General features: G+C 33.6%; 32 protein-coding genes (1 of these 32 cut by a window edge). 7 read left to right on the top strand and 25 right to left on the bottom strand.

All coding sequences use genetic code 11. From position 1 onward, the window contains the following. From ITJ86_RS06245 to ITJ86_RS06200, 10 genes are all read right to left on the bottom strand, one after another. Window positions 1–1,379: IPT/TIG domain-containing protein (locus ITJ86_RS06245; RefSeq protein ID WP_195870758.1), on the bottom strand; the 1,379-nt coding region annotated here is incomplete at its 3' end. A gap of 25 nt (window positions 1,380–1,404) precedes the next feature. Continuing rightward, window positions 1,405–3,489, bottom strand: coding sequence for a T9SS type B sorting domain-containing protein (locus ITJ86_RS06240; protein WP_195870757.1), 2,085 nt, complete (start codon window positions 3,487–3,489; stop codon window positions 1,405–1,407). Window positions 3,490–3,791: 302 nt separating this feature from the next. Then, window positions 3,792–6,134 (bottom strand): choice-of-anchor L domain-containing protein, encoded by a 2,343-nt coding sequence (locus ITJ86_RS06235; RefSeq protein ID WP_195870756.1) that lies wholly within the window; start codon window positions 6,132–6,134, stop codon window positions 3,792–3,794. Between the two features lie 83 nt (window positions 6,135–6,217). Continuing rightward, on the bottom strand, window positions 6,218–11,884 hold the full coding sequence (locus tag ITJ86_RS17520; RefSeq protein ID WP_195870755.1) for a T9SS type B sorting domain-containing protein: 5,667 nt from the start codon (window positions 11,882–11,884) through the stop codon (window positions 6,218–6,220). A gap of 400 nt (window positions 11,885–12,284) precedes the next feature. Further along, on the bottom strand, window positions 12,285–17,129 hold the full coding sequence (locus tag ITJ86_RS06225) for a T9SS type B sorting domain-containing protein (protein WP_195870754.1): 4,845 nt from the start codon (window positions 17,127–17,129) through the stop codon (window positions 12,285–12,287). Window positions 17,130–17,555: 426 nt separating this feature from the next. Continuing rightward, on the bottom strand, window positions 17,556–19,337 hold the full coding sequence (locus tag ITJ86_RS06220; RefSeq protein WP_225034867.1) for a gliding motility-associated C-terminal domain-containing protein: 1,782 nt from the start codon (window positions 19,335–19,337) through the stop codon (window positions 17,556–17,558). 39 nt (window positions 19,338–19,376) lie between these two features. Then, entirely contained in the window at window positions 19,377–21,839 is a 2,463-nt protein-coding gene (locus tag ITJ86_RS06215) for a T9SS type B sorting domain-containing protein (RefSeq protein ID WP_195870753.1), read from the bottom strand. Then, complete coding sequence (locus ITJ86_RS06210; protein WP_195870752.1) at window positions 21,836–25,267, bottom strand: T9SS type B sorting domain-containing protein; 3,432 nt, start codon at window positions 25,265–25,267, stop codon at window positions 21,836–21,838. The genes ITJ86_RS06215 and ITJ86_RS06210 overlap by 4 nt, the downstream gene beginning before the upstream one ends. Window positions 25,268–25,375: 108 nt before the next feature. After that, window positions 25,376–26,203 carry an ABC transporter permease gene (locus tag ITJ86_RS06205; RefSeq protein WP_195870751.1) on the bottom strand — a complete coding sequence of 276 codons (828 nt, stop codon included), beginning with the start codon at window positions 26,201–26,203 and terminating at the stop codon, window positions 25,376–25,378. Window positions 26,204–26,263: 60 nt separating this feature from the next. After that, complete coding sequence (locus ITJ86_RS06200) at window positions 26,264–27,160, bottom strand: ABC transporter ATP-binding protein (protein WP_195870750.1); 897 nt, start codon at window positions 27,158–27,160, stop codon at window positions 26,264–26,266. 216 nt (window positions 27,161–27,376) lie between these two features. Between ITJ86_RS06200 and ITJ86_RS06195 the strand changes: the two genes are divergently transcribed. Beyond that, window positions 27,377–28,438 carry a hypothetical protein gene (locus ITJ86_RS06195; RefSeq protein WP_195870749.1) on the top strand — a complete coding sequence of 354 codons (1,062 nt, stop codon included), beginning with the start codon at window positions 27,377–27,379 and terminating at the stop codon, window positions 28,436–28,438. Here the strand turns inward: ITJ86_RS06195 and ITJ86_RS06190 are convergent, their stop codons facing one another. From ITJ86_RS06190 to ITJ86_RS06170, 5 genes are all read right to left on the bottom strand, one after another. Then, entirely contained in the window at window positions 28,439–28,957 is a 519-nt protein-coding gene (locus ITJ86_RS06190; RefSeq protein WP_195870748.1) for an IS1096 element passenger TnpR family protein, read from the bottom strand. 25 nt (window positions 28,958–28,982) lie between these two features. Then, the gene (locus tag ITJ86_RS06185) at window positions 28,983–30,008 is read right to left on the bottom strand and encodes a COX15/CtaA family protein (RefSeq protein WP_195870747.1); all 1,026 of its coding nucleotides are present in this window, start codon (window positions 30,006–30,008) and stop codon (window positions 28,983–28,985) included. A gap of 51 nt (window positions 30,009–30,059) precedes the next feature. Then, window positions 30,060–31,478, bottom strand: a complete 1,419-nt coding sequence (locus ITJ86_RS06180; RefSeq protein ID WP_195870746.1) for a CCA tRNA nucleotidyltransferase — start codon at window positions 31,476–31,478, stop codon at window positions 30,060–30,062. Window positions 31,479–31,932: 454 nt separating this feature from the next. Beyond that, the gene (locus ITJ86_RS06175) at window positions 31,933–32,634 is read right to left on the bottom strand and encodes a sugar phosphate nucleotidyltransferase (protein WP_195870745.1); all 702 of its coding nucleotides are present in this window, start codon (window positions 32,632–32,634) and stop codon (window positions 31,933–31,935) included. A gap of 3 nt (window positions 32,635–32,637) precedes the next feature. Beyond that, window positions 32,638–33,837 (bottom strand): UDP-N-acetylglucosamine 4,6-dehydratase, encoded by a 1,200-nt coding sequence (locus ITJ86_RS06170; protein ID WP_195870744.1) that lies wholly within the window; start codon window positions 33,835–33,837, stop codon window positions 32,638–32,640. A gap of 186 nt (window positions 33,838–34,023) precedes the next feature. Here ITJ86_RS06170 and ITJ86_RS06165 point away from each other — a divergent pair, with 186 nt between their 5' ends. Next, window positions 34,024–34,785, top strand: a complete 762-nt coding sequence (locus tag ITJ86_RS06165; RefSeq protein ID WP_195870743.1) for a lipopolysaccharide kinase InaA family protein — start codon at window positions 34,024–34,026, stop codon at window positions 34,783–34,785. Here ITJ86_RS06165 and ITJ86_RS06160 read toward each other — a convergent pair whose 3' ends face one another. Continuing rightward, window positions 34,786–35,550, bottom strand: a complete 765-nt coding sequence (locus ITJ86_RS06160; RefSeq protein WP_195870742.1) for a glycosyltransferase family 2 protein — start codon at window positions 35,548–35,550, stop codon at window positions 34,786–34,788. It lies immediately after the preceding gene. A gap of 40 nt (window positions 35,551–35,590) precedes the next feature. Between ITJ86_RS06160 and ITJ86_RS06155 the strand changes: the two genes are divergently transcribed. Further along, entirely contained in the window at window positions 35,591–36,415 is an 825-nt protein-coding gene (locus ITJ86_RS06155; RefSeq protein WP_195870741.1) for a glycosyltransferase family 2 protein, read from the top strand. Window position 36,416: 1 nt separating this feature from the next. On the opposite strand, the gene ITJ86_RS06150 is transcribed toward ITJ86_RS06155, so the two are convergent. The 5 genes from ITJ86_RS06150 to ITJ86_RS06130 all read right to left on the bottom strand — a co-directional run bounded on the left by ITJ86_RS06150 (window position 36,417) and on the right by ITJ86_RS06130 (window position 41,334). Further along, complete coding sequence (locus ITJ86_RS06150) at window positions 36,417–37,496, bottom strand: UDP-N-acetylglucosamine 2-epimerase (RefSeq protein WP_195870740.1); 1,080 nt, start codon at window positions 37,494–37,496, stop codon at window positions 36,417–36,419. A gap of 13 nt (window positions 37,497–37,509) precedes the next feature. Next, window positions 37,510–38,451, bottom strand: coding sequence for a hypothetical protein (locus tag ITJ86_RS06145; protein ID WP_195870739.1), 942 nt, complete (start codon window positions 38,449–38,451; stop codon window positions 37,510–37,512). A 50-nt stretch (window positions 38,452–38,501) separates the two neighbouring features. Next, the gene (locus ITJ86_RS06140; RefSeq protein WP_195870738.1) at window positions 38,502–39,371 is read right to left on the bottom strand and encodes an ATP-grasp fold amidoligase family protein; all 870 of its coding nucleotides are present in this window, start codon (window positions 39,369–39,371) and stop codon (window positions 38,502–38,504) included. 69 nt (window positions 39,372–39,440) lie between these two features. Next, window positions 39,441–40,487, bottom strand: a complete 1,047-nt coding sequence (locus ITJ86_RS06135) for a sugar-transfer associated ATP-grasp domain-containing protein (RefSeq protein ID WP_195870737.1) — start codon at window positions 40,485–40,487, stop codon at window positions 39,441–39,443. Window positions 40,488–40,518: 31 nt separating this feature from the next. Then, window positions 40,519–41,334: a 2,3,4,5-tetrahydropyridine-2,6-dicarboxylate N-succinyltransferase gene (locus tag ITJ86_RS06130; protein ID WP_195870736.1), complete on the bottom strand. Its 816-nt coding sequence runs from the start codon at window positions 41,332–41,334 to the stop codon at window positions 40,519–40,521. A gap of 371 nt (window positions 41,335–41,705) precedes the next feature. On the opposite strand from ITJ86_RS06130, the gene ruvX reads away from it, so the two are divergent. From ruvX to mazG, 4 genes are all read left to right on the top strand, one after another. Continuing rightward, window positions 41,706–42,122 carry a Holliday junction resolvase RuvX gene (ruvX, locus tag ITJ86_RS06125; protein WP_195870735.1) on the top strand — a complete coding sequence of 139 codons (417 nt, stop codon included), beginning with the start codon at window positions 41,706–41,708 and terminating at the stop codon, window positions 42,120–42,122. A gap of 129 nt (window positions 42,123–42,251) precedes the next feature. Beyond that, window positions 42,252–42,842, top strand: a complete 591-nt coding sequence (gene def, locus ITJ86_RS06120) for a peptide deformylase (protein WP_195870734.1) — start codon at window positions 42,252–42,254, stop codon at window positions 42,840–42,842. Between the two features lie 100 nt (window positions 42,843–42,942). Next, window positions 42,943–43,374: a DUF5606 family protein gene (locus ITJ86_RS06115; protein WP_195870733.1), complete on the top strand. Its 432-nt coding sequence runs from the start codon at window positions 42,943–42,945 to the stop codon at window positions 43,372–43,374. A gap of 78 nt (window positions 43,375–43,452) precedes the next feature. Continuing rightward, a complete protein-coding gene (gene mazG, locus ITJ86_RS06110; RefSeq protein WP_195870732.1) occupies window positions 43,453–44,226 on the top strand; it encodes a nucleoside triphosphate pyrophosphohydrolase in 774 nt (257 codons plus the stop codon). 455 nt (window positions 44,227–44,681) lie between these two features. Here mazG and ITJ86_RS06105 read toward each other — a convergent pair whose 3' ends face one another. The 4 genes from ITJ86_RS06105 to ITJ86_RS06090 form a co-directional block, all read right to left on the bottom strand. Continuing rightward, on the bottom strand, window positions 44,682–45,230 hold the full coding sequence (locus ITJ86_RS06105) for an HNH endonuclease (RefSeq protein ID WP_195870731.1): 549 nt from the start codon (window positions 45,228–45,230) through the stop codon (window positions 44,682–44,684). Window positions 45,231–45,268: 38 nt separating this feature from the next. Continuing rightward, complete coding sequence (locus ITJ86_RS06100) at window positions 45,269–47,320, bottom strand: DUF349 domain-containing protein (protein WP_195870730.1); 2,052 nt, start codon at window positions 47,318–47,320, stop codon at window positions 45,269–45,271. Between the two features lie 80 nt (window positions 47,321–47,400). Beyond that, window positions 47,401–48,162, bottom strand: coding sequence for a shikimate dehydrogenase family protein (locus tag ITJ86_RS06095; RefSeq protein ID WP_195870729.1), 762 nt, complete (start codon window positions 48,160–48,162; stop codon window positions 47,401–47,403). Further along, a protein-coding gene (locus ITJ86_RS06090) for a DUF368 domain-containing protein (RefSeq protein ID WP_195870728.1) crosses the window boundary here: on the bottom strand, window positions 48,131–49,138 show its 3' portion. The gene runs 12 nt beyond the window's last position; 1,008 of the gene's 1,020 nt are visible here — the last part of the coding sequence; its start codon lies off the right edge, out of view; it ends in the stop codon at window positions 48,131–48,133. The genes ITJ86_RS06095 and ITJ86_RS06090 overlap by 32 nt, the downstream gene beginning before the upstream one ends.

Here is a 49,138-nt window from a genome sequence, read left to right as displayed (position 1 = left end):
TCTGTTTGATCCGAAAGGGTATCAACATTTGGTGTGCCACTTACAGTGACGATAAAACTACTTTCATTAGAGCAGGTATTTGGAGCTGTTCCAATTTCGTTATAGACGTAAATGGTTTGTGTCGTTGAAATAGTATCACCAGCATTGAGTTGAGTGCCACCACCATTGGTTGCGGTATAATAGTCTCCGTTAGTTAAAGTTGGTAAAATGTAGTCTGAACATACACTTTGATTTGAAAAAACATCTACAGTTGGGTTAGAAACTTGAAGTTGTACTGCATTAGATACTAAATCACAATCTGTAGAGGTCATAATACAGTGGTATTGATAACCATTAAAACTAGAGGGTGCATTAGAAATAGTTAAAGTGTTAGATGATGCTCCAGCGTAATTACTGTTGTTAATTACATTCACCCAGTTTCCAGAACTATTAAGGGTCATCCATTGGTAAGTGTATGAGCCAATATCTACTGAAACTGAAAAAGAAGTATTTCCATTTTCACATATGTCTTGAGACAGCGGATGGGTAATGTTTGGTGAGGTGCTTGTTGTATTTACGGTATGAGACCCAATGTCGCTACAGTCTTCACTACCATCACGATACCAATCGTTGGAATCAAAAGTACTTGCAGGTGCAATAGCATCAGAATTTCTGATTATAGTATAACCTCTTTCATCAATGGCTTGAACATTGTCTATTACAATGCCGTTTTTTTTAAGTTTAAATTCATCATTATCATTAAATCCAGCTCCTAGAGTAAAATCTACAGAGAATCCAGTACAAGCATCTGAACCATTACTTTGAATTATAAAGGTGCTTAGAGGAGGGATTGATCCCGTTAAAGGTATAACGGTAGCATCCGCATCAGGTTCACCAATATTTCCATATCTGAAAATTTCATAAACTCCATCTAAGTTTACAGTTGTATTTGTTGGGTTGTAAAGTTCAATAATTCCAAAAGCATCACTCTGTGCATCATATAGTTCAGAAAAATAAATGTCACTAACAATACATGACGATTCTAACACTATAAAATCAGTGGACGAACTTCCTGTACAGCCACCATTACTTGAAATAGAAATACTAGAAGCGTCCATTGCACCAGCAGGTATAAGTGCTGTGATTTGAGTATCATCTATAATGGTAAAGGAAGTAGCAATGCCATCAATAGACACTGTTGCTGCAGTATTAAAGTTACTACCGTTAATTGTAATTAATGTGTTTTCTGGTCCAGTAGCAGGCGCAAACGTATTAATTATTGGTGCAGGACAAAAGTTATTGACTTCATTAATAGCACCACTTACTGAGGCATAGGTATTTGTTATAAAAATTAAACTTATGACGTAGGTATAGTGTGTTAATAAACTAATGCGATTCATGCTTGCAAATTAAACGTTGAAAATTTTATTTGTTAAGATACACCCAACCTGTATGAGGTTTAGAGTTTGTGTTTGACTCATTTAAATATAATACATAAAAATAGGTACCTACTGGTAAAACTTTGTCCGTGTGCATAAGCCCTTTATTAGCTATTCCGAACCATTTTTTAGTGTTATTTCCTTCAAAAATTAAAGTTCCATAGCGGTTATAGATTTCTAATTTATGGCTAGTGTAAACATCATATAGACCTTGGATGTTAAACCAGTCATTCTTATTGTCATTATTTGGTGAAAATCCATTTGGAATAAATAAGTCATCTTCAATAGTTTGTATTTCAAAAGATATAGATTTAGTAACACAACCATTAGAATCTTGAACATACAAGGTGTGTGTGCCTTCTAAGATGTTTGTAAATGTATTTTCACTCTGAAAATTAGACTCATCAATAGCATATTCGTAATCTATTGTGGTGTCTGGCATTGTGATGGCTATAGAATTTCCGTTAATTTCGATATTTGCCGCGTTTAATGTGAAATCTGAAGCAGGATATATGGTAATATCAAAGCTGCTTTCGCTAGTACAAGTATTAGGCGCAACTCCAGATTCATTGTAAATATATATCGTTTGTGATGTCGTTATGATGTCTCCGGCATTTAAAGGTGTTCCGTTTCCATTGGCTGCTGTAAAATAGTCTCCATTATCTATGACAGGTAGTGTAAACTCGGAACAAATAGTTTGGTCATCTAATAGACTTACAACTGGATCTCCACTAATAGAAACCGTAAAGCTAGATTCGTTTTGACAGGTGTTAGGTGGTGTGCCAGATGTATTAAAAATGTAGATAGTTTGAGACGTTGTTATGGTATCACCAGCATTAAGTTGCGATCCTGTACCATTCGTATCTGTGTAATACGTTCCGTTAGTGAGTTCAGGAAGCGTATAACTTGAGCATACGGTTTGGTTTGATAAAATATCGACTTCAGGATTTAAGACTTCAAGTTGTGCTGCATTGGAAACAAGAGTACAACCTGGCGATGTCATGATGCAGTAATATTGTAACCCAGAAAAACTAACAGGCGTGTTTGTAATTGTTAAAGTGTTAGATGTTGCGCCAGAATAATTACTGTTATTATTTACGTTAACCCAGTTACCTGATGTATTTAGAACAAGCCATTGGTACGTGTATGAGCCTGAATCTGTAGCTACTGAAAAGGTTGCTGTATTATTTTCGCAAATATCTTGGTTAATAGGCTGTGTAATGTTTGGTGTAGAACTCGTTGTATTTGATGTATGTGACCCTAAATTTGAACAATCTTCGTCTTCTAGCAATAACCACTCGTTAAGGTTATAGGATGAGCTTGGTGCTGATGCATCTGCATTTCTAATAAAGCTATAGCCAATTTCATCATCTGTATAGATGACATCAATGATAGAACCATTTTTTATTAACTGAATTTCGTCGTCTTCATTAATACCAGCAGCTACCGTTGTGCCAGCAGTTAAACCACTACACGTATTACCTGTTCCACCCATTTCAATGATATATGTACTAAGTGGATCAATAGAGCCTTCTAATGGAATTGTTGCACTAGGAGTACTATTACCGATATCACCAAACCTTAGCACCTCGTAAACAGTCTCAAGGTTTATAGTTGCGTTGGTTGGGTTATAGAGCTCTATAACACCAAAACTTCCACCATCAGAATCATAAACTTCAGAAATATATATTTCATCGGCAGAATTACAGTCAGAATCTAACAAAGAAAAACTTGTAGAGGTTGTGGTGTCGCAGCCGCCAGAAGTTGTAAATGTTATATTGGAAGTTTCATCAATACCAGAAGGAACAAAAACAACCATTTCGCTGTTATTTATAATGTTAAAGGTAGCATCGATACCGTTAAAATCGACTGTTGTTGTCGAATCGAAATTGCTTCCGTTTACTATGATTTCTGTGTTTATAGGTCCAGTTGAAGGACTAAAGGTGTTTATGATTGGAGCAGGACAAGCAATATAATCTGATTTGTTTGTCGTGTAATTTGTGTTGTTGTGTAAAGAATAACCCTTTAAAATTGAAAGAAGGGAGAACAGTAAAAAGATGTAATTTTTCATGTAGCTTATATAAAAATAGTGGGCAAAATTATGTAATATATTACTTTCATTTGTTAAGTAATAGTTACGTTAATTTTTGCTAAAATAAAGTTTGAGTTAGTTAGCACAAAAATAGAATATTAAGTGATAATACAAAGCATGCCGTCCAATTGTTGTAGTGTCTAATCAGTCAGTAGCTTAGAAATTTCTTACTTTTTCTATACGTCCTTAATATCGTAAAACTAGGTGTGAAAAATAGAGTTGTGCTTATTTGTTTAATAAACAGTTGATTAGAGGAGTTTTGGTATAAGCAACAATAAGGCTTAACGTCTCAATGCAAAATGGCCAGTATGTGTTTTACCGTCAATAAATGTAGCGATGTACCAATAATCATCACTCGGAAGCGGTTTTCCTTTTAGTGTTCCATCCCAACTACGATTTGCCGTTGTTAATATTGTCATCAATTTACCATAACGGTTAAACACCTGAATGGATTCTATTTGGTTATATTGCTCATTTGTTCCAATAACTTGCCAAGTAGGATTGTCTTCATCTCCATTTGGTGTAAAGAATTTAGGAAAGCCTAGAACAGAAATAGTTTCTTCAATTGTACCACAGCCATTTTTATCTCTTATATAAACAGTATGAAAGCCTTGAGGTAGGTTTGTAAATACAAAGTCATCTTGATAGATGCCGTTTTCATCATTTAAAGCTATTTCATAATCGCCATTGCCAGACACAGCAATGGTAACCGTATTATTTGGTGCCACACCATTGACGCTAACACTTTCTAAAATTGCTGTTTCAGAAGCTAAAACCGATATTGTTCTACTCGATGAACATCCATTAGGATCTGTAACGATAACATTGTAAGAACCAGGTTCTGTAACCTCATAAAACAACGTGTTTACTTCTGTTGTTGTGCCATTAAATTGCCATTCGTAGTAATAATTGTTAGGTAAGTCATTAAGAACACCTCCATAAATGGTTAATGGTTGTGATTCATTTGTACAATATATAAGGGTTTCGTCTGCTTTTAATAATGGCGTATAAAGCACATTTAAGTTTGCGGAAGAAATACCAAAACATTGATTGTTATTACTAACTTTTATATAAATAGTTTGGGTAAATGGAATCGTATTTTCGAAGGTGTTAGAAAGCGCATTTGTTCCATTAAGCGCATCTGCTTCTGTTTCGAAGTATTGAATAGTAGCTCCTTCAGGAATTTGATTTAAAATAGAATTTTCAATTCCTGATAAATCAAAAGTGGTAAACCCATCTGCAATGTCTCCATCACACGCATCTAAATCAGGAATAATTAACGAATTGTTGGACGTTTGTAATTCTAATTCTGCAATGTCAAAGCAATTCGCTTGATTTGCAATACGAGCATAAACGATTTGAAAAGGATTGGTGTTTTGGAATGCTTCTGGATTTGTAATCGGGTTACTATTAGCCAAAGCATCTGTTTCCGATAAGAAAAAGTCGCTTACATATATATTTTGATTCCCATTGGTTAAATCAAAAGACGCATTAAATAAATTGTAGTTGGTTAAACCATCTTGATTGCTATCGCATTCTATTAGAACAGAATTTACACCAACAGGTGCCGGAGCATATTCAATGACAACTTCTCCATAAGAAACACAGTTATTTATTAAAGTCACTTCTACAGTATAAGTGCCAGGTTCCGTAACGGTGTATGATCCGCATGTACCACAACCAGGTGCTCCTTGCACTAAAACACCATCTCTGTACCAGTCATAAGTATTTTGACCATCTTGATAGGCGTTAAGCTCAAGGGTTTCTCCTTCACATAGTGCATTATTTGTAGCAACCAGTAAATTTGGTCCTAGATCTGAAGACATTTCAAAACTTCCAGCTTCTAAAAATACGGCTGAATCATATCTGTAATTATTCTCATCAGCAATGACTAGCTTTACATGATACGTAACATTGGGAACAATATTTGCCGTTGCCGTTAGGATATCTGTCTGTCCATTAAAATTAATTGGTGCATTGTTGTTATTAAAACTACCAAAATACGTTTCGTTTTCGGGAGGACAACTACCAGGAACTCCAGGTGTAACCGTGGTTACTTTTACAGGTGTATCTGTATCTGGCACTAATGCTATATTTTCATATTCCTCTTGTCCACCTGCTGGTCTTATTAAGAAGCCAAATAAATCGGAGTATTGGCATGTATTAGAATCGTTTTCTTGGTATTCTTCTGAAGCAAAAAGATATCTAAAGCTTACTTGCGAAGCGACTGACGTAAACTCGAATTCTAAAATAGTTGCGTTTATGGTTCCCGATTCACTTAATGCATTTTCTAAATCAATATCTCCTGACCAACCAGGTGCATCATCATCACTTAAATTGTTATTTGGTCCTGGAACATTTACTAACCTTCCAGTACTTAAAACGATACCACTTTCAAAAGGAAAATTAGAACCGTTGGCTTCAAAATAACCGTAACTTTGGTCTGAACCACTAAAATCACCTCCAACAACATTGGTTACAGTAACATTGTCTATACACTCACTATCAATTAAAATATCTTCTACGAGTTGTTGTGGTGTATATGTTTGACTGTCTACTGAAATATTTTGAGCATAATTCAATAGGGGAAACAATAGGGTAATAGCTAGTAATGTTTGCTTCATTTTCATTATAAGGGATAGCAAAGATACACTTCTAACTATTATTTGAATTGGAATAAGGTGTTAAAAAAGATAATCTGTTCTTATTAACGACGAAGCGCAAAGTGGCCTCTGACTTCAAAAGCAACATTCCCTTGTTTTATTTCGGCTAAAAACCAATAGTCGCTGGCTGGCATATTGTAACCGTTATACGTTCCGTCCCAACCTTGTGTGTTAGACCCTAACTGTTTTATGAGTTTTCCGTAACGGTTAAATATATAAACAATACTACCAGGTAAGGTTTCTATTCCTATAATATGCCAAGTGTCATTTTTTGTGTCGCCATTAGGTGTGAAAAAAGGAGGCGCATCTACCACAACAACTTCTTTAGTAACTTCTGCACAACCATTTAAATCAATAATTGTTACTGTATGATAACCTAATGATACATTTTCAAAAATATTAGAGTCTTGAGGATCACCATCGTCTAGAATATAAAGATAATTACCAATGCCGCTAATAGTGATTGTAATATTGTTTGGGTCCGAAAAATCAACGGTTTCGGTTAATTCTATAGTAGCAGATTCAGACGCTGTAACGTTAAATGTGCTTGTTGTAACACATCCATTTTCTGAAGTTACCGTAACTGAATAGGTGCCAACGTCTGTAATTTCAATATCAGAACCTGTTTGGTTTGTTGACCATAAAAAGGTGTCTGTAGGATAGAAGGTATTGGCAGAAACCACCAATGGTAAATTATCGATACAAACTACTTGATCTGGAATGTTTACATTCGGTTTTCGATGTACAATTAGTGAAAAATCAACAAGGCTGTAACACCCTGTTGTGTTATTTTCTATGCGTGCTGTAATGATTTCGTTATTACTTCCATGGTACAACGCTGCGGTAATTGGGTTTATGCCTTCTTCCGCTTCAAGATTAGAATTAAAATACGAAACACTATATTGGTTTGGGTTTTGAAAACCTAAAATAGTGGCTGTTTGTTGATTTAAGTTGAAATCATAATAACCATCAAAATCATCGTCACATGTGATAAGATCTGGTGGCTGATTTGCAATTGGTAATGGGTTGACACGAAGTTCAAAAGGATAAATAAAATAACAATGTGTAGTGCTAAATTCTATACGTGCATAAATGGTATCATTTGTGCTGGTATAGGTGTAATTTGTATCTAATGCATTTTGGTTAGCAATAGCATCTGCTTCTGTTGAAAAGTAACTAAAAAGCACATTGTAATTGGTGTCTACAATTACATCATTTATCGTAGTTAAATCGAAACTATTAGCTGCGTTGTCACAAGTATCAAATATGTCGAATGTATTTATTGCTGGTGGAAGGTTAACTTCTAATTCTAAAGGCACAAACGTGAAACAATCAGCAACCGAATTATATACTTTTATAAATACGGTTTGAGGATTGCTGGTATTGTAAAAATTATCAGGATTTAAAATAGGGTTATTGTCTATTTGTAAATCGTCTATGGATGTAAAATAGCTAATGGTATTATCTGGATTAGGAGTTGTAAACAAATCACCTTCAGCCACTGTTAAATCGAAACGTGTGCTTCCATCGTAATTAGTGTCGCATTCTAAAAGTGGTTCGGGAATATTAGGATGTGGATTTACAACTAAACTAAAATCGGTTAAGCTGTAGCATCCTGTGTCATTATTTTCAATTCGGACTATAATCTGTTGTTGATGTGCTGATAAATAAGGAGATGATATAGGGTTGTCACCAGATTCAGCATCTGTGAGATTTATATGATAAGTTACTGTAAAGTCATCAGGATTTTGTGTGCCTAAAACCGTGTTGGTTTGAGACTCGAGATTAAATGATGCGATGCCATCATTAGAATCGTCATCACAAGTTTCAATATCATTTGGTGAATTTGCTATAGGTACAGGGTTAATTTGAAGTATAAAGTCATACACGAAATAGCATCCTGTTTCGGGATGTTCTATACGTACAAAAACCGTGTCGTTTATACTTTGGTACGTATAGTTTAAATCTAGTGGATTGGTACTGTTTGCAGCATTATTAAAGGTGTCGTAATAGGAAAGAACCGCTTCAGTTTCTGGATTAATTAATACAGATTCAATTTCTGAAAGATCAAAACTATTTGTTGGATTGTCACAAATCTCATAGACTTCAAAATCGTTAAAGGCAGGTGGCAGGTTAACGATTAATTCTAAAGGCACATTAACATAGCAGTTACTTAGAGTATTGTTTATTTTCACATAAGCCGTTTGCGGATTACTGATGTTATTATAATTTTCAGGATCTAGAATTGGGTTGGTGTTAGCTTCTAAGTCATCGATGCTTTCAAAATATGTGACTTCAATATTATCTTGTCGTACGCCGAGTATTTCAATTTCTGAAACGGTTAAATCCCAGGTTAAAATGCCATCGTAATTATCATCGCATTGTGCAATTGGAGTTGCAGAATTAACCACAGGTGCAGAAACAACATTAATATCAAATGCAGACATACCTTTACAGTAATTTCCATTATCTACTCGAGCATAAAGCTCTTGTGGATTTGTTGAGTTGGTATAAATTAAAGGTACAGGATTACTATTGTTAGTGGCATCAAAAGCTGTTTCATGAAAAGTAATATCTAGAGTTTCTGGGCTGCCAGCTACCATTTCTGCAATTATATCATTCAAATCAATGGTTATATAACCATCATTGCTGATATCATCACAGATAAAAATACTTTCTGCTGCATTAAAAATAGGAATAGAACCGACTTCAATATCAAAAGATGAGGTGCCATAACAATCCGTATCTGTAATGTTTTCTACTCTAACATAGATCGTTTGAGGACTCGAGGTATTATTGTAAACTGAATACTTATCAATTGGATTAATACCAGCAATTGCATCTGCTTCAGTTTCATAGTATAGCACTTGTTTATCTGGCTGACCATTGAGTATTTCTTCATCTTTTAAATAGAAATAAAAATCGGCAACACCAGTAATGTCTGCTTCACAGTTTTCGAAATTAGTAATTGGAATAAATTCAGGTACTGTATTCACATAAATATAAAAACCAGATAGACTATAGCAGCCTGTCGTTTCATTTTCTACACGAGCATAGATATATTGTGTTGCAGTAGAATAATTTTGCGGGTCTGTAATTTCATTTTCACCTTCAATAGCAGCATTGTAAATATTGTAAAAGCTAATGTCTAAACCTGTAGTTGATGGTACTATTTCAGGAATTTTTGATTCTAAATCTACAATAGAAATACCATCATCATTATCATCGCAAATAATTATATCCTGAGGATAGGTAATACTTGGAGCGCTAACAATATTGACTTCGAGTGTAGAGATATCATAACATTCGGTCTGCGCATTGGTAACTCTTATATAGAATAATTGCGGATTAGAAGTGTTGTAATGATAATCTGGGAGAATATTTTCATTATTTATGGCGTCCTCTTCTGTGAGGTAATATTTAACGTTTCCGGCTTGAACTCCTTGTAATGCTACACTATTAAGCATATCCATTTCTAAAGTTGTATAGCCATCATCATCTTCATCACAATAGTCTGTTGTTTGAGGAGTTAAAACTACAGGTGGCGAAATTTCTAACACCACATCAATATTTCCAGAACACTCTCCATTGGTAACCGAAGCGTAAATAGTTGTGCCATTATTTGAGACTGTAAAAGGGCTAGTTTTATCTATTTCATTTGTTTCATTTGTTCTGTCGTCTTCTGTAAGATAGAAGGTGACTTCAAACTCAACGAAGTCACTGATTAGGTCTCTCTCCACTTCAATTAAATCAAAATCAGCGATGCCATCATTAGAAATATCATCGCAAACTATAATAACTTGGCCAGAGAGTTCTGTTATTATGATGTTGGCGTATAAGCCTAACTTAACAACGGAATAACAACCCGTTGTAGGATCTTGAACGCGAATATAAAGCAGTTGAAAATCTTGAACCGTGTTTTGATAATTATCAGGATTTTCTATAGGGTTTAGATTGTTGAGAGCATCGTATTCTGAGACATGAAAACTTAAATCTAAACCTGTGCTTCCTTGTAAAACGTCAGCGGTGATACTTGTTAAATCAAAAGTCGCAAAACCATCTTCATCTTGTTCGCAGGCATTAATATATTGATCATCTGTGTTTATAGGAGGACTATCTTGAAACTCAACAGATAGCGTTGTTGTAGAAAAGCAGCCTGATAATGCATCGTAAATTCTTACATACAGTGTTTGCGATGTATTAAAATTGGTGTAGGGTGACAAAATAGGGTTGCTACCCATATCTGCTTCTGGTTGAGAAAAATGATAGGACACATACAAATTGGGATTGCCATTAGTAATTTGGTCGTTAGCCACAGTTAAATCTACATAAGTATAACCATCTAAAGCGGCATCTTCACAGGCTATAATCGGATCTGGATCTTCATAATCTGGTTTTTCATTTACAATTAAATTGAAAGTAGAATATGCTAAACATCCATTTGATGTATCTTCTATTCGAACAAAAATGGGTTGTGGAGAACTTGTATTTTGAATACTACCTAGAATAGGATTGGTATTGTTTTCGGCATCGTCATTTGAGTAATGATAACTAATATTATAATTAGAGGGAGGCACAGAAGCTAAAACTTCGTTGTCTTTAGTTGAAAGATCAAAATCTTCTACACCATCATTAGACGCATCATCACAATAAATCATATCTGATAATTGACTTGAGGATTGTTCAGAATCGAGAGTGATTTCTACGGTATCTTCAATAACACAAGAAGTAGCATTGAGTTGTATGGTGATTTCAACTTTATAGGTGCCAGAAGATAAAGCGTTTAATATTGGATTGTTTTCACCTGTGATTAGAACATCATCTTTATACCAATTATATGAGGCTTGTGGGTTTTGAATATCTCCATTAATAGTCACGGAATCTCCACATGTTGTAATATCTGGCCCTAGATCTACATTGGCATTAAAACTGTTTCCTTCTATAAACACTGCAGAATCAAAATTATGATCTGTTTGGTCAGCAATAATTAATTTAATTTGATATTCTACATTTGGCTGAATTGCCGCTGTTGCAGTTAATACAGTGGTTCTTCCATTATAATTAGTATCGCCAATATTATACCCTTCAAAAAAAGCGTCGTTTTCGGCCGCACAAAAGCCTTCTATTTGGTCGTGTATAGTGTTTGTGTTCACTGGTGTATTAGAACCAGGAATCAACGCAATATTTGAATAGGCATCAGAAGAACCAGCTTCTCTTATTAAAAAGGCAAACCCATCGGAATAAAAGCAAGGAAATTCTTGTTGGTATTCTTCGGAGGCAAGAAGGTAATTAAACTGAATTTGGTTTGCTACTGATATGAAGTTAAACTGAATTGATGTCGCATTTAGCGTATTAGTAATCCCTAAAGCATTTTCTAAATCTGTATCTGTTCCCCAAGTGTCATCACCTTCGTTTAGTGGGTTGTTGTTGAGTATGTTGCCGGCAGAGTTGACATTTCCAGTAGTGAGTAAAATACCATTTTCGAACGGGAAACTTGAATCTCCACGATCAAAATAACCGTAACTGTTAATACCATTTGTAGTACCATTGACACTAGAGGAAATGTTAGAAATTTCAACACAATTCTGTCCAAGGTTTTGTTGAATGAGTTGTTCTAAAGATGACGCGTCATCCGTTGTTATTTGTTGGGAGTAACTATAATTAAGTCCAATGAAGGAGGTAATCCAGAAAAATATTAAGTATAATCTCACAATAGTGTTTAAAAAAAGGATAGGTGAAACAAGAGTTTTTTTGCTTACGGTAAATTTTTAAGAGAAAAAAATACTAAAAAAACATCAATTACGTGAGTTTTAGAGGATAAGTAACCTTTTTAATTGGATGAATGACAAATGAATTAACCGAGCTAACTTCGAGTTGAGAAATTTAGCATCTAAGCATAAAATGCCCTTCTATTTAAATTGTTTTCCTTTTTGAATAACTTCAGCTACAAACCAATAATCACCTGCTGGTATTTTTTTCAAAGTAACTTAGCACAAATTGAGACCAATATTTAACAAATGTTATTCTTCTTTTTTCGTGTAACCACATAAAAAAGTAAAGGGTTTAAATACAAGACGCTTTTATATACTAAATAATGCTTATAGCTATGAACTATCGTTTTAGTGTAAAGTGCCCTTTAACTTCAAAAGCAATAGAACCACGTTGTATTTCAGCGACAAACCAATAATCACTCGTTGGCATTTTATGACCATTGTAATAGCCATTCCATCCTGGTGAACTAGAGGTTAACTGTTTAAGTTGTTTGCCGTATCTATCAAAGATATTAATAATAGTGCCAGGTAAGGTTTCTATACCTACAATATGCCAAGTGTCAAAATCACCATCATTATTAGGTGTAAAGAATTTAGGAATATCAACAACTAAAACTTCTTTGGTAACATTAGCACAACCATTTAAATCTATGATTGTAACCGTATGATAGCCCATGGCTACATTTTCGAATACGTTAGATTCTTGCGGTTCAAAATCGTCTAGTTGATAAAGATAGTTACCTATACCACTAATGGTAACTGTAATGTTATTTGGGTCTGAGAAATCGACAACTTCAGTAGTTTCTATAGTCGCTGTTTCAGATTCAGTAACTCCAAAATAACTTGTGCTTTCACAACCAAACTCTGTGGTTACTGTTACCCAATAATTTCCGACAACTGCGATATCAATTTCTGGTGTGGTTTCACCCGTTGACCATAAATAAGAGTCCGATGCAATATTAGTGTTTGCAGAAACTAATATTGGTGAATTATCTATACAAATAACTTGATCTCCAACATCTACCACTGGAAGCGGGTTTATAATAGCTGTAAACGAGGTAACAGAATAACATCCTGTTTCATTGTTTTCTACACGAGCGTAGATTACTTCACTATCAAAAGCGATATAGTCAGTAGTGTCTAAAACTGAATTGTTTTCATTAGCCTGAAGTGCTGTGTTATGATAAGTTACCGTATATAAATTAGGGTTTTGACCTCCTAGTATACTTGCATTTTGTTGCGCTAAGTCAAAGTCTAAAAGACCATCAAAATCATCATCACAAGCTACTAAATCATTAGGCTGATTGGCGATTGGCACCGGATTAACCCTCAAGTTAAACTCGTAATACATAGCACAGTGCGTTGTGCTGTATTCTGCTCTAACAAATAGCGTATCATAGTTACTCTGATATGTGTAATTAGTATCTAAGGCGTTTGTATTAGCGATAGCATCGGCTTCATTAGAGAAATAACTAAATAAAACATTGTAAGTCACATCAGTTGCTATTTCATTTATTTCTGTTAGATCCACTGTATTAGATGCATTAGCACATGTTTCATACGTTTCAAAATCATTAATAATTGGTGGCTGATTTACAATCATTTCTATAGGAAGTGCCGCAGAACAATTCGAAACCGTATTGGTTACTTTCATATAAGCGGTTTGAGGATTTGATATGTTTGTGTAATTTGCAGGATTAGCAATAGGATTCACATTAGCTTCAGAATCTTCAAAATTAGCGAAATATTCTATTACAATATTTTGTTGTCTTACATCTGTAATGTTAGCTTCAGCTTCTGTTAAATCAAATTCAGAATAACCGTCAGTATCATCATCACATACAATTAACGGTTCAGGAAGTGTTACATCCGGAACTTTAATGACATTAACAACAAATGATGTAATAGATTGACAAATTGTACCATTATCTATTTGTACAAAAATTTGTTGCGGGTTTACCGTATTTGTGAATTGCAATGGAATTTCATTGGTGCTATTAATAGCATCATTTTCAGTGGTAAAGAATTTTACAGACTGTATATCAGAAATTCCAGCCGTAACTTCATCTACAACGCTAGAAAAATCAAATTCTTCAGATCCATCATTTGAAATATCATCACAAACAAACCAATTAGTTGGCTCGTTATAAACAGGATTTGTACCTACTTCAATTGTGAACGAAGAGGTGGTGTAACAAGATTCATCTGTAATATTATCAATTCTTACATGAATTTGCTGTGGGTTGCTGATGTTTTCATAAACGTTATTTTTGTCAATAACATTTGTTTTATTCTCGGCATCAGTAGCGTTAAGATAGTACGTTACGTTTTTACCGGTTTGGCCATCTAATGCTTCAGCATCTTTGTTGGCAAAAATGAATTGCCCTATGCCATCAGATATGTCTTCACAAAACGTATATTGGTGAATATAGTTAGATAGATCTCCAACATAAGGTAAGGTGTTAACGATTATATCTAGTTCTTCAATCGCGTAACAACCTGTTGTGCTATTCTCAACACGCATGTAAACAATTTCGGTTTGCGCATTGTAATTAGCTAAGCCTTGAATTTCATTGGAATCTGAACGTGCATCCTCTAAACTATTGTGGAAGCTTACACTACGATTTGGTGTTGCTAAAATAGAATTAGGAATACTATTGCTTAAATTTATTGGGGAAAACCCATCTCTATCTGCATCGCAAATAATAATGTCTAAAGGTTTTTCGCTTTCTGGTGCAGGTAAAATTGTGACTTCAAATGAGTTGTAATCATAACACCCTGTTTGAGACGCTGTAATTCTAGGAAATAGCCTAAACGGATTAGAGGTGTTTGTATAAGAATTAGGAAGTGGATTGGTATTATCAATCGCATCTTGTTCTGTTAAAAAGTAAGTAACGTCGTAACCTTCTTCGCCATTAGTTACATCATTGTTTAAAGATGATAAATCGGTTGTTGTAAAGCCATCTTGATCTTCATCACAAAGGGTTAAACTTACAACTGATTCAAATTGAACTACTGGGTTTAAAACCAAATCAAAATCTGCTACCTCAGTACAGGTTGGACTGACTAGTGTGATATAAATTGTTTGAGGGTTATCAGTAGAGCTGAATGATAATGACGGATCAATAGCATTTGTTCCATTATCTCTATCTATTTCAGTTTCGTAAAATATAACTTCTACATCAATTAAATCATTGATGATGCCTATTGCAATATTTTCAAAGTTGAATTCTTCGGTTCCATCACCACCGATATCGCATGCAGTTACATTTCTAATATTAGTTGCTGTTAATAATAGATTGGTGTGTAATTCAATTGGTGTTATAGAGGCACAACCCGTATTGTCATTTTCTACTCTAATATATACAAGTTGTTCTTCAATAATGGTATTGGCAAAATTAGTGTCGTCTGCAATAGGATTTAAACCAGAAAGTGCTTCTTCTGGAGACGTATGAAATGTAGCTGATACACCAGTTAAACCTTCTAAAACATTAGGGATTATTGTTGTTAAATCAAAAGTTGCAAAACCATCTAAATCAGCATCACAGGCATCTATATAGTGACGTTCTGTATTAATTATAGGACTTTCTATAACGCTAATATCTAGGGTTGTAGTACTTATACAACCTGTTTCTGTATTTTTAACACTTACAAAAACTTGTTCTGTAGTATTGGTGTTGGTAAAAGGCATAGAATATGCATTTATACCAGCAGTTGCATCTGCAGCAGAACTATGGTAGCTAACCACAAGATTAGGTTGGGAAAGTGTAATTTCAGTATCTTTATAGGCATTTAAATCCATAGCAACTCTTCCGTCTTCAGAGCCATTATCACAAACTTCTAATGGAGTAGGATTAGAAATAACTGGTAAAGAGTTTACAACTAAATTAAAGGTTGAAAAAGCCAAACAACCATTTTCCGTATCTTCAATTCTTACATGTATAGGCTGTGGGTTTGACGTGTTTTGAATAGCATCTGTGATAGCGCGACTATTATTAACAGCATCAGAGCTGTTATAATGATACGATATTGAATAGGTAGATGACGGTACAGAGGCTAGGACTTCTGCATCTTTAGTTGATAAATCAAAGGTTTCCACTCCGTCTTCGCTTAAATCATCACAAAGCTGATAGTCTGCAATTGGATCTGAAGTTTGCGTAGAACTTAAGGTAATGTCAATATCATCTTCTATAACACAAGAACTTCCTGCGAGTGGTAGTTGAATTTCAACACGATAGTTTCCAGACTCAGTAGCGGTTAGAGTAGCATCGTTAGTTAATGGTATTTGAGTATCATTAAAATACCATGAATAAACAGCATTTGGGTTGTTAATATTACCGTCTAATTCAACACTACTAGCACAAGTAGAGAAATCTTCACCTAGGTTTACAGTAGCATCAAAACTGTTACCTTCTATAAAAACAGCCGAATCGTAATTTTGATCTGTTTGATCTGCAATGACTAACTTTATTTGGTATTGTACATTAGGTTGAACAGAAGCAGTTGCAGAAAGAACCGTTGTTCTTCCATTATAATTGGTGTCTCCAATATTATAACCTTCAAAATACGCTTCGTTAGACGCTGCACAAAATCCAACGATTTCATCGTGGATGGTATTTGTATTTACAGGTGTTGTAGTTTCAGGTATTACAGCGATGTTTGTATAAGGATCAGAGGTTCCCGCTTCTTTAATTAAGAAAGCAAATCCATCGGAGTAATTACACGGAAAGTTACCGAAATATTCTTCTGAAGCTAGAATATAATTAAATTGTATTTGATTTGAAATAGAAATAAATTCAAATTCTATAGAAGTTGCATTGACGGTTCCCGAAATACCTAAAGCGGTTTCAAGATCACTATCTGTTAACCATGTTGGATCTCCTTCGTTTAGGATGTCATTATTTAAACCATTACCAGCAGAAGTAGCATCTCCTGTAGATAGTACAATGCCGTTATCAAATGGGAAATTGGATGAGCCACGTTCAAAATATCCGAAACTACCTATACCAATAGAAGATCCGTTTGAGGGAGAGTTTATATTTGAAACTTCAACACATCCTTGAATTAATGTGTTTTGAATAAGATCTTGAGGTGAAACTGAATTATCTACGGTGATTTGTTGTGCGAATGAGATACTACAAATTAAGCCAATAAATATGCGGAGGGAACGATTTAAATACATCATCTGTATCGGTTAAGATTATAATTTTAGCGAAGGGTAGATTTGGAGTCAACTCAGACACTCGTTTTAATATGGCCGAAATGTATATTAAAATAAGACGAAATACAAAATAATACGACGAAATACATTAAATGTTAACGTTTGGAGCTAAAATTCCTGCTTTTAGGCTCTAAAAGTTAAAATATATTGAAGTTTTTTTTAATTTTAAGTGCAACGTATCGTCATATAAATTGAAAATTATTACACTATAAAATGCATTATCAGTTCCTTAAAAGAACTTTTTTTATGGTATTACTCAGTTATCGTTTTGAGGGTTAAAATAAATTTTGGAGGGAATTATAAATTGCTAATGTTAGCAGATTATAAATTTACAAGAAGTCCTGAAGACTTACAAAAAAATAAGACGAACGAACTAAAATTTTAACAATTCTAATAATTTACATAGACCCAACCCATAAAAGGCTTATAATTTGGATCATTTAAATTCAATATATAATAATAAGTGCCAACAGGAACTTTATTTCCGATATTATTAAGTCCTCTATTTGTTGTGCCATCCCATGGTGTTTCATTGTTACCAACAAAAATAAGTTCACCATAACGATTATAGATTTGTAATTCATGTTCTGTAAAGATGTCGTATACATCTTGAATGTTAAACCAGTCGTTTTTAGTATCGTTATTTGGTGAAAAACCTTGCGGAATATACGGAGGACAGTTTTCTATAGTTAAATCGAATTGAAATATCTCATAGCAAGGCGCACTTACTATACGCGCATAAATAGTTTCAGGATTGGAGTCATTATTATAGTCCGATGGCATCAGTATTGCATTCGTTTCTGTTTCTAAATCGTCTAGTGATCGATAAAAGGCAAGATCGTCTTCATTATAATCAAGAGACCTTAAGGCGTCAAATAAATTATAACTCGATATTTCAAACCCTTCATTGCAACCTATAAGATTAGAGAGTAGTGTTATTTCAGGAATGATGAGTAGTTCAATTTCTGCAAACGTACTATTATTGTTCTCATTAGATTCTGTAACCACACCATTCATTGTGCCATCATCATCTACGATAGCAGTAATAGTCACATTTGGACCAATGTCTTCTGGTAAGTTGAGGTATATAGAATTGCTCTCACTTGCATTAATAGCAATGGTATTTTGCGTTTCACTTGTACCAATTAAGTCACTATTACTATAAAATGCAATTGGTGTATTGGCAGGTAAAATATCTGTACTATTCGTGTTATGGACTGTGTAAAATACTTCAATGGTGCTATCTCCACAACCTACTGTGTTATTATCAATGGTAATTGTAGCATCTGGTAACTGGCTGTTTAGTACTGTGATAATGTTGTTTATCATTACAAAATCTTGACCAGAGGTCAGCGCTATAGTTGCGGACGTATCTCCAATACTTATATTATTTTGAATATTATACACATCAATATCCATATTGTATAAGTTGGTCGCTCCAGTAAACGAATTTGTACCATTAAAAGCATTGTTTGCAGGATTTAATGGATAATTACTAATGACATTGCCATTAATGGTCAGTTGCTCGTTAATGGCTATAGATCGATCACCTTCCCATGCAACGAAGCCTATTTTTGCATTTTCGTTATCTAATACATTTAAATTATCTAGTGTTATACTTAAAAAATCAGGAACACTTTGTAGACCGTCATAAACATTAAGTTGATTTAAAGGAAGACTACTATCTTCATAAATTATGGTAATTGCCCAACCGCCAAAATTTGTTCCGGTAGGACAATAGGGAGCAATATCAGCACTAAGATCAAAATTAGAAATGGTGTAATTTGTATTGCCTTGTTCTAAAACTATTGAAGTTACATCTGCAAAAGCAGCAAAAAACACACGATCGCTATCTAGGGCATCGCTAAATGTTCGTTCTGCAGTAATATCTATATTATTCAATGAAATATCGAAATCTCCTGTGTGTGAACCTGCCCAATACAAATAAGCGGCTACTATATTTTGCTCGCTATTGAGGTTTAAGTTTGCCGATGATGAAGTTAAAATGGTGCAAGGTCCTAAAGTTCCATTTTCAACTGTGTTCATCGTGTTACCGATTGCTGTATAATCGTATCTGCCATTAAATTGTTGGAACAAGGAAATGTCTTGGGCTAATACCGGAAAGGTTAAGCCAATCAATAGAAAAAAAAGTATGTAGAAATGTGTTTTCAATTCTTTCGGATTGGTCAAACGAAAATACAATTTTTAATATTACCGCTTTAACGTAAAATGGTTAGTAAAAGTTCGTCCATCTTGAAGTTTCACTTTAAACCAATAATCACTTGTAGGCATCAGTTCTCCATTAAATGTTCCGTCCCAACCTACACTTAAAGGGTCGAGCTCTACTAATAGTTTCCCATAACGATCAAATATGAATACAGATGAATTGGGTTGAAATAGAGAAGATATCCCTTTTACTTGCCAATAATCATTATTGTCATCGTCATTTGGAGTGAAAAATTTAGGAAAGCCTATAACTGAAACCAAAGTATCTGTGATGCCACAATTATTTTTGTCTTTTATATAAACTGTATAAAGTCCAGGTTCTACATTTTCAAAAGTTGTGGAATTTTGGTAAGGTCCATTTATATCATCAAGTGCGTATTCATAGTCACCTTCACCACTCACAAAAACAGTAATGCTATTATTCTGCGTAGCATCTACAACCTCTATATTAGTCACAGTTGCAACATTTGAAGGTAAAACGGAGATCGTTCTATCTTTAAAACAGCCGTTGGTATTTGTAACTCTAACGGTGTAAGTTCCTGGCGCGCTAACCTCTATGGTATTAGTGTCTTCGCCTGTGGACCATTCGTAGTAGTAATTATTTGGCAGATCATCAATTAGACCACCATTGAGCGTAATTGTTTCTGGAAAAAAGTTGAGACAGTATTGCGTTTCAAATGTGGTATCAATATTTGGGAGTTTAAAAACAGTAAGATCAATGGAACTAATACCATAACAGGCGTTTGCATTTTCAACACGTGCAAAAATCGTTTGGTTGTATGGAGTAGTGTTTGTAAATGTTGTACCAATTGGATTGTTTTCAATTAAGGCGTCTTCATATGTTTCGTAATACATTATATCTAATCCAGAAGGTGAACCGGTTAAGATGGTATCATTGGCATCGGTAAGATTAAACTCCATAAAACCGTCTTCTGTGCCATCTGTATCACATAATTCTAAACTAGTATTGTTAGATGCCGTTGTGCTCACTTCTAACGTAACTTCACTAAAATTAACACAGTTTGTAGTTGTATTTGTGACTCTAGTATAAATGACTTGAGGATTAAAAAAGTTCTCGAAAGCATTTCCATCTATAGCATTTTCTTCATTTTCGGCATCAATTTGTGACAGATAATAGGCTATGTTTAAATCTGGATCTCCACCTGTAATGTCATCGTTTATTTCTGTTATATTAAATGTTGTAAACCCTTCTGGAATACCATCCTCATCACATTGCAACAGTGTAACATCATTTGCAATTGGTTTAGGATCTACGGTAATATTAAAAACCGTAAAACCAATACAACCAGAATCTAAATCTTGAATTCTAACAAATATTTCAGTTGGAGTAGGTGCTGCATTTCTATAATTTAAAGCTAAGGGAGCTGCAGATGACTCGGCGTTTGCTTGACTCAAATGATAGCTAATCGCGTAATTAGCACTTTCAAAGCCATCAACAATTTCTTGAGATTTAATATTAAAATCAAAAGTTGAAATACCATTTTGATCATCTCCATCTAAATCATCATCACAAACGTTATAATTTGAAGGTGTGTTAAATTCGGTGAGTGCGGAAACATTAATGTCCACATCATTAATAATATAACATCCTGTAGTTGTGTTTTCGATTCTAATATACACGGTTTCATTACGCGCTGTGTTATTGAAAGTAGGACCTAAAGGATTAACATTAATGTTAGCATCGCTTTCAGATGTATGGTAGGTGACCACGACATCAGATTCTCCATTAATAATTTCATCTGTTAAATCAGTGAAGTCAAACGCTGTGATATTATCATTAAAAGGAGCCGTTGAATCACAAACATTGATGCTGGGTAAACTTGTTGAAGTTATATTTGATGTTATCGGGTTAGATGGAGCTTCAGGAAAGGTAGCAGTTCCTGTCCACTCTAGAGAAAATGGACTATTTCCAATTGGTCTATCGATAACAATAAAATAGCTTTCGCCTGCTAAGACATCGATAGCACTCACAAAACTATCTCCATCCTGACCTGGACCTTCTGAGGTTTCTGTAGATGTAGTGTTTAATCCTGTTCTGTTATTTCCTTGATTAGCAGCAGCCGGATTTGTAGTAGAACAACGAATAGCTTGTCCGATATTTCCACAACTCACATTTGGTCCAAAAATAAAAAAGTCGTAATCTTCATTAATATTAGAGCTACTAGGTGTTAATGTAAAAGCTAAAGTACCTGCTGTGGCAATATTAACTTCTAACCATATACTATTGTTTTCTTGACCTCCACAGGTATTAGAGTTGTTTAATTCTTGTGTGCCAACACCATTAACATCTAAGCTGAAATCTGAATTACCACAAACGGTTACCGAAGATTGGCAATCGTTAGGTTCTTGAGCTAAAATTAATGTGCTGTAAAACAAGAAACATACTAATAGTGTCGCTTTTATAATAAGGTTAGGGGAGTTTGTCATCGTTTTAAAGTAAAGTGATTTGTGTAAGTGCGTCCGTCTTGTAATGTGACTTTAAACCAGTAGTCGCTCGTTGGCATTTTTTCGCCATTAAAAGTACCATCCCAACCCGAACTTAATGGATTGAGTTTTATGAGTAATTTTCCAAATTTATCGAAAATATACACTTTTGAATTGGCTTGAAATTGTTCAGAAACACCATAAACTTGCCAGTAATCGTTTACGTCGTCATCATTAGGTGTAAAAAACTTAGGGAAACCAATAACCGAAACTAAATCTTCTGCAATACCACAATTGTTTTTATCACGAACATAAACGGTGTATATGCCTGGTTGTACATTATTAAACGTGGTGGCATCTTGATAAGGCCCATTGCTATGGTCTAAAGCATATTCATAATCTCCTTCACCATCGACTAACACAGTGATAGAATTATTTTCAGAGGCATCAGTAACCGCAATTTGTGTTATGGTTGCGATATTAGAAGGTGAAACTGTAATCGTTCGATCTTTAAAACATCCATTGGTGTTAGTAACTCTTACCGTGTAAGTTCCTGGTGCATCAATTTCAATTTCAGATGTATTTTCGCCTGTAGACCATTCGTAATAATAGTTGCTTGGAGAATCGTCATTGACACCTCCATTTAAAACCATAGGTTCTGGTGAGGAATTCAGACAATAAACCGTATCATATGCGATCTCTATATTTGGTAAACTAAAAACAGTGAGGTCTATGGTACTTATGCCATAACATGCATTGGCGTTTTCAACTCGTGCATAAATAGTTTGTTGATAAGGTGTGGTATTAGCGTATGTATTAGATAAAGAATTATTAGCTAGTAAGGCATCATCATAAGTTTCATAATAGGTAATGTCTAAATCTGAAGGCGAATTTGCTAAAATAGTCGCATTAGCATCAGTCAGATTAAAAGTCATCATGCCATCTTCTGTACCGTCTGTGTCACATAAGGATAAACTTGCGTTGTTTGTAGCTGTTGAGCTAATTTCTAAAGTAATTTCGCTAATGTTAGCACATTCAGAAGTTGTGTTTGTTACTCTTGCATATAGTGTCTGTGGGTTGAAGTAATTCTCAAAAGCATCAGCATTTAATGCGTTTTCTTCATTTTCAGCATCGGTTTGAGAACTGTAAAAATCAACTGCAGTATTTTCTGCGTTATTAGTAATTTCACTAATACTATTAGTTAGATTAAAGGTTGTGAATCCTTCGGAAATACCATCTTCATCACATTGAATAATAGTAATATCATTAGCTTCAGGAATAGGGTTAATACTTACATTAAAACTATCTGTGATAAAACAATCGGAATTTAAATCGTTTTCAATTCTAACAAAAATAGTGTCGTTAATTGCTGTTGTATTGGTATAATTTGGAGGTAACAAATTGGCTTTAGAGTCAGCATCATCTTGAGAGTTATGGAACGTAATATTAACGTCAGTTTGATTGCCTCTGATACTAGGCATTAAATCTCCAAGTGCTATGGTTGCAATACCATCAGTGACATCACCAACATTATCACAAAACTGAATTGGGTGTAACGCTGGAGTTTGAGGTGTATTAAAAACCTCGATCTCAAACGAATTAACAGCAAAACAATTGGTGTTATTTACATTATCTACACGCACATATATGGTTTGTGGATTAGCAGTGTTTATATATGGAAACGTAATACTATTTTCATTAGACTCTGCATCTTCAATCGTTTCAAAATAATTGACATGGTGTTGTGCAGGATCTTGGGTTAATAAGGCTTCTTCATTTTTAGTTGTAAAATCGAAGCTAGTAAATCCGTCGTTATCAATACTATCACAAACAGCAACATCAGAAAGAGGATGTGCAACAGGAATATCAAACACACCAACAACAGCACTACCTTCAATGGGACATTCCCCATTATTAGGTTCAATATAAACTTCATAATAACCAGGTGTATCTACAACCAATTGCGACGTGGTTTCTGCTAATAGAACTCCATCTAAAGACCAAACATAATCTGCACTAACAATGTCATCAGCTTCTAAAGTGTACGTTTCATTTGCACAAAGCTTTAGTTCGGTTGTGCTTACACCATTTCTAATAATATCAATTTCAGAATTAAATAACGATTGAATGAATGGAGGTAAACCAATCTGACTCAAATTCTGGTTGGTTCCATATACATCTAATAAAATGCCTTCTTCGTCAAAATTAGCAGCTAAGCCATCGGCTTCAGGGTTATTAATAACGCCTAAGTGTTTGGTAATTGTTGGATGGCCACTGTAACTCAAATTTGCTCTATAAATACGACGATCTATGCCTAATTGTAATGCGCCAGCTGTAACGGAATTAGAGGAGTGAATAACTTGTTGCGAATTTGGAATATCATCACTTTCTAAATCCCATTGCAATAAGTGGCTCGTTCCATCGCCTGCAGAACCTTCGCTTAGCGTCGCATATACTTTTCTGTTTTCTGCCGAAAATTCTACACCATAAGGACTATTTCCATTTTGCGAGCTATAGAGTTCTAATGGGTTAGAAACAATTCCGGTTTCATTATTAAAATCGTATAAAAAAACATTGCCAGGAGCATTGCCTCCTGTAACTGTTGCCTCTCCGAAATTGGCAGCAACTAACTTTGAAGCATCAGGTGAGGTTTTGATGTACCCTAAAGAATTTCGTCTATACCCTTCAATAGGAATATACGGCCCAACAGTTGAAATTACAGGTGTGGTTTGTACACCATTGACATCAATTTTAAAGGCATAAAACTTATCGCCAAAGTGTGTAATCACCCAAAATGAGGAACAATCTTCAGCACGAACTGCCGTAATTTTTTCAGAACTTTTATATTGAGTTTCTAGTAGAATTGAAGGATCATAAGTCACTAAATGCACATTCTTTTCAATGGGATCTACATCTCCTAATCCACCGTTTAAAGACATATCGACTAATGAATAATTAAACCCATTATTGTAACCATCATCAGCAGAAGGAATGGTGCCACCTCCTTCATAAGTTCCAGTATATTGGTTTGGATACGTGCTTGCATTGTTCTGATGCGGTTCATCTACTGTAAAGAGATAGTACTTATCAGGATCTTCTGGTTTGGGAACAATTAATCCAGAGGATGTACTAGACGGATCGCCTAAAAGTCCGGTGCCATTAAAATAATTACCATTTGCCATAATTTGATGGTTGCGGTTCCAAACCGTTCTTCCATCGGAGTAAAATAATAAACTACCATCAGCATCTGAAATAGACGTACAACCTTCGAGCGTATTAATTTGACCATTTGTTAATGGCGTAACACTTCCATTTTGCGCATTAAACTGTAAGCCAGCATTTCGCCCAAAATACCAATACGAGGCTTCATTTTGTGCAAAAAAATGGGTGCTTGTAAAGACTACGAATACAAATAAAAAGATCGTTTTCATAAGAGCAAAATGTGGGTCATTCACATTGGGCACACAATATAATAACTAGAAGGTAAACTATTCTATGTTTTAACATTGTATGGTTGTAAAGCTATTTTTACAAAGCTATTACAAATCTCTCTTTTTAAGAATTCTATAAGATGAAAAGATAAAAATTGCAGTCCAACCAAGTACTATGGCAACTTCATACCAATGTACTGCGTAATCGTACATAATATCTGTTTTGTCAGGGAATTTTGTCATTACAACCCTTTGCATCGGTTGGTTAATTAAATTCCACATGGATTCTAATGGGAAAAATTGTTTAACGTTAAATGCGATATCTAACGAATCAGCTTGCCAAGATACTAGGCCGAAAATAATCCATTCTAAAATATAAAGAATGAACAAGAAGCCCAATGCAAAAGCCGAACGTTTTACCAACATCCCAAGAAATAGACACAAGCTGAAAAAACCAACCAATTTTACAAAATAAGCAAGTAAAAACTCAGATTCCCTAAAGATGATGTTAGCTTCAGTATAACTGGAATAATACATGCCAATTGTGAATGTTGCCAAACCAATTAAAATAGTAGCACACAAAGAAAAAAATACAATAGTGTAGAATTTAGAAAGGATAAATTCCTTTTTACTTAGGCCATCAATAAGGTTTTGTTTTAGGGTTTTGTTGCTGTATTCATTACCAATCATGCTCACTACAACAATCGCAAAAAAGAATTTGAATTGCGCTGCAAAAAAGGTGGTAATATGCCAAATAATAGGAAAATTAAAAATGCCCAATTCACCAAGTTCCAACGTAAAAAAACCAAAGAAATTAATTTTAATAGACGAAAGAATTAACACTGTAAATGGTAAAATAAAAGAGATAATTATTAATACTCTACTTGCTCTATTTAGCCAAAGTTTTTGTAATTCTAATTGTATAAGACGTAACATATAAGATTGGTTTTTCGTACTCTAACGATTTAAGAGTACAACTGGTTTTTTTTGATTGATTTATTGGTGATCTGTTAGTTGTAAAAACTGTTCTTCTAAGCTTTCTTTTCGTTTTACAAGATGTGAAAGTAGAATGCCTTTTTCAAACATAACTTTATTAAAATCAGCGGCTGACATAGGTTCGTTTAGAAATGCAGTAATTAATTCACCTTCCTCTTTAACTTTTTCAATATTAGAATGGGCTTCTAAAACCGTTAATAATTCTTGATGCTTTTCTGCTTTAAGTTCAAAGAAACCATGGCTATTAATCATCTCATCAACACGACCTGAATAGAGTTTTTCTCCTTTTCGTAATACCACAACATGAGTGCATACTTTTTCTACTTCATCTAATAAATGCGATGCTAAAAGAATTGTTGTGCCATTAGCTGCAATCCCTTTTATGATTTCACGTATTTGATGAATGCCTTGAGGATCTAAACCGTTGGTTGGCTCGTCTAAAATTAAAATTTCAGGATCATTAAGTAGAGCAGAGGCGATAGCTAATCGCTGTTTCATACCTAAGGAATAGGTTCTAAACTTGTGGTCTTTTCGGTCTAACAAGCCAACAACTTCGAGTTTTTCGTTTATTTTACTATGATCAACGCCTTTTATTTTACAAACCAGTTTTAAGTTTTGTTCGGCTGTCATGTACGAATAAAAATTTGGTCGTTCTATAATAGCACCAACGTGTTTTAAGGCATCGTGTGTTGAGGTGTTTCCATCAAACCAATGAAAGTCACCTTGTGTTTTATTAACGACGTTTAAAACAATACCTAATGTGGTTGATTTTCCACTTCCGTTGGGTCCAAGAATACCGTAAACATTGCCTTTGTGTATGGTGAAACTTAAGTTTTTGACTGCTGTTAAATAGCCGAATTTTTTTGTAAGATTATTAATGGTAAGGATTGGCTCCAAAATAATTGGTTTTTGAAATGCTGAATTAAAGTCAGCAAAAGTTGGTTATACAGATAAGACGATTGATGCCTTTGTTTGTTACAGTATTTTTTCTTTTCTGACAAATTAAGTATTAAAATGATGGACTGAATTAATCACTATTGCCTGGAAAAAATATTTTAATCAAATTTAGAAGTAACTTTTTATTATTCATTTTAAAACCCTTAAATTTAGCACATGAGTGACGATTTAAAAATATCAAAACGAAAACCTACTTATCCTATATCGGAAAAATTGGATACGTATTTATCTGAATATAGACGAAATATTGATTTACCAATTTTTTATTCAGATTTACTACGTTTTCAAGGTTCTATTGTTGTTTATGATAAAAATGATGAAGATACGCTTTGGGTACGTGTGTATTATAATGATTATGAACGTGAAGAAATAGATCGGAGTTTAAAACAAGTGTATTCTCACTTACTATCCGATGGAGGAAAAGGGATATTAAAGTTCCTCAGTGTAGATGCTATTGATTTTTGTACGTTTGGAAACTCCAAACCATTTAGAATTAAGGTGAGAAACATTCTTAATGATAACTTCACGCATTTTTATGTTAAAACAGCAGATGCGTCGAGAGTTTATGGATTGGAATTAGAGCAAATGTTATCTCCATATCAAATTAATTTTTTGGTTTGTAAGGACACATTGATTGAGGAGCATATTGCCGGTATTCCTGGCGATGAGTTTATTAAAAACATGTTGCCAGACTGTAGTCCGAAAGAAAAAGCACAGATAGCCAAAGAGTTTGTAAAGTTTAATGAACGTTGTTTAATTCGGCTTTTGGGAGATATGCGTTCTTATAATTATGTGATTGTACCAACACACGATTTTGACCATGTTGTTTTTAAAATTAGAGCTATTGATTTCGATCAGCAATCGTATGAAGGCAACCTAAAGATTTATAGGCCACAATTTTTTAAAGAGAACTATAAGATGGTTGAGTTGGTACGTAAAAAAATTCAAAATGAATCCGTCGATCAGTATAAAATTGAAGAACGTTCTATTGTCGCTAAACGAATGATTAGTTACCACACACGTCTAAATGCATTATTAGACTGTATGGTAGAAGATGAGATTTCTATACCAAAACATATAGAAATGCTAAAAGAAGATATCTATGGCTATACCATGGATTTAAATTTTAGAAAAAGTAAAAACATGGGAGAAATCCTTAGAAATGCACTCGATTTTGTAAAGCGAAACTACGAAGATGTTAATTTGAGGAGGTTATAGTTAGTTCCAGTTTTCATCAAAATCTAAATCACTATAATCATCGATATCTAAATCATCTTCAAACTCGTTGTAGTCGTCATCGTCTTCTTCTGCTTCAAATGTTTTTTCTGGAGCTTCATCAGGTATTTGACCATGTACAAACATTAGATTTGGATAATCTGTACCTTCGGCTTCTTCAACAATTTCACCTAACTCAACATAAAATGTCCACATGTTCAAGAAATCATAGAGATAGATTAAGCGTGTAGATGCTTCATGAATTAAGTCTTTAATGATGGTACTGCTCATCATTTTTACTTCATTACCGGCTTCACTCATATCCATCATGGCAATTTCTTCACCTTGATTCCATTGCTCATCGCTCAAGTAAAACGAAGCCATTTCCATACCATCAAACCCAAAAGATTGTGTAATAACATTATGTAAATCTTCCATAGTGTCATTTTCTCGGATTTCTATATCACGGAACACATCATCTTCAGTATCGTTGTCTAGGATAATTCTAAATCTATAAATCATGCTGCAAAGTTAAGGGATTTTTTAATTATTTAGTAAAGCGATGTAAGGTAAATGTCATGGCGCTTAAAAGAATAAAAGCTCCTACTTGGTGTAAAACACCTAACCAAACCGGAACGGCTAACAGTAATGTGAAAACACCTAATAAAAATTGTACACCAACCATAATTAAAAGTAGGTTAATGCCTTTGGTTTGTAGTGTTGTTAATGTCATTCGTTTTGCTTTATACCAGATAGCGAGAATAAAAATAACCACCACATAAGCTAAAGTTCTATGTACAAACTGCACACCACTTTTACCTTCAATAAAGTTGAGGTATGTAGGACTGTGCTCTATAAGAACGGTTTCGTGCATTAATTTGCCTTCATTCATTAATGGCCAATGATTATGAATCCAACCTGCATCTAAACCAGCTACAAACGCACCATAAATAATTTGAAGGATGAGAACAGCTAAACCAATTCTAATAAAATTTCTGAATTTTTTGTCTATCACTTTTTTATCAGGAAACATTAAATCTAAAGCCACCCAAAACGTATATGCAAAGGTTAAAAATGCCGTAGTTAAGTGTGCTGCTAATCTAAAATGGCTTACGTTTGGCTTATCTACTAAACCAGATTTCACCATATACCAACCCAAAAACCCTTGAAAACCACCTAAAAACAATAGAACAAGCGATTTTTTAAATGTCGATTTTGAAAGTCGTTTTTTAATTAGAAAATAAATAAAAGGAATGATAAAGACCAAACCAATAAAACGCCCAATAACGCGATGAATCCATTCCCAGAAATAGATGTCTTTAAACTCTTCTAGTCCAAAGTGATTATGTAGTTTTTGATATTCTGGGTATTGTTTATACAGTTCAAAAGCTTCGTTCCATTCTACCTCATTCATAGGTGGAATAGTGCCAGAAATCAATTTGTAGTTTGAAATAGATAAGCCTGAATGCGTTAATCTAGTGATGCCACCTACAATGACCATTATAAAGATTAATATACAACCGGTTAGTAACCAGTAAATAACTGCTTTGTTTTCTTTTTTTTGACTAGCCATACAGACACTAATTTATTTAACTTCCAACTTCCAACTTCCAACTTCCAACTTCTAACTTTTCACCACCTCAAGTCCAAGGTTTTTTCCTTTTTCTAACATTAACTCAAAAGCTGCTTCATATTCATTAGGGATTTCACCTTCTAAAATGGCTTCTTTTATAGCTTCTTTTATCAACCCGATTTCTCTTGAGGGTTTTAAATTGAAGGTTTCCATAATTTCTTCACCTGAAACTGGAGGTTGGAAATTACGAACCTGATCACGTTCTTCAACTTCAATAATTTTAGCTCTTACTTTCTTGAAATTGTTATGGTATTTTTTGAATTTCTTAGGGTTTTTTGTAGTGATATCTGCTTCGCAAAGCGTCATTAAATCTTCTACATAGTCACCAGCATCAAACACTAATCGCCTTACTGCGGCATCCGTCACATCGGTCGCTAAAACGATAGGTCGAGAGCTCATAAATACCATTTTCTGAACAAATTTCATTTTGTCATTCAATGGCATTTTTAAACGTTTAAAAAGTTTATAAACCATTTTAGACCCTACAAATTCGTGTGCATGGAAGGTCCAACCTACTTTTTTCTGAAATTTTTTGGTTGGTGCTTTTCCAATATCGTGCAAGAGCGCAGCCCAACGCAACCATAGATTGTCTGTGGTTTTTGCTATGTTATCTACGACTTCTAGTGTGTGGTAAAAATTATCTTTATGGCGTTGCCCCTCAATCTCATCAATTCCTTTTAAAGCTGTTAATTCTGGAAGGATAAATTGTAACAATCCTGTTTGTTCTAAATGCAAAAAACCAACGGATGGTGTTTTGCTTTCGAGAATTTTATGAAGTTCTACAACAATGCGTTCTTTGGTAATAATCTTAATGCGCTCTTTATTATCAGCAATAGCTTTTAACGACGTCGCTTCAATTTCAAAATTTAGTTGAGTTGCAAATCTTATCGCACGCATCATACGCAACGGATCGTCACTATAGGTAATATTTGGATCTAAAGGTGTGCGAATTATGCCTTTGTCTAAATCATTCAGTCCATTGAAGGGATCTAAAAGCTCACCAAAGTTCTTTTCATTCAAACTTAGAGCTAAAGCATTAATGGTAAAATCCCGACGGTTTTGATCGTCTTGTAACGTACCATTTTCTACAATAGGATTTCTGCTGTTTTCGTTGTAACTTTCTTTACGTGCCCCAACAAATTCAACTTCAATCTCTTCATAACGCAACATGGCTGTTCCGTAGGTTTTAAAAACTTGAACTTTAGGTTGATTTGGTAAATTTTTAGCAACTTGTTTGGCGAGTTCTATGCCACTTCCAACAGCAACCACATCAATATCTTTTGCATCGCCACGATCTAAAAGATAGTCGCGTACAAAACCTCCAATAACATAACTTTCTACTTGTAATTCTTCAGCAGATTGCGTGATGTATTTAAAAATATTGTGTTTTAATGCTCGTTTGTGGTTCATAGGATAATTGAAACTACAGTTGCTCTATAAATAAATAGAAAATGTAACTGTATTTTTTGCTGGGCAAAGATACGATAGATGGCTAATGTTTTAAAAGGAATATGAAGCTTTTTATGTTGGATATTTTTTAAGAATATTATAAAATCGAATTCTAGAGTAAGACGATTTAATTTATGAATTACATTTTGAAGATGAAACGTATATAAATATTAAGTTTTTAATCTCTTTACCTGAGCTGATTTGTCGTCCTGCTAAGGCCGTAATATGGATAATAAAGAGAACGGTAATTGCAATTTGTGCCCTTAGGTACAACATATGGCGTACCTAAAGGCACGCAAGTCAAGGTTCAGTGTTGATTTTACCAATATAATGTGCCTAATGGCACAAATTTTAACTAAGATTAAAATGGCTACAATGTTTCTAGTAGACTTGTTTGCGTTAAAAACATATTAAACTAAAATTTAATGTGTTTTATATCGTTTTGAGCTTTGTTAAAATCTTCAGGCTTTCCGATGTCTAACCAATATTCAGAAATGGAATAATTCGTAATTTTTTTATTCTTTTCTAACAGAATATTAATAAAATCTGTAGCATCAAAAAAGCTGTTTTTAGGAATATATTCTAAACATGCTTTTTTAAACATATAGATGCCTGCATTCAAGTTATAGCAAGACGCGTGATTTAATTTTAATTCAGTAACCAATCCATTTTCTATTTCTACAACATCATGAGGCATGTCAACATCATAAGGAACCGTTGCAATTAGTGCGTCACTGTCTTGAGTTTTGAACGTATTAAAAACACATTCGAAATTTATATTTGTGAGTAAATCTGCATTCATCACTAGGATATAATCTTTATTAAAATGATTAAGTTTTAAAGCACCAATAGTGCCTAGTGATTTTGATTCTTTTATATAATTAATCTCTATTTGATGCTTGTTATGGTTTTTAAAGTATGCCACAATTTGATCACTTAGATAATTGACGGTAATGTGTATTTTTGAAATGCCATATGATGCCAAGTGATCTGTAATGTGTTCAATTACAGGTTTGTTTCCTATTTTTAAAAGCGGTTTTGGAGTGTTTTGGGTTAATGGCATTAAACGCTCACCTTTACCACCAGCCATAATGACAACATCTATTTTGTTATGCATCAGTTACATTTTATGATCTAAATAGTGACCTGTTTCACTGTGGTTAAAGTTCGGTAATGTATTTTGAAATACTTGCGTTATATTCTCCTTTGTCCAAGATTTTTTTGCTTTAAACTCTTTTATAGTTTCTGAAAATTTGTTGAGTTTATCTGCGTTATCAATTTCTACACCATTTTTAATCACACCAAGGCCATTAAATCGATTGAGGTCTAATGCGTCTTGTTTTGTGAAAAACGCTTCTGTTTCTTTTTCTCCAGTTGTATCTGTTGTTGACAATAAATATGGCCATTTTCCCGATTGCGGTAAAGTCTTAGCCAATTGTCTTGCTTCATTTTCATTGTCACATAAAAATGGTATGTATCCAAGGGCAGTTATATAGTTTTTAGCGATATCTGCGAAGCTAATGAGGTTTAAGTTTTTAGTCAGTTTAGGAAAAAAAATATCGTTATTCTCACCAAAAATACACGATAGTAAACAAAGCTCTCCCGATTCTTTAGGAGTAATAAAATAGCGTTTGATATCGTTTGGTGCAACGATAGGTTGTTGCTTTTTTATACGTTGCTCAAAACTATGTAATAAAGAGCCATCCGAAAATGCCACATTAGCAAAACGTGCTGTAGAAATCGCGATTTTTTTGCTGTTTTGCATTAAAAATAATTCCATAATGCGTTTGGAAGCTCCCATCATATTAATGGGATTGGTGGCTTTATCTGTAGAAACACAAAAGTATTTTTTTACACCATTTGTAATGGATTGTTGAATGGTTTTTTCGGTATTAAAAATATTGACATCAATCATTCGCATTATCGTGAACGCGTCTTCTTCGCTTCGTACGTGTTTTAATGCTGAAAGATTTAGTACATAATCATAACTACCATCTGAAGCGATAAAAGCATCGTATGCTACTGAGCCAATATCTAATGCAAAGGTTTTAAAATCACCATTAATATAACCGAAAGAACTTCGGATATCTCTTACCAATTCCACCAAATTATTTTCGCTAATATCTACAATATGAAGCTTTTTAGGGTGACGTTTAAATATTTCTTTGGTAACCGCTTGCCCAATAGTACCAGCACCTCCGAGAACCAAGAATTTTGAAGATGCAACAATAGTAGTGAGTTCGCTATGATGTGCTTTTATATCGTGTTCAAACAAGGCACTTTCTCTGCCAATAAGGTCTAAAATATTTTGTTTGGACATTTTTTTGTGGTTCATAAAGTAATTAGCGAAACGAGAGTTCTTTTGGTTAAATTAAAAAACGGGATTCTTAGCTTTGTAAATATAAGGTTTACCAATTATGTTTAAAAATGGTTACATTTATTTCTTTACTTTTATTATCCTTAAAATAGTCATAGTATTGATTATTAAAAATTGTAATATTGCCAAATGAAAACGATTAGAGTTAGAGCTGAATACAAGGCTTTTCAAGAAAAACTTGATTATTTTATTCAAAATTTTGAAACTGAAGGCACTCCTTTTGGTAATCAAAAACGAAATGCTCTTAGACTCTTTAAGTTGAATGATTTTGAGGTGAATATAAAATCCTTCAAAATCCCAAACCTTGTTAATCAAATAGCTTATAATTTTTTTAGAAAAAGTAAGGCGCAACGTTCATATGAATATGGCTTAGAACTTAAAAAACGAGGAATTGGTACACCAGAACCAATTGCTTTTTATGAATTTAAAACCTTGTTACTATTTAAAAAAAGTTATTATTTATCTGAACAAGTCGATTGCGATTTAACCTATAGAGAACTTACGCACGATTTTAATTATCCGGATTACGATACCATTTTAAGGGCATTTACCAGATTCACGTATCAACTGCACGAAAAGGGAATTAAGTTTTTGGATCATTCACCAGGAAATACCTTAATTAAAAAGGTAGATGATGGTTACCAATTCTTTTTAGTGGATTTGAATCGGATGGAGTTTAAACACATGAGTTTTGAAGATCGTATAAAGAACTTCGACAGATTAACGATTCATAAATCTATGGTAGAAGTGATGAGTGACGAGTACGCGAAAGTTTCAGGCGAAGATTATAATAAGATTGTAACGTTAATGTGGGACGCGACTGAGGCTTTTCAGGCGAAGCATCATAGGAAACAACGTATAAAAAAGCGATTACGTTTTTGGAGACGATAATTACACGTCCTTTTGTTTTTCTAATTCGCGTAGCTTAGAATATTTTAAAAATGTAATGTTTGCTGTTTGTACACAGATTACAAAACCATTAAAGCCATCTAAAAATCCAAGTCTTAAGAAATAAGATTTAAAAAATGCCCAAGTTGGGTTCCAAATAACTTTCAGTACTGAGCTTTTTTTTCCAGAGTTGAAATAGGCTTTAGCAGCAATCGTTGAAAAATATTCTGTCTTTTGATTAAACTCTGAATAGGTTTGATACGTTTTATGCAAAATATCCCCTTTTAAATGACCAGTTTTAGCTTCAGTATTGTGTAACTGCACATTATCATGCGGATTAATACCTTTCCACTCAGCTTTTCGTCTATCGAAAATACGTAGTTTTTTATTCGGATACCAATCAGAATGTTTAATCCATTGGCCACAAAAATTATTAAAACGGTTGGCGAAATAGCCATCAAACTTCCAGTTTGATTTTAGGTTTATAATGGATTGCTGTAATGTTTTCGATAAAGCTTCGTCACCATCTAAAGATACCACATGATCATATTTGGCTTGTGCTAACGCAAAATTCTTTTGTTCAATATAGCCTAAAAACTCTTGTTCTATGAAGTTTACATTAAACCGTTTACAAATAGATTTAGTTTGATCGCTAGAAAAGGAATCTACAACTACAATCTCATCTACAACATTAACTAAAGATTGTAAACATTGTTCTATGTTACGTTCTTCATTAAAAGTAATAATGACTCCAGACAGTTTTAGCATGTTGTTGATTTCAATGCTGTAAAAATAGTATTTTTGCTAAATGCAATCTAATCTACAGGCAACAATAATAATTAGTACTTATAATAAACCAGAATGGCTTAAGCTGGTATTACTTAGTTTTGATATTCAGACCACCAAGAATTTCGAAATTATAATTGCAGATGATGGCTCTGATGAAAAAACAAAAGCTATTATAGATTACTTTGCTAGACATTCAGATTTAAACGTTATTCATGTTTGGCAGGAAGATGACGGTTTTCAGAAAACAAAAATCTTGAACAAAGCCATTATGGCATCCAATTCAGACTATTTAATTTTCACAGACGGAGATTGCATTGTGCGTCAGGATTTTGTGGCAACACATTTAGAATTGAGACGTGTAAAGCATGCGCTTTCTGGAGGTTATTTTAAGCTGACAGATGACGTGTCTAAGAACATTAATGAAGATGTTATAAAAGCTCAAAAATGTTTTGAAAAGGATTGGCTTATAGTAGAAGGACAGCCAAAGACTTTTAAAATGAACAAGCTCACAACATCAGACACAAAAGCAAAATTTCTAAACTTTATAACGCCGACAAAAGCAACCTTTGATGGTATGAATGTATCCTGTTGGAAAGCCGATATTTTAGCCGTTAACGGTTTTGATGAACGCATGAAATATGGAGGTGAAGATAGGGAAGTAGGAGAACGTATGATGAATAATGGTATCACGTTTTTACAGATACGCTATAGTGCTATTTGTGTGCATTTACATCATGATAGGCCTTATAAAAATGAGGATGCAATGACCTTAAATAAGGAAATAAGACAACTCACAAAACGCGAAAAATCTGCGTATACCAATTATGGTATTAAAAAGGTATGAACTATTTTTTTATAGTGTAAGGCTTAGAATAACTCTTCAAAGTAAAGTAACCCAAACGCTTTCTTATTTTATACTTTCGAATTAAATTGAGCGGTTTATTTTTTAAATGGCTTTTATCTTCGTGTAAAAAAGAAATACAAGTTTCAACAACGCGTTTACTCGATTTACCATCAAAATAGGGATGTAGTTGATTTATAAATGTGTCAATATTTGCAAGTAGTTTTTCAGGATAACTGAGAGCCTCATCAAACGCGCTTTCTATGGCATTTGCACTTTCTATATTGATTAAGTAATCGTGATTAAACGTATGTCTATAGGTGACTACAGGTTTCTTCTGAATTAAAAATTCTTGTATAGCAGACGTTGTATCTGCAAACATAATATCTGCTTTTTTAAACAGCGGAACTAAATCGGTTGTGTCATAATAGGTGAAGTGCTTACTGTTTAAAGTTATCCATTTATCTTTTATTTCTTGAGGCAATTTAGGATGTAAAACCATTATAAAATTGTACTTTCCAGTTGTTGCTAGTTCTTCAATGGTGTTAAAAACATCATCGTGAAGCGCTAAGCTTAATCGCTTACTAAAAGTGGACGCAATCATTATGGTCGGAAGTTCGGCTTTTTCTTTTTTTACAATTGGAAACAAAGGATCTACTTTACTCCAACCTGTTTCTTTAACTTCAAAATGCGGAAATTTTTCTTGTTGCATTTGAAATCCAGCAGTACTAGATGGTCCTTGTGTACAATACAAATCAAAAAAACCACGAATTCTAAAATGAGCAAATTTATTGTTGCCTTCTGGTCGTTTTTGAGCATTGAAGCCATGAAAAATCTGTACTTTAAGTCCTGTTATAAAATCGGGTACAGTATCTGTAGCTGTTAATACAATATGTGGTTCAAATTTTACGACATCTTGTATGGTGTTGAGAACATTATCCTTTCCTTTTAATGCGTCTTTACCATCATTAAGATCGCTATACCACATGGCAGTATCACCTCGGCTTAGTATTTCTTTTTCCAACGGATTTCCTATCGGCAAAGCATAGCTGTAAGAAATGTATATTAAGAATTTATAAGACATGCTTTTAATTAATTTATGAGGTACGTTTCTCTAACCAGTTTAAAATATATTCTAAAATGTGTGATGGACTACGGTCTAAACTTTGAAGTCCTAAAAACAACTTTCCTTTCGATTTTACATTTAATTTGAATTTATACCAAATCAAAGGTTTTTTGTAGGACCTAAAGTACATCAGTTTTAAATCACTATCAAAATAACAGGTTTTATTCTTTATTTCTAAATGATTAGCCAAGCCTTGAGGAGTAAACTGACTCGTTTTTCTAAAACGATGTTTAATATTTTCTAGAAGTACATCTTCGTTGTCATTAAAATAGTTTTCAAAGGTCGATTTCCGTAACGGATGAGGTGTATGCTTAAAATTGTAATATTTATCAAAACCTGCTAATCGAGCGGCATTTTGCTGAATAGATTTATGGCCAACTCTCGGTTTTTTAAATTTTTTGTAAAATATATCTTTATCAAACTTTAGCCATTTACCTCTTAAAATGGGTAACCCATTTTTAAAGAAATCATTTGGTTTTGTGTCGTTTATAAGAAAGAAATCATCATTAAAATAGATAAAGTGTTCAGCTAAATCTGGAATTCTGAATAAACAGGTTTCAATTGGTCTACAATTAAAAGTTGGTAAATACTCTTCATAACCTTTAAAGACCACTTTATGGTCTACTATAGAAACGTTTTTATACGTGTCGTCAGAACTGTTTTGTAAAAATTCAGGTGTTTGGTTGTCGGTAATAATGTAAATGTTTCTTATATACGGAGCGTATTTGAGAATAGAATTAATAGTAAACTTTATTTCATTAACCTGATCGAAACGTGTTCTAAATTTCTCAGAACTAATTTTAGTTTTATCCTCTAAATAAGGTAGCATTTTGGCTTTGTGGTTTTCATCTTCGCCATCTACCCAGAGAATTACAGCATCAATAGTATGTTGGTCAGCATTGTTATTCGTCATAATTCACATTCCAAATATGGTACAAATTACCTTTAAATATGTTATCGAAGTTAATCTAATTTAGTAATAGCTTGTTGTCCCGATTCTAATTTAGGCAGTATAATGTAATCGCCAATAATTTTGTTGTATTCATCAGGAATAAAATCTTTTCTTCCATCCGATGGGTAAAACGTCATTTCACCAAAGATAGTTTTCCCTTGGATAGAGTAAAAATCAACTCGCACAAACGGAAAATTTCCAGACAAAATTTCAGCAAATTTTATCATTTCCTCTAGGTTCGTTGGTTTTTTAATTGCTGAAGAAATACTTTTTTCTAAAGAAACATATCTGTAAGGTAATGGTTTAAAATCGAAATCAAAAAAACCGCGTTTATGATTATCTGCTCTATCTAAATGTACTTCTAAAAATTTAGGAGTGCCATTAAAACAATAAAATTTATAATCTATTAGTGAGTTTTCTTCGTCATCTTTTAAAAATTTTTCAACAACTATTCGTGGTGGCACATCTTTATAAGCCCATTCTTGTCCGATTCTGTAGTATTGATTTTTGCTTAACCATTTGTGAAACGATTTTATAGCTTTTTTCTTATCGAGATTTGTTTTGTCTGTTACAATTAAATTGTGACTGCTTGTATGGGTTGCTTTAACGACAAATTTATTAGGTAACTCTTCAAATGGAATTGATTCAGGTTTGTCATAAACACCATAAATTTGATTGAGGTATTGCGCTCCTATTTTTTCTTCAACATAAGTTCTAACGGCATATTTGTCTACTAATAGGTTTAAGATTTTTGGATGATAAAACACCTTCATCCATTGGAGTTTTTCATTAAACTCAATAGGGTTTTCTAAATCTAATTTTTTGCCAGTGTAATACTCGTAAGAAATTGGTGTATAAATTTTAGGCGGTAAGGATCTCATTTTCCGTAAGTGCCTTAAAAAAAATCGACGTATTATACTTGGCATTATTATGATGTTTAAATATTAAAATTACAATCCTTGTTTTTGTTTCCAAAGATTATTCCAACCTAAATCCTTAAAGCATGGTCCTGTAGTTGCTTCACTAAACTTTATGCCATTATTGATGCCGTTCACTTCAATAAGTTGAATTTTGTCTAAATGGTCTACGGCTAAATCCCAACCTAAACAACCCATAAACGGGATAGTTTTATGCATTTCTATAGCTTTTTCTAGGCATTTATTGAAATACGGAATTGTTTTTTGATGAAATGAGACCTTACTATCTGGATGTTTATCAATTTCAGTCCAATTCATATAGCCTTTAGGATGAAATTCACCTGAGTTAATATCTATAGAAACACTGACCGCAGAATTTGATTTAATATGAGTGTCTTTTGTACGACCAAATCTAATATAAGATGCTCGGGCAGAAATATTGCCTAAGGGATCAGATACTGTAGTGACTCTTATTGTTGCAACAGAATTATCAGCAAATTCTGAAAAAAATGGATGTTGCTGAATAAACTTTTGAAAAACTCCGTTGCCATATCCATTTGATAAAAATGTTGAAATATCAAAATTACTTTTATCTAGTATAAAGACACCTTTACCTCGTTTAGAGTTTTCTAATTTAAAAACTAACTTATCATGTTTTTCAAATAGGTAGTCTTTAACTTTATTTGGGTCTATAATTTTGCTATCTATACTGCAAAATTTACCGTTAAGAATATAGGCGACATCTAATGTTTCAATATCGGAAAGCAAAAAAGGGATAATAAAGTTTCGGTCTGCCACTTTCCCGTAATCTCCATTTAACTTTGGAATCACTTCTTTTGCGTAATAATTATCAGGAATCCAACCATCTTCAAATCGATTCTGAAAAGCAGCATACACATACAACCAAGGAGCATAGGCTCTATTGCCAAGGACTTCAGTGGCATATTCATTGGATTGTTTTTTAAGCTTTGGTTGAAGCTTGCCTTTATAACTTTCAATTATATTTAGCGCTTTTAAAGCACGACCGTTTGATCTTTTAAGTTTAAAATACCAATATATATCATACTTCAGTTGCTCCATATCTAATTTCAGTTATATCTAATTTTAGTTTTTAAACTGCTACATCATACTCACGCAAAGCATCATTTAAAGAGGTCTTCTTATTGGTGCTTTCTTTACGTTTACCAATAATTAAAGCACAAGGTACTTGAAATTCTCCAGCAGCAAACTTTTTAGTGTAACTTCCAGGTATTACTACAGAACGTGCTGGTACAACACCTTTGGTTTCCACAGGTTCATCTCCAGTAACATCAATAATTTTTGTACTCATGGTTAACACCACATTCGCACCTAAAACAGCTTCTTTTTCTACACGTACGCCTTCAACAACAATACAACGACTACCTATAAATGCACCATCTTCAATAATTACTGGAGCTGCTTGTAAAGGTTCTAAAACTCCACCAATACCAACACCTCCAGAAAGGTGGACATTTTTACCAATCTGTGCACAGCTACCAACTGTAGCCCAAGTATCTACCATAGTACCTTCATCTACATAAGCACCAATATTTACATAACTTGGCATTAAAATAGTTCCTGAAGAAATATAAGCTCCATGTCTGGCTACAGCATGTGGTACAACTCTAATTCCCTTTTCTGCATAGCCTTTTTTCAATGGAATTTTGTCATGATATTCAAAAATACCAACTTCAAAAGTTTCCATTTTCTGAATAGGGAAATATAAAACGACTGCTTTTTTTACCCATTCGTTTACTTGCCATCCATTATCAGTAGGCTCTGCCACACGTAATGTACCAGCATCAACAAGGTCTACAACGCTTCTTATAGCATCTATAGTTATTTGATTAGTTAAAAGAGAACGATCTTCCCACGCATTTTCTATAACAGACTGTAATTGTTTCATGTTTTCAAATTGAATTTAGTCATCAAAGATACTTTTATAATAATTGAAGCTAAAATACTTTTTAATAAAAATGTGACCATTTGAAAAATGTAGTGTCTTAATAGTAATTAAATGCCCTGGATATTTTACCTGAATGTCACAGAATTTGATTAATAGCAAATATTGAAAACTCCTCTCCCTATTGAACGAGGCGTTTTCTTTTTTAATACAAAAAGATGTGACCTACATAACAATGTGGTGTCTTAAGTATAACGATCATGTTGATTTATTTTTAGAGGGAATAACTCATTTGATTGGTTTGGTTAAATTGATTATTTTAAAAACGCTTCTTTTTTTAAGGAAGCGTTTTTTAATGCCTTATCTTTGCAATTATGGGACGAATTTTAGCCATAGATTATGGTACAAAACGAACAGGATTAGCAGTAACAGACGAGATGCAAATAATAGCTTCTGGTCTTACTACAGTTGAAACAAAAGAGCTGCTTCCGTTTTTAATAAAATATACTTCAACTGAAAGCGTTGATAAAATTGTAGTTGGTTTACCTAAACAGATGGACAATACAGCGTCGGAAAGCGAAGTCTATATTCAGAAGTTTTTAGTGCAACTAACAAAAGCTATTCCTCAAATTCCTGTAGATAGAGTAGATGAGCGCTTTACGTCTAAAATGGCATTTCAAACGATGATTGATAGTGGATTGAAGAAAAAACAAAGAAAAAATAAGGCTTTGGTTGATGAAATTAGTGCCACATTGATATTACAGAGTTACCTTTCTAGTAATCAATTTTAAATATTAAGTATATAGTATTAAAGTATTAAAACATTCTATCTTCTATAGAAAACATAATGGAATTTAGTTTTTGAAATTTGAAATATTATATTAGAATTTGGTACTTTTGCACGCGAAAATAAATGAATTATGATTTTACCTATTGTAGCCTATGGCGATGCTGTTTTAAGAAAAGAAGCAAAGGAAATAGACAAAGATTACCCGAAGCTAAGTGAGCTTATTGCTAACATGAAGGAAACCATGTATGGTGCATATGGTGTTGGTTTAGCTGCGCCTCAAATTGGTTTAGCTATTCGTTTGTTTATGGTAGATACAAGTCCCTTTGCTGAAGATGAAGAGCTTTCTGAAAAAGAACGAGAGCAAATGAAAAACTTCAAAAAGACATTTATTAATGCTAAAATTTTAGAAGAGGAAGGCGATGAGTGGGCTTTTAATGAAGGTTGCTTAAGTATTCCAGATGTAAGAGAAGATGTTTTTAGACAGCCAAAAATTAAGATTCAATATCAGGATGAGAATTTTGATACACATGTTGAAGAGTATGATGGCTTAATTGCTAGAGTTATTCAACATGAATATGACCATATTGAAGGTATTTTATTTACAGATAAATTATCATCATTTAAAAAGCGTTTAATTAAAGGACGTCTTACTAATATTTCAAAAGGTAAGATTAAAATTGATTACAAAATGCGTTTTCCTTTAATGAGTAGAAAGCGTTAAAAACATATAAACTATTGTCACCCTGAGCGCAGTCGAAGGGTTTATTAATAACAAAATAATTGGGCTTCGACTGCGCTCAGCCTGACGATAAAAAAACAAGATGAGCTTAGATACAATTTTATCCATTTCTGGAAAACCAGGTTTATACCAAATCGTAACACAAACGAGAACAGGTGCTGTAGTAGAATCGTTAATCGATAAAAAGCGCATCACAGTTGGTGCACATAGTAACATAAGTATTCTTAGTGAAATAGCTATTTATACCCTAACTGAAGAAGTGCCTTTAAGAGATGTACTAAAAAAGGTAAAAGAAAAGGAAGGTGGACAACAAACGTCTATCAGTCATAAAGATGGTAAAGACGTATTAGAGGAATTTTTCTTTGAAGTATTACCAGATTATGATGAAGATCGTGTATATCCTTCAGATATTAAGAAAGTGGTACAATGGTACAATTTACTTCAGAAAAACAATCTTTTAGAGTCACTTGAAGAGTCTAAAGACGCGAAAGAAACTTCTGAAGAAGAAGAATAAATAATACGTCAGTTCGAGTGGTTTTTAGCTGAAAGCTTTCAGCTTAAAATTGTATCGAGAACCTATTATACTAAAGTAATGTCTGATAAAACAGCCCAATTAAAAGCTTTTGAACGTTTGTTAACCATTATGGATGAGTTGCGCGAGCAATGTCCTTGGGATAAAAAACAAACGATGGAGTCTTTACGTCATCTTACCATTGAAGAAGTTTACGAACTTGGAGATGCTATTTTAGATGATGATTTAGAGGAAGTTAAAAAAGAATTGGGAGATGTTTTATTGCATATTGTGTTTTATTCTAAAATAGGAAGTGAAACAAATGACTTTGATATCGTAGATGTTTGCCATAGTATTTGTGATAAACTTGTAGATCGACATCCACATATTTATGGTGATGTTAAGGTTGAAAACGAAGAAGAGGTTAAACGAAATTGGGAGCAACTAAAACTTAAAGAAGGTAAGAAAAGTGTTCTCGAAGGAGTGCCTAAAAGCTTACCAGCAGTTGTAAAAGCCAGCAGAATTCAAGATAAGGTAGCAGGAGTTGGCTTTGATTGGGAAAAACCAGAACAAGTTTTTGAAAAAGTAGAAGAGGAGCTTGCCGAATTAAAAGCTGAAATTGCAAAAGGTGATCTCGATGCGATAGAAAGTGAATTTGGTGATGTGATGTTTTCAATGATTAACTACGCACGCTTTCTTAAGGTAAATCCCGAAAATGCCTTAGAGCGAACTAATAAGAAATTCATAAAACGCTTTCAATATTTAGAATCTAAAGCGAAAGAGCGAGATAAATCCCTAAAGGATATGACACTGTCCGAAATGGATGTCTTTTGGGAAGAAGCGAAATTACTGTAATAGCTTATGTCATTCTTGCGAAGGCAGAAATCCACCTTAAATTATCGTTTTTAAGTTTACAGTAAATTTATAGAAATCTAGATATCTAAATTGTCTTTCTATAATGTAGTTAAATCCTTAAGAGTATTCTTAATTTTTAATTTGAATAGCCTTTCTATAGTTGGACTTACATTTAGAAATGACCATGCTAAGGTGTAAATTGTTAAAGTTTTAAAAAAAATAAAATCCAAACATCCAAAACTAAACTTTGTACGTAAATACTGTATATAAAAGTAAAACGCTTTTATAATCTTAGTAGGAAATCTTAATTATTATTTAAGCGGTTGTAATTAAGGTTAATTTAGTTTAGTTAGGGCAAAACCCACTTGTAAAGCACAAGTGGGTTTTGATATTTTAAAAATCTAGCTGAGATTAAATTGAAATTTTTAAATGAGATTACGTATCCAAGTAAGAATTTATTCGGTTACCTCTCCCCAGTTTTCTCCAGTTTTTATTCTGTAAAGCTGCATTTCAGAAATTCCAAATTGCTTCGCAATCATTTTTAGACGCGTTCTACGATTAGGATCATTTATTTTCCGTTTAATAAACTTAACTTTCGTTTCAGTAAGCTTGGTATTTGAAGGTTTTTTACGCTTTCTATTTTTGAATTCAGGATTGCTAAACTGATGTATTTCCTTTTCTCTTTTCGTTGCCCATTTTAAGTTTTCAACTCTATTATCGGTTTTGTCGTAATTGAGGTGAATGACATATAGGCCATCATTTTGTTCTAAGAAATGTTCGGCTACCAATTTATGAACATATCTACTTGTTAGCTTACCATTTTTCTTTTGCTTAAGCGGTAGATTTTGATAGCCATTAATAAAATATTTCTTAACTAGAAATTCAGTTTCTGTTTTACAGTTAATTAGTCTACCATAATTAGAAATTTTGAACTTTTCATCTTCTGCAATATTGTCATCAAAAACTATCTCTTTCCATTCTTCGTTCCAATGGTCTCGTATCATCGTATTCTCCCTTTCTTTTAAAAACTAAACTATAAATTTTAATTATACATGCCTCTGACCTTTGTTAACTTGGCCTTCCATGTATCTAATTCTTTTTTGTGGTTATCAATATTTTTATGAACATCCTTTACTAATGGGTTATCTGATTTTACATTAGAGAAAAACTGTAAATTATTTTCCAATTGATTAATTTCAGACTTAATATCACTAATACGCTTGCGAATAAAATTTTGTTCGTTGTCCAATAAGCGTGTGTCTTCTGGATCCGCTAAATTTTCAAGTTTACTTTCAAACTTAATCATTTCTAATTTCGACTTATCCATTTTTAGTTTGTCAAACTTATCGTCAATCGCTTTGTAGAATTTACCGTCGATATAACGTTTGTTTTGTGGTACGTACCCAATGTCTTTCCACTCAGCAATTTTATCTTGTAATGTTTTGATATCGGCTTTTGGATCTTCTGAAAGCTCCAATGCTTTTAAACCATCTAGAAGTTTTACTTTTTTATCAAAAGCTTCATATAAATGTTGGTCTTTAGCTTTACGCTCAGCATGCATTTTATCAAAATAATGATTACAAGCAGATTTAAATTGTTTCCAAATTTTATCGCTATCGCGTCTTGGAACATGACCAATTTTTTTCCAATCGCTTTGAATTTTTTTCATCAACGGAGTTACCGTCGCAAAATCATCACTATCTTTATTGTCTTCTGCAATTTGAATTAGTTCCTTTTTCTTTTTAAGATTGTCGTACTGATCTTTCTTTAGGTTTTTATAAAAACTGTTTTTACCACGATTAAAAGTTCTAACGGCGTTTTTAAATTTTGCCCAAGTACTTTCGTTGACTTTTAAAGGTACTTTTCCTGCTTTAAAAAAGGCATCCCTTAAAGCTTCAATTTCTTTAATCTTTTTCTGCCAAGCACTATGTGACGTTGCTTTGTCTTCTCCAATTGCAGTGATTTTTGCAATGATTTCCTCTTTTCGTTCAAGGTTTTTTTCATGTGCCTTATCCATGTCTGCAAAGTAAGCCTGACGCTTATCATGTATAGCCTTGGTTGCATTACTAAAGCGTTCCCAAATAGCTTCTCTATGTTCTTTGCCAACGGGTCCAAGTTCTTCTTTCCACAATTTATGTAATACTTGTAGTTCTCTAAACGAACGGTTAGTATTTTCATCTTCAGCTAACTCTTCTGCACGTTCTATGATTTTCAATTTCTGATCATAGTTATGCTTAAAGTCCATATCTCTCAAATCATTATTGAGATGTAAAAAGTCGTAAAAACGTTCTACATGATGGTGGTAAGTATTCCAAGCATTATTGTATTTGTCTCTTGGAATTGGACCTGCATTACGCCATTTTTCCTGAAGTTCCTTGAAGGTTTTATAGGTTGTACCCATATTTTCTTCAACACTAAGTAAACCCTTGATATCTTCAATAATTTGTAATCTATTATCAAGATTTTGTTTTAGGTTTTGCTCGCGCTCCTTATAGTAAGCGTTTATTGTTTGTTTGTATTCTTTATAATGAGCATTGAATTGTTTCTTGGCGTCGTTAGTGTAATAAAAGTCTATTTCGTTACCACCATCGTCAATGAATTCTTCCTTTTTTTCTTCTAGAAGTTCACTGAATTTAGCATTAAACTCACTTTTTATTTCATTAACATGTTTAGAAATGGTCTGAATTTTATGGTTTTTTAAGAGTCTGCTGATTTCAGCATTTAACTCATCCATAGACATAGCATGATAATCTTTCTCTTCTACTTCATGACGTTCAGCATTAGATTCGTCTTCAGCGTCTTCAGCATTGGATGCTTCTATTTCATCAACATGATTGTCTTTAGCGGCATCCGTTTTAGATGCGTTCTCAGTTGCAGCCTCTTCTGCTTCTGTACTGCTTTTAGGTTCATTATCAGTTGATTCTGTTTCGGAATCTTGTTTAACTTCGGCTTCAACGTTGTTGTTGTCAACATCATTTCCTTCAGTTTCAGATTTTGCTTCCGTTTTAATTTCAGCTTGTTGCGTTGGAGTAGTATCTGTTGATTCTACTTCTTTTTTTCCATCTGCATTCTGCAGGTTATCATTCTCAGACATATGTCAAAATATTTATTATAATTGTTAAAGATACTAACTAGTAGTATAACTACAAAGGAATTGCTTGTAGAGCTTGTGTTTTAAGACTTATTCCAGATTTCCCAGGATTTTTCGGCTTGAAGTCGTAACATTTCTAAACCGTTAATGGTTGTGGCTCCATTTTGGTAACCTTGTTTTAAGAATTTTGTTTGATCAGGATTGTAAATAAGGTCATACAATATGTGACTTTCAGAGATAGCATCATAAGGAATATCTGGACATTGATCGATATTAGGATATGTGCCAATAGGTGTGCAATTGATGATAATTGTATAATCTGAAATTATAGCATTAGTTAGATCCGAATACAAATAGGTGACGTTTTTCTTTTGCGATCGTGAGACAAAGTCATACTGAATTTCTAAGTTTTTAAGCGCGTATGCAATAGCTTTAGATGCACCTCCTGTACCTAAAATTAAAGCTTTTTTATGATGTGATTTTAGATGTGGTTGTATGGAGTTTTTAAAACCATAAAAATCAGTATTGTAGCCAATTAACTGATTGTTTTTAGCAAACCTAATGGTATTCACAGCTCCAATTTCTTCAGCTTTTTTATCCAGTTTATCTAGTAAGGGAATAACTTGTTCTTTATAGGGAATAGTAACGTTAAGCCCTTTTAAATTTGAAGTGTTTTTTATAATTACTAAAAGCTCGTCTATAGATTGTAAATCGAAATTAACGTATGTATTTTGCGAATTTTCAGTTTCGAATTTGGTTTTAAAATATCCTCTCGAAAACGAGTAAGAGATATCTTTACCGACGAGTCCGAATTTAAGCTTTAATTTGTCTTGTGCGTTTTCCATACCATTCTAATCCTAAAACTATGAGGATTCCAAGGGCAATATAAACAATTGCGATGTAAGTTTGGCTGTTGAATTCAGGTAAATACCGTTGATAATTGGCAATAATTTGTTTTCCAGTAGAATCTAAGATTGTTATGCCTTCCGAATTTGTTTTATATATGGTTTCTTTCCATGGCCAAACAACTCCAAGTGAGCCAATTATAAATCCCATGATGGTAGCCAAAGTAATGAATTTATAATGTTTTAATATGTAATTTAATATATGTGAAAAAGTAACCAAGCCAGCTACTGAACCTAGTGTAAATACCGCTAAAACTTTTAACATTCGTATACGATAGGCATCATATATAAAATCAAAATTACCACTAAAAACATCGATCATCGTATCATAAAGAGCATTTACAGAGTCCACTAAGAGTAATACGTAATTGCCCAAAAGTATAAGAATAAAAGACCCAGAAAATCCTGGTAAGGTCATTCCAGAAACACTTATAATACCACAAAAGAAGACGAAAAATAAGTTATCGTTTTCTGTTGCTGGATCTAAAAAGCTAACACTAAGACCAGCGATGGCACCAAGAACTAAAGCTAGTAATGTTGTTCTATTCCACTCTTTAAAATCTTTAGATATATAATAAATTGAACCCAAAATCATGCCGAAGAAAGTACTCCAAACATAGAGTTCATAGTGCACAATAAGATAATCTAATATTTTTGAAACACTGAAATAACTCACTATCATTCCTAAAAATAGCGAGCCCAAAAACTTACCATTGATATAGCGATAGAAGCTACTAAATCTGCCATTAAATAAGAGTTTAAAAGCGGTTTTATTTACGCGTTGAAGAGAATAAATAAACTCTTCATAAAAACCAGCTACAAATGCAACAACACCACCAGAAACACCTGGAACTTTGTTCGCGGCTCCCATGGCCAACCCTTTAATGACCAGGAATACACGGTCTTTAAACGATCT

It is taken from the genome of Winogradskyella marina (genome assembly GCF_015645385.1).
In the GTDB taxonomy this organism is placed as follows: Bacteria; Bacteroidota; Bacteroidia; order Flavobacteriales; family Flavobacteriaceae; genus Winogradskyella; species Winogradskyella marina.
This window is presented reverse-complemented; position numbering and strand designations above follow the sequence as displayed.

Excerpts from the sequence above, each read along its gene's own strand:
- ITJ86_RS06240 (WP_195870757.1), bottom strand. The coding sequence starts at position 3,489 with ATGAAAAATTACATCTTTTTACTGTTCTCCCTTCTTTCAATTTTAAAG.
- ITJ86_RS06235 (WP_195870756.1), bottom strand. The coding sequence starts at position 6,134 with ATGAAGCAAACATTACTAGCTATTACCCTATTGTTTCCCCTATTGAAT.
- ITJ86_RS06225 (WP_195870754.1), bottom strand. The coding sequence starts at position 17,129 with ATGATGTATTTAAATCGTTCCCTCCGCATATTTATTGGCTTAATTTGT.
- ITJ86_RS06215 (WP_195870753.1), bottom strand. The coding sequence starts at position 21,839 with ATGACAAACTCCCCTAACCTTATTATAAAAGCGACACTATTAGTATGT.
- ITJ86_RS06210 (WP_195870752.1), bottom strand. The coding sequence starts at position 25,267 with ATGAAAACGATCTTTTTATTTGTATTCGTAGTCTTTACAAGCACCCAT.
- ITJ86_RS06205 (WP_195870751.1), bottom strand. The coding sequence starts at position 26,203 with ATGTTACGTCTTATACAATTAGAATTACAAAAACTTTGGCTAAATAGA.
- ITJ86_RS06195 (WP_195870749.1), top strand. The coding sequence starts at position 27,377 with ATGAGTGACGATTTAAAAATATCAAAACGAAAACCTACTTATCCTATA.
- ITJ86_RS06190 (WP_195870748.1), bottom strand. The coding sequence starts at position 28,957 with ATGATTTATAGATTTAGAATTATCCTAGACAACGATACTGAAGATGAT.
- ITJ86_RS06185 (WP_195870747.1), bottom strand. The coding sequence starts at position 30,008 with ATGGCTAGTCAAAAAAAAGAAAACAAAGCAGTTATTTACTGGTTACTA.
- ITJ86_RS06180 (WP_195870746.1), bottom strand. The coding sequence starts at position 31,478 with ATGAACCACAAACGAGCATTAAAACACAATATTTTTAAATACATCACG.
- ITJ86_RS06175 (WP_195870745.1), bottom strand. The coding sequence starts at position 32,634 with ATGCATAACAAAATAGATGTTGTCATTATGGCTGGTGGTAAAGGTGAG.
- ITJ86_RS06170 (WP_195870744.1), bottom strand. The coding sequence starts at position 33,837 with ATGTCCAAACAAAATATTTTAGACCTTATTGGCAGAGAAAGTGCCTTG.
- ITJ86_RS06165 (WP_195870743.1), top strand. The coding sequence starts at position 34,024 with ATGAAAACGATTAGAGTTAGAGCTGAATACAAGGCTTTTCAAGAAAAA.
- ITJ86_RS06160 (WP_195870742.1), bottom strand. The coding sequence starts at position 35,550 with ATGCTAAAACTGTCTGGAGTCATTATTACTTTTAATGAAGAACGTAAC.
- ITJ86_RS06155 (WP_195870741.1), top strand. The coding sequence starts at position 35,591 with ATGCAATCTAATCTACAGGCAACAATAATAATTAGTACTTATAATAAA.
- ITJ86_RS06150 (WP_195870740.1), bottom strand. The coding sequence starts at position 37,496 with ATGTCTTATAAATTCTTAATATACATTTCTTACAGCTATGCTTTGCCG.
- ITJ86_RS06145 (WP_195870739.1), bottom strand. The coding sequence starts at position 38,451 with ATGACGAATAACAATGCTGACCAACATACTATTGATGCTGTAATTCTC.
- ITJ86_RS06140 (WP_195870738.1), bottom strand. The coding sequence starts at position 39,371 with ATGAGATCCTTACCGCCTAAAATTTATACACCAATTTCTTACGAGTAT.
- ITJ86_RS06135 (WP_195870737.1), bottom strand. The coding sequence starts at position 40,487 with ATGGAGCAACTGAAGTATGATATATATTGGTATTTTAAACTTAAAAGA.
- ITJ86_RS06130 (WP_195870736.1), bottom strand. The coding sequence starts at position 41,334 with ATGAAACAATTACAGTCTGTTATAGAAAATGCGTGGGAAGATCGTTCT.
- ruvX (WP_195870735.1), top strand. The coding sequence starts at position 41,706 with ATGGGACGAATTTTAGCCATAGATTATGGTACAAAACGAACAGGATTA.
- def (WP_195870734.1), top strand. The coding sequence starts at position 42,252 with ATGATTTTACCTATTGTAGCCTATGGCGATGCTGTTTTAAGAAAAGAA.
- ITJ86_RS06115 (WP_195870733.1), top strand. The coding sequence starts at position 42,943 with ATGAGCTTAGATACAATTTTATCCATTTCTGGAAAACCAGGTTTATAC.
- mazG (WP_195870732.1), top strand. The coding sequence starts at position 43,453 with ATGTCTGATAAAACAGCCCAATTAAAAGCTTTTGAACGTTTGTTAACC.
- ITJ86_RS06105 (WP_195870731.1), bottom strand. The coding sequence starts at position 45,230 with ATGATACGAGACCATTGGAACGAAGAATGGAAAGAGATAGTTTTTGAT.
- ITJ86_RS06100 (WP_195870730.1), bottom strand. The coding sequence starts at position 47,320 with ATGTCTGAGAATGATAACCTGCAGAATGCAGATGGAAAAAAAGAAGTA.
- ITJ86_RS06095 (WP_195870729.1), bottom strand. The coding sequence starts at position 48,162 with ATGGAAAACGCACAAGACAAATTAAAGCTTAAATTCGGACTCGTCGGT.